This window comes from Streptomyces longispororuber, assembly GCF_014656095.1.
In the GTDB taxonomy this organism is placed as follows: Bacteria; Actinomycetota; Actinomycetes; order Streptomycetales; family Streptomycetaceae; genus Streptomyces; species Streptomyces longispororuber.
Genome location: NZ_BNBT01000061.1, coordinates 1 through 44,550, shown reverse-complemented (window position 1 = coordinate 44,550; position 44,550 = coordinate 1). Strand labels below are relative to the sequence as shown.

The following is a 44,550-nucleotide window of genomic DNA, read 5'->3' as shown; positions in this document are numbered from 1 at the left end:
CGCGTGGCGCGGGGGCGGCGTCCCGGGGGGCCGGGGCGGTGGGCCCCTCGGGGGCGGTGGGTTCGTTCGCGGGGGCCGGGGACCCGTCGGCGGGGGCGGACGCCTCCGCGCTGACGGACGCGCCGGTGGAGGCGGGCCCGGCCGTGGCGGTGGGAACGGGGGCCGCGCCGTCCGTGGCGGTAGCAGTGGCGGGCCCGGCCGTGGTGGCGGAGGCGGAGCTGAGGGCGACCCCGTCCGCGCGGGCGGACCCGTCGGTGGCCGGGGAGGCGGCGGACCCGACGGCGGAGGCCGGGACGGAGGCCGAGGCCGCGACGGAAGCGGCGGCCGGGACGGAAGGGGAGCCCGTGACGGACGGGACGGCCGGGACGGGCGCGACGGCCGGGACGGACGCGGTGGCCGGGGCGGCAGCGGCGGCCGGGACGGAAGGCGAGGTGGTGTCGGAGGCAGGAGTCGGGACGGGATCGGGACCCGCGACCGGGGCCGGGGCGGTGCCCGGGGCGGCCACCCCCGGCTTCGCGCCGGTTGCCTCCGGTTCCGTGCGGGGCAGGTCCGGCTTCGCGCCGCTCGCACCCGGCTTCGCGCCGGTCGTGCCTGGTTCGGTGCCGGTTGCCCTCGGCTCGGTCCCGTTCGGCTTGGGCTTCGCGCCGGTGGCCTTCGGTTCCGTGCGGGGCAGGTCCGGCTTCGTGCCATTCGCCCCCGGCTTAGTGCCGTTCGCCCCCGGCTTCGTGCCGTTCGCCTTCGGCCCCGTCAGCGGCAACCCCGGCCCCGTGCGCGGCGGCACCGGCTCCGTGCCGGGCAGCCCCGGCTCCGTCCGCGGCAGCCCCGGCACCGTGCCGGACAGCACCGGCTCCGCGCCGGTCGCACCCGGCTCCGTAGCACGCGCACCTCCCAGCGCCGAAGCAGCCGCGCCCAAGTCCAAGGTCGGCTCGTCGTCCGGTAGGCGGATCGTGTTGACGTACCGGCCGTCGAGGAGTGTCACGGTGCGGTCGGCGAGGGCGGCGACGTCCGGGTCGTGGGTGGCGAGCACGACGGTGATGCCGTGCGAGCGGGCGGCCGTCGTCAGGGTGCGCAGCACGTGGGCCCGGTCGGCGCGGTGCAGCGTGGCCGTGGGCTCGTCGGCGAAGAGGACGGAGGGGGCGGCCGCGAGGGCGCGCGCCACGGCCACGCGCTGGCACTCCGCGCGGGTCAGCGCGTACGGGCGCTTGCGCGCGCAGTCGCCGATGTCGAGGCGCTCCAGCCACTCCAGGGCGGTGCGCTTGGCGGCGCGGTGCGAGGTGCCGCGCAGGAGCAGGGTGAGCGCGGTGTTCTCCCAGGCGGTCAGCTCCGGTACGAGGTGGGGCTCGGGGTCGATCCAGCCGAACCGGTCGCGGCGCAGCCGCTCGCGCGCCAGCGGGCCCATGGTGTGCACGGGCGCGGAGTTGAACCAGACCTCGCCGCGCTGGGGCAGCAACTGGCCGGACAGGCAGCGCAGAAGCGTGGTCTTGCCGCTGCCGCGCGGCCCGCCGACCGCGAGGATCTCGCTCTCGCGGACACCGAGCGAGACGCCCGTGAGCGCGGGAGAGCCGTTGAGCGTGATGTGCAGGGCGCGTGCCCACAGCACGTCGTTGTCCGGCGGAGCCACCATGGGCGTACACCTCGGTTCAGATCAGTTCGCGTCCCCCGTACGGGGGAACGAAGGCTGGGCCGATCGGTCACTGGGCACGCTAAGGATTCCGCGGGGGACCTCGGACAAGGACGCGGCCCGGGTGCCTCCATCTCACTCGGATGGGGCACCCGGGCCTCGTGTGCCGGGGGAACGGCGGGGGAACGGCGAGGGGATCAGATCTTGGTCCAGGCCTCCGTGAGGACCTGGCGGACGATGGACTCGATCTCGTCGAACGTCGACTGGTCCGATATCAGCGGCGGCGAGAGCTGGATGACGGGGTCGCCCCGGTCGTCGGCGCGGCAGTACAGGCCGTACTCGAACAGCTTCTTGGAGACGAAGCCGTACAGGACGCGCTCGGACTCCTCGTCGGTGAAGGACTCCTTGGTGGCCTTGTCCTTGACGAGCTCGATGCCGTAGAAGAAGCCGTTGCCGCGGACGTCGCCGACGATCGGCAGGTCGTGCAGCTTCTGCAGGGTGGTCAGGAACGCCGACTCGTTGTCGAGCACGTGCTGGTTGAGGCCCTCGCGCTCGAAGAGGTCGAGGTTGGCGAGGCCGACGGCGGCGGAGACCGGGTGGCCGCCGAAGGTGTAGCCGTGCAGGAAGGTGTTGTCACCCTTGTAGAACGGCTCGGCGATGCGGTCCGAGACGATGGCGGCGCCGATGGGGGAGTAGCCCGAGGTCATGCCCTTGGCGCAGGTGATGATGTCGGGGACGTAGCCGAACTTGTCGCAGGCGAACATCGTGCCGAGGCGGCCGAAGGCGCAGATGACCTCGTCGGAGACGAGCAGCACGTCGTACCGGTCGCAGATCTCGCGCACGCGCTGGAAGTAGCCGGGCGGGGGCGGGAAGCAGCCGCCCGCGTTCTGCACCGGCTCCAGGAAGACCGCGGCGACGGTCTCGGGGCCCTCGAAGAGGATCTCCTGCTCGATCTGGTCGGCGGCCCAGCGGCCGAAGGCCTCCGGGTCGTCGCCGTGGATCGGGGCGCGGTAGATGTTGGTGTTCGGGACCTTGTGGGCGCCGGGGACCAGGGGCTCGAACGGGGCCTTGAGGGCCGGGAGCCCGGTGATGGACAGGGCGCCCTGCGGGGTGCCGTGGTAGGCGACCGCGCGGGAGATGACCTTGTACTTCGTGTGGTTGCCGGTGAGCTTGTGGTACTGCTTCGCCAGCTTCCAGGCGGTCTCGACGGCCTCGCCGCCGCCGGTGGTGAAGAAGACCTTGTTCAGGTCGCCGGGGGCGTGGTGGGCGAGGCGCTCGGCCAGCTCGACGGCGGCCGGGTGGGCGTACGACCATATGGGGAAGAAGGCGAGGTCGGCGGCCTGCTTGGCGGCGACCTCGGCCAGCTCGCGGCGGCCATGGCCGGCCTGGACCACGAACAGGCCCGCGAGACCGTCGAGGTACTTCCGGCCCTGGTCGTCGTAGATGTAGGTGCCCTCGCCGCGCACGATCGTGGGCACGGGCGTGTTCTCGTACGACGACATGCGCGTGAAGTGCATCCACAGGTGGTCGTACGCGGTCTTGCTGAGGTCCTTGCTCACGGCTATCGGGTTCCCCACATGTAGGTCTGCTTCTTCAGCTTGAGGTAGACGAAGCTCTCGGTGGAGCGCACGCCGGGGAGCGCGCGGATCCGCTTGTTGATCACGTCGAGCAGGTGGTCGTCGTCCTCGCAGACGATCTCCACGAGCAGGTCGTGGGAGCCCGCGGTCATCACCACGTACTCCGCCTCCGGCATGGCGGTGAGCGCGTCGGCCACCGGGTCGACGTCGCCCTCCACATCGATCCCGACCATCGCCTGGCGGCGGAAGCCCACGGTGAGCGGGTCGGTGACGGCGACGATCTGCATCACGCCCTGGTCGAGCAGCTTCTGGACGCGCTGGCGCACGGCCGCCTCGGACAGGCCGACGGCCTTGCCGATGGCGGCGTACGGACGGCGGCCGTCCTCCTGGAGCTGCTCGATGATCGCCAGGGAGACGGCGTCGACCGCCGGCGATCCGCCCGGACCGCGACCGCCGCCGGCGGTGCCGCGCGTGGTCGCGCCCTCGCGGGGGCTGGTGGTCGCCCCCTCCCGGGGGCTGCTGGGGTCTGCGCTTCGACTGGCCACGACGTCACTGTGCACGAGGTCTCGACAGTTCCGCAAGGGCCGATCGATGAAATTCGTTGTACTGAGACTTTGTGTGTGCGGATTTCGTAGTCCTGGGGAGCTGGGTATGTTGAAAGCGTCGGTGTACGGATTAGGGTGGTGTCTCATCTACTGGACACCCGCACACGGAAGCCCGTCCCCGGCTCCCGTGCCCGGGCATCTGACTGGAGGGCCGGAAGTGAGCACCGAGCTGCGCCGTCTGCGCAACTACATCAACGGAGAATTCCGGGACGCGGCCGACGGACGGACCACCGAGGTGATCAACCCGGCGACCGGCGAGGCCTACGCCCTTGCGCCGCTGTCCGGCCAGGCCGACGTCGACGCGGCCATGAAGGCCGCCGCCGGCGCGTTCCCCGCCTGGCGCGACCTCGTGCCCGCGGAGCGGCAGAAGGCCCTGCTGAAGATCGCCGACGCCTTCGAGGAGCGGGCCGAGGAGCTCATCGCCGCCGAGGTCGAGAACACGGGCAAGCCCATCGGCCTCACCCGCACCGAAGAGATCCCGCCCATGGTCGACCAGATCCGCTTCTTCGCGGGCGCGGCCCGGCTGCTGGAGGGCCGGGCGGCCGGCGAGTACATGGAGGGCCTGACCTCCATCGTGCGGCGCGAGCCGGTCGGCGTCTGCGCGCAGGTCGCGCCGTGGAACTACCCGATGATGATGGCCGTGTGGAAGTTCGCCCCGGCCCTCGCCGCGGGCAACACGGTCGTCCTGAAGCCCTCGGACACCACCCCGGCGTCGACCGTCCTGATCGCCGAGATCATCGGCTCCATCGTGCCGCCCGGCGTCTTCAACGTGATCACCGGCGACCGCGAGACGGGCCGCATGATGGTCGAGCACCCGACCCCGGCGATGGCCTCCATCACCGGCTCGGTGCGCGCGGGCATGCAGGTCGCCGAGTCCGCGTCCAAGGATCTCAAGCGCGTCCACCTGGAGCTCGGCGGCAAGGCGCCCGTCGTGGTCTTCGAGGACGCCGACATCGCCGGTGCCGTCTCCGGCATCTCCGAGGCGGGCTTCTTCAACGCCGGGCAGGACTGTACGGCCGCCACGCGCGTGCTCGTCCACGAGTCGGTCCACGACGAGTTCGTGACCGCGCTCGCCAAGACCGCCGCCGACACCAGGACCGGGCAGCCGGACGACGAGGACGTCTCCTACGGCCCGCTGAACAACGCCAACCAGCTCGCGCAGGTCTCCGGCTTCATCGACCGGCTCCCGGCGCACGCCAAGGTCGAGGCGGGCGGCCACCGGGTCGGCGAGAAGGGCTACTTCTACGCCCCGACCGTCGTCTCCGGGCTCAAGCAGGACGACGAGATCATCCAGAAGGAGGTCTTCGGCCCGGTCATCACCGTGCAGTCCTTCACGGACGAGGCCCAGGCCGTGGAGTACGCCAACGGCGTCGAGTACGCGCTGGCCTCCTCGGTGTGGACCAAGGACCACGCGCGCGCGATGCGCATGTCCAAGGCGCTCGACTTCGGCTGCGTCTGGATCAACACGCACATCCCGCTGGTCGCCGAGATGCCGCACGGCGGCTTCAAGAAGTCCGGCTACGGCAAGGACCTGTCGGCGTACGGCTTCGACGACTACACGCGCATCAAGCACGTGATGACGTCGCTCGGCTGACGGCGTCGAGGGGTCGCGGGCGTCGCTCGGCTGGCGGTGTCGAGCGGCCGGTGGCGTCGATCGGCCGGTGGCGTTGCTCGGCTGGCGGTGGCGTTCGGCCGGTGGCGTCGTTCGGCTGGCGCGTGCCGGCCGTGCGCGGGGCTGACGTTCTGCGGCGTCTTCGGGGCGGGCGGTGGACACCTTGTCCATTGCCCGCCCCTCGTGCGTGAAGTGAGGCTGGGCCCATGACAGTTGCCGCACGTCGTACGGTCCTCAAGGGCATCGGCGCGGCGGGAGCCCTCGGGGCCCTCGCCGGCTGCGGGGTGCCCGCCGCGTACATCGAGCCGTCCGAGCGGGCCGGGAAGGACCTCTCCGGCCGGGACCGGAGGCTGACGTTCGCCAACTGGCCGCTCTACATCGACACCGACGACCGGGACCGGGCCCGCCGCCCCACGCTGGACGCCTTCGAGGAGCGGACGGGCATCGACGTCCGCTACACCGAGGAGATCAACGACAACGACGAGTTCTTCGGCAAGATCAGCCCGTCGCTGATGAACCGCCAGGACACCGGCCGGGACCTCGTCGTCATCAGCGACTGGATGTGCGCGCGCTTCGTGCGCCTCGGCTGGGTGCAGGAGATGGACCGCACCCGCCAGCCCAACGTCGCGCGGTACCTCGACCCGCTGCTGCGGACGCCGCACTTCGACGAGGGGCGCCGGTTCACCGTGCCCTGGCAGTCCGGCATCACCGGCATCGCGTACAACAGGCGCAGGCTCGGCCGCGAGATCCGGCACGTGTCCGACCTGTGGGCCGGTGACCTGAAGGGGCGGGTCACCCTCCTGTCCGGGCTCGACGAGGCGTTCGCGCTGCTCATGCAGGGCGACGGCGTCGACATCACGCGGTGGGCCGAGGACGACTTCCACCGTATGTGCGACCAGGTCGAGCGGCGCGTCCGCAGCCGCCACATCCGCCGCTTCACCGGCAACGACTACATCAAGGACCTGGCCGGCGGCGACGTCCTCGCCTGCCAGGCCTACAGCGGCGACGTCATCCAGCTCCAGGCCGACGACCCGGACATCGAGTTCGTCGTCCCCGAGGAGGGCGCCGAGCTGTGGGCCGAGTCCCTGATGATCCCCAACCTCGCCCGCCACAAGCGCAGCGCCGAGCGCCTCGTCGACCACTACTACGACCCCGAGGTCGCGGCCCGGCTCGCCGCGTGGGTCGCCTACGTCTGCCCCGTGCCCGCCGCCCGCGACGTCCTCGCCTCGTCCAAGGACAAGGAGCTGGCCGCGCTCGCCGAGGACCCGCTGGTCTTCCCCGACGGCGCGCTGCGCGAGCGGCTCGCCATCGCCCGGGACATCACGCCCGAGGAACGGCCGGATCTGGCGAAGCGGTGGAACTCCCTCGTGGGGCTGTAGCAGGCTCGACCGCATGATCGACGACACGGGGAACGCGACGGTGACGACGGGCGAGGCGGGCGGCGCGGTGCCCGCGGCCGCGACGTACGGGCTGTTCGCGGCGTGGGCGCTGCACGACGCCGAGGAGCTGCTGACGCTGCCGCGGTGGGTACGGACGCGGGTGCCGGAGCTGCGCGAGACCGCGCCCTGGGTGCCCGGGCGGCTGTGGCGGGCGCTGGAGTCGGTGGACGAGCGGGAGTTCGCGGTGGCCGTCGGCGTGGTGGGCGCCATGATGGCGGCGGCCGCGGCCGCCGGGGCGCGCAGCGGGGGCCGCTCCCCGGCCTACCAGACGGTCCTCAACGGCTTCGGCCTGCACGGCCTGGTGCACCTCGCCCAGGCCGCCGCGGTCCGTGGCTACACGCCGGGGGCGGTCACCTCGCCGCTGCTCGTGGTGCCGTTCACCCTGTGGGCGCGGGGGCGGCTGCGCCGCGCGGGGGTGCTGCGGCCCACGCGGACCGGGGAGGTGCTCGCGAGGCTCGCGTGGGCGGGGGCCGCGGCCGGCGCGGCGGCCGCGCGGGCCCGGCGGGTGGTGCGGCGGTAGGGGGCGTGGCCGTAGGGGGCACGCCCTACGGTTCGGGCGCGCTTGCGGCTGGGTCGCGCCGCTGCGGCTGTGCGGCTGTGCGGTTGGCTGCGCCGCTGCGGCTGTGCGGCTGGGCGGTTGGCTGCGCCTCTGCGGCTGGGCGCGGCTGTGCGGTTGGCTGAGGCTGTGCCTGGTGCGGCTGGCTGCACCGCTGCCGCTGCCGCTGCCGTTTCGGCTGCGGTGGCTGAGGCTGTGCGGCTGGGCGCGCCTCTGCGGTTGCCTGGGCGGCTGGCTGCGGCCGTGCGGTTGGCTGCGCCGCTGCGGTTGCGGCTGCGGTTGGCCGAGGCTGTGCGGCTGGGCGCGCCGCTGTGGCTGGCTGCCCCTCTGCGGATCGGCGCGGCGTCCTCGCCGTACGCACCGCCTGCCTGGTCGGGTGCGCCCCTGCCCGAGGGGGCCTGCGTGTGCTCGCTGCGGCGTACCGGAGCCCGTGCTCAGGCAGGCGTTCCGCCTCCGTCGTGCGGCGTGACCACCGCGTCCCACGCCGCCATCGCGCGGTCCACCGTCTTGTCCAGGTCCGCCTGGGTCGCGCCGTCGCGGGCCTGGACCGACATGCCCTGGATGACCGTGGTGTAGAAGGCCGCCACGGCCTGTGTGTCGGTGCCGGCGGGGAGTTCGCCCTCCGCGACGGCGCGCTCCAGGCGCCGGGCCATCATGTCGGCGCCCGCCCTGCGCCAGGTCGCCAGGTGGTCCCGTACGGGCGCGTTCGCCGGTGAGCAGTTGGTGGCGGCCAGCACGATCATGCAGCCGCTCGGCCGGCCCTCGCCCGCGTAGACGCGGGCGTTCTCGCGCAGCACGGCCTCCACGGCGGCGCACGCGGTGGGCTCCTCGGCGAGCGCGCGCGTCATGGCCGCGCCCTCCGTGGCGTTGTAGAGGGCGACGGCCTCCTGGAAGAGCTGTTCCTTGGAGCCGAACGCCGCGTACAGGCTGGGTGAGGCGATGCCCATGGCCGAGGTGAGGTCCGTCATCGACGTCGCCTCGTACCCCTGCTCCCAGAACACCTCCATGGCCCGGCGCAGCGCCGCGTCCCGGTCGAAGCTCCGGGGCCGTCCACGTGTCGCCATCGTCCGCGCCTCCCTGGGCCGAATTCTGTGCCGACTGACAAATATAGGCCTTGACGTGGCGGGAGGCGCGTGTGAGAGTTTCTGTGCTGGTCGACACAGAAATCGGTGCGGGGGGCGCGACGCCGCGAACCGCCGTACGTACGCAGAGACTTGGGGCAGGCGATGACGGATCTTCAGGGCAAGGCGGCACTGGTCACGGGCGGCAGCCGGGGCATCGGGGCGGCGATCGTGAAGCGCCTCGCGCGGGACGGCGCGGACGTGGCGTTCACCTATGTGAGCCCGGCCGGGAAGGAGAAGGCGGAGGCCGTCGTCGCCGAGGTGGAGGCGCTCGGCCGGCGGGCGGTGGCCGTCCAGGCAGACGCGGCGGACGCCGACGCGGTCACCGCGGCGGTGGAGCGGGCCGCGCGGGAGCTCGGCCGCCTCGACATCCTGGTGAACAACGCGGGCGTGTTCCCGCACGGCCCGTTCGAGGAGGTCTCCCTCGACGAGCTGGACCGGGTCCTCGCCATCCACGCCCGGGCCGCGTTCGTGGGCGCGCAGGCCGCGCTCGCGCACCTGCCCGAGGGCGGGCGCATCGTGAGCATCGGCAGCAACCTCGTGCACCGGGTGCCGTTCGGCGGCATCGTCCTGTACTCCATGAGCAAGTCCGCCCTCAGCGGCTTCACCCGGGCGCTCGCCCGCGAGCTGGGGCCGCGCGGCATCACCGTCAACGCGGTCCACCCGGGCTCCACGGACACCGACATGAACCCGGCCGACGGCGAGCACGCCGACTTCCAGCGCGGTCTGTCCGCCCTCGGCCGGTACGCCCACGCCGACGACGTGGCGGCGACGGTCGCCCACCTCGTGGGCCCCGGCGGCCGCGCCGTCACGGGCGCGGAGTTCACGGTGGACGGCGGGACGAACGCCTGACGCCTCCGCGCCCGTCGGGAGGGGGCGCCTCCGGTGGCGTGCACCTGGAGCGCGGCGACCGCCACGGCGCGTCGGACGACCCGGCCGTGCACGCCTCCCGCACCTACGGCCGGGGCACGAGACGTCGACGAGCCGGGCGGCGCACGGCCCGTGGCGCGGGCCCCTGGCCCAAGGTCAGGGCTTGCGGCCCACCGCGCCGAACTGGGGGACCGGCGCTTCCTCGGGGCAGCGCCAGCGCGAACAGGACTCGACGCCCGGGTCGAGCAGCTCCAGGCCGTCGAAGTAGGACAGGAACTCCGCGCGGCTGCGGCCGGTGATCGGGGGCGTGGCGTTGGCGTTCCAGAAGTCCATCGCGGCCTGGTTGCCCGCGCCGCCGACGTCGGCGTCCAACGTGGGGTGGGTCAGGACGAGGTAACTGCCGGACGGCACCCCGTCCATGAGCGTCCGGACGATGCGGTGCGTCTCGTCCGTGTCCGGGATGAAGTTCAGGATGCCGAGCAGCATCACGGCGACCGGCCGGGTCAGGTCCAGCGTCTCGGCGGCGGCGTCCAGGATCTCGCGCGCGTTGCGGGCGTCCTGGTCGATGTACGTGGTCACGCCCCCGGGCGAGCTGGTGAGCAGCGCGTGGGCGTGGGCCAGCACGATCGGGTCGTTGTCGACGTACACGATGCGGGCGTCCGGCGCGTGGCGCTGCGCCACCTCGTGGGTGTTCTCGCCGGTGGGCAGGCCGGTGCCGATGTCCAGGAGCTGGCGCACGCCCGCGTCGCCCACCAGGTGGGAGACCGCCCGGCCGAGGAACGCCCGGTCCGCGCGCGCCACTTCGCCGATGCCCGGGAACATCGCGGTGACCTGGTCGCCGACGGCCCGGTCCACCTGGTAGTTGTCCTTGCCGCCGAGCCAGTAGTTCCACACCCGGGCGTTGTGCGCGATGTCCGTGCGGATCCTGGCGGTGCTGTCTGTGGTCACGCCTGCGGTTCCCTCCCCGTTTCCCGACGTCGCCGCAGTACGGCGGCGAGCGCGTCCACGCGGTTCGTGGTGATCGAGTCCACTCCGTGGGACACGAGCTTACGCATGGTGCGGCGGGTGTCGGCAGTCCACGCGGAGATCAGGTACCCCTGGGCGTGCACGCGGTCGACGAGGGGTGGAGTGACAAGCCCGAAGCGGTAGTTGAGCCAGCGTGGCCTGATCGCGGCGAGCAGGGCGGGGCGCGGCGGCGCGAGCGTCGTCCACGTCAGCGCGATCTCCGCCGCCGGGTCGGCGTCCCGCACCGCGAGCATCTCCGCGGGCCCCGCGCAGTACGCCACGCGGTCACCGGCCCCGCACGCGGCGACGGTGCCGACGACGGTGCGGGCGGTCCTGGGCGTCGCGTCCGGCAGGTCCACGAGCACGCGGTGGCCCTCGGTCTCCTTGAGCGCCTCCTCCAGGGTGGGGACGCCGCCCCGCGTGACGCCGGAGACCTCGGCCGCGGAGAGCAGGGCCAGCGGCCGCTCGTACTCCCACAGGCGCTTCAGCGACGCGTCGTGCAGCAGCACGGGTACGCCGTCGGCGGTCAGGCGGACGTCGATCTCCACCACGTCCGCGCCCCGGTCGAGCGCGGAGCGCAGCGACGGCAGGGTGTTCTCGCGGACGCGGTGGGGATCGCCTCGGTGGGCCACGACGGTCACGGTGCGCATGGGCCCATTGTGGGGGCCCGGGCGATCACGCGCGGGCCCCGTGGCTCAGCGGGACAGCCAGGCCTCGGTGTAGGTGTCGATCTCCGCGGCGATGCGGCGCTTGCCGGCCTCGTCGAGGAAGGACGCCTCGACGGCGTTCTTCGCGAGGTCCGCGATGCCGCGCTCGTCGAGGCCGAGGAGGCGGGCGGCGACGGCGTACTCGGTGTTCAGGTCCGTGCCGAACATCGGCGGGTCGTCGGAGTTGATCGTCACGACGACCCCGGCGTCCACGAACTGCTTGAGGGGGTGCTCGTCGAGCGTGGCGACCGCGCGCGTCGCGATGTTCGACGTCGGGCAGACCTCCAGCGGGATGCGGTGCTCGGCCAGGTGCGCGAGGAGCCACGGGTCCTGGGCGGAGCTGGTGCCGTGGCCGATGCGCTCGGCGCGCAGGTGGGTCAGGGCGTCCCACACGGTCTGTGGGCCGGTGGTCTCGCCCGCGTGCGGCACCGAGTGCAGGCCCGCGGCGATCGCGCGGTCGAAGTACGGCTTGAACTGCGGGCGCGCCACGCCGATCTCGGGCCCGCCGAGGCCGAAGGAGACCAGGCCCTCCGGGCGCAGGCCGTCGGTCGTGGCGAGCCGCACGGTCTCCTCCGCCGCCTCCAGGCCCGCCTCGCCGGGGATGTCGAAGCACCAGCGCAGCACCACGCCGAGCTCCGCCTCCGCCGTCTTGCGGGCGTCCTCGACGGCAGCCATGAAGGCGCGCTCGTCGATGCCGCGGCGGGTGGAGGAGTACGGGGTGATGGTCAGCTCGGCGTAGCGCACGTTCTGGCGGGCGAGCTCGCGGGCCACCTCGTAGGTGAGGAGGTGGACGTCGTCCGGCGTGCGGATGAGGTCGACGACGGACAGGTACACCTCGACGAAGTGGGCGAAGTCCGTGAACGTGAAGTAGTCGACGAGGGCCTCGGGGTCCGTCGGCACCTTGGAGTCGGGGTGGCGGGCGGCGAGGGCGGACACGATGCGCGGGGAGGCCGAGCCGACGTGGTGCACGTGCAGCTCCGCCTTGGGCAGCCCTGCGATGAAGCTGCCGACTGGGGTCTGGGCGGTGTCGGTCATGGTTCCTCCCCGGAACAAGGTGATCGGCTGATCGGGCGACCCCCGAGGGGTCGGGGTCATCGTAGGCGCCCCCCACAAGCAAACGGACAAGCGCTCCGCGCCGGGGCCGCTCTGGGCACCGGGGTGGTCACGGGTGGGCGGGCGGGAGAAGAAACCAACAACGGCGCAAAGCGCTCCGCGCCGGGGCCATGCGGGCGGAGCCGGGGAGCAACGGGTGGGCGGGTGGGAGAAGAACGCACGACGGCGGGACAGCGCTCCGCGCTGGGGCCGCGCCTGGCGGCAGGGTGTCACGGGTGGGAGGGCGGGAAAGAAAACCCGCCCCAGCTCAGCGCAAGCGAAGCCGCGCGGCCCGCCGGCCCGCCTCCACCGCGGCCCTCAGCTCCGCCACCGAGCGGATGTCGTCCGTCGCGCGCACCGCGCCCGCCCCCGTGCTGTCGTTCATGCACGCCACCCTGACACGCACCACGGACACTCCGTCCTGCCTTTTCCCGGGGGACTCGACACCTGGTCGACAGATTCCGTCGCGTAACCAAAAGGCAACTACGGAATCACTTGTTGGACCAGGGGCCCTCTGTCAGGATCGGCACTCAAATCGATCTGGAACGACGTCGGCCCCTTTTTCGGGAGGGGTGGCGGAGGAGAGCGGGATGCACACATTCCAGGCGCGTGACCAGTTCTTCCCGGCACGGGACCGCTTCGCGGACGGCGCGCAGTACATCGCGGGGCGGCTCACCCGGGGCACCTCGGGCCGCGGCCACGCGGTCGTCGACCCGGCCACCGGCGAGGAGGTCCTCCGCTACGAGCTGGCGGGCACCGCGGACGTGGACGCCGCCGTGGCCGCCGCGGCCGAGGCCTTCCCCGGCTGGGCGGGCGCGAGCCCCGGCGAGCGCTCCGACGCGCTGCACCGCTTCGCCGCCGAACTGTCCGCCCGCGCCGAGGACCTGGCCCGCGCGGAGTCCGTCCAGTGCGGCAAGCCGATCAAGCTGAGCCGCGAGTTCGACGTGCCGGGGACCGTCGACAACACCGCGTTCTTCGCCGGGGCCGCCCGCCACCTCTCGGGCCAGTCCGCGGGGGAGTACGACGGCGGCGACCACACCTCGTACGTCCGCCGGGAGCCGATCGGCGTCGTCGGGTCCGTCGCGCCCTGGAACTACCCGCTCCAGATGGCCGCCTGGAAGGTCCTGCCGGCGATCGCCGCCGGGAACACCATCGTGCTCAAGCCCTCCGAGCTGACGCCGCTCACCTCGCTGATGTTCGCCGAAGCCGCCACCGCGGCGGGCATCCCGGACGGGGTCGTGAACGTCGTCACGGGCGCGGGCCGCGACGCCGGCGAGCACCTCGTCGGCCACCCGGACGTGGCCATGACGTCCTTCACGGGCTCCACCGGCGTCGGCAAGCGCGTCGCCGAGCTGGCCACCGCCACCGTCAAGCGCCTGCACCTGGAGCTGGGCGGCAAGGCCCCCTTCGTCGTGTTCGACGACGCCGACCTGGAGGCGGCCGTGCACGGCGCCGTCGCCGGGGCGCTCATCAACAGCGGCCAGGACTGCACCGCCGCGACCCGCGCGTACGTGCAGCGGCCCCTGTACGACGCCTTCGTCTCCGGGGTCGCCGACCTCATGGCGACCGTCCGGCTCGGCGACCCCCTCGACCCGGCCACCGACCTCGGGCCGCTCATCTCGCACGCCCACCGCGACCGCGTGGCCGCCTTCGTCGAGCGGGCCCGGGCCTACGCCTGCGTGGTCACCGGCGGGGCCCCGCTCGACCACCCGGGCGCCTACTACCGCCCCACCCTCATCACCGGCGCCGCCCAGGACAGCGAGGCCGTACAGGCGGAGATCTTCGGGCCCGTCCTCGTCGTGCTGCCCTTCGACGGCGACGACGAGGGGCTGCGGCTCGCCAACGACACCCCCTACGGGCTCGCCGCCTCCGCCTGGACCCGGGACGTGTTCCGCGCCCAGCGCGCCACCCGCGAGATCAAGGCCGGGTGCGTCTGGGTGAACGACCACATCCCGATCCTCAGCGAGATGCCCCACGGCGGCTACAAGGCCTCCGGCTACGGCAAGGACATGTCCGCCTACTCCTTCGAGGAGTACACGCAGATCAAGCACGTCATGTTCGACAACACCGCGGCCGCCCGCAAGGACTGGCACCGCACGGTCTTCGGGGACCGGTAGCGGCCGACGGGCCACCGGCGGCCGGTCCGCGGGGGACAGCCGACACCCGGGTGAGGGCGCCGCGTGACCGGCGGCGCCCCCCTCACCCTCCCGCAAGGAACCCTCCCGCAAGGTACCCCTCCCGCAAGGAACCCCTCCCGCAAGGGACCCTCCCGAAAGGGCAGACCAGCGCATGGAGCAGTACGAGCCCGACCGTCTCTCCCCGGCCCTGCGGGCCGCCTGGCACCGGAGCCTGCGCGGCGGCCGGGACGCGCTCACCGGCCGCTCCCTGCTGCGCGCCACCGGCGGCGCCGCGGTCGCCGCGGGCGGCCTCGGCGCCCTGAGCGCCTGCGGCATCCCCGCCGCGGGCCGGGGCACGGGCGGCCTCGCCGCCGAGGACCGCTCGGCGAAGGAGAAGCGCGTGACCTTCTCCAACTGGACCGAGTACATGGACGTGGACGACGACGAGCGGCGGCCCACCCTGGACGCGTTCACGAAGCGCACCGGCATCACGGTCAAGTACACCGAGGACATCAACGACAACAGCGAGTTCTTCGGGAAGATCAAGCCGCAGCTCGCCGCGGGCCAGGACACCGGCCGCGACCTCATCTGCGTCACCGACTGGCTCGCCGCCCGCCTCATCCGCTTCGGCTGGGTGCAGAAGCTCGACCCGGCGCACCTGCCGCACGCCTACGCCAACCTCTCCGCCCAGTTCCGCTCGCCCGACTGGGACCCCGGACGCGCGTACTCCTACCCGTGGACCGGCATCTCCGCCGTCATCGCGTACAACAAGAAGGCCACGGACGGCAAGGAGATCACCTCCGTCTCGCAGCTCCTCGACGAGCCGAAGCTCAAGGGGCGCGTGGGGTTCCTGTCCGAGATGCGCGACACCGTCGGCATGACCCTGCTCGACCTGGGCAAGGACCCGGCGCGGTTCTCCGACGACGACTTCGACGCGGCGATCGCCCGCCTGCAGAAGGCCGTCGACCGGTGGCAGATACGCCGCTTCACCGGCAACGACTACACCGCCGACCTGGACAAGGGCGACCTCGCCGCGTGCGTGGCCTGGGCCGGTGACGTCGTCCAGCTCAAGCTCTCCAACCCCGACGTCGAGTTCGCGATCCCGGACAGCGGCTACATCACCTCAACCGACAACCTGCTGGTCCCCAACAAGGCGCGCCACAAGCGCAACGCCGAGCGGCTCATCGACTACTACTACGAGCCCGGGCCCGCCGCCCGGCTCGCCGCGTACATCAACTACGTGTGCCCGGTGGACGGCGTCCGGGACGCGCTCGCCCGGATCGACCCGAAGGCGGCGCGCAACCCGCTGATCCTGCCGGACAAGGAGATGGCGGCGAAGTCCCACGCCTTCCGGTCGCTCACGCCGAAGGAAGAGACCGCGTACGAGGAGAAGTTCGCCCGGCTCGCGGGCGCCTGACGCCCCGGTCCCGCGCCCGCCCCGACCGCTCACACCTCTGGGAAGAACTCATGACCGACACCAGCGGCGACGTCCGCCTGACCGGGATCAGCAAGCGCTACGGCTCGTTCACCGCCGTCCACCCGCTCGACCTCACCGTGCCCCAGGGCTCCTTCTACGCCCTGCTCGGCGCCTCCGGCTGCGGCAAGACCACCACCCTGCGCATGATCGCCGGACTGGAGGAGCCCAGCACCGGCACCGTGTGCCTGGGCGAGCAGGACGTCACCGCGCTGCCGCCCTACAAGCGGCCGGTGAACACCGTCTTCCAGTCGTACGCGCTCTTCCCGCACCTCGACATCTTCGAGAACGTCGCCTTCGGCCTGCGCCGGCGCGGCATCAAGTCCGTGAAGAAGCAGGTCGGCGAGATGCTCGACCTGGTCCAGCTCGGCGAGCAGGCCCGCAAGAAGCCGCACCAGCTCTCCGGCGGCCAGCAGCAGCGCGTCGCCGTGGCCCGCGCCCTCATCAACCACCCCAAGGTGCTGCTGCTCGACGAGCCGCTCGGCGCCCTCGACCTGAAGCTGCGCCGCCAGATGCAACTGGAGCTCAAGCGCATCCAGACCGAGGTCGGCATCACCTTCGTCCACGTCACGCACGACCAGGAGGAGGCCATGACGATGGCCGACACCGTCGCCGTGATGAACGGCGGCCGCGTCGAGCAGCAGGGCGCCCCCGCCGAGCTGTACGAGAACCCGCGCACGACGTTCGTCGCGAACTTCCTCGGCACCTCCAACTTCATAGCGGCCGAGGTGCACTCCGTCAGCGGCGACGACGTCGTCCTCACGGCGGGCGACGGCAAGCTCGTGCTGCCGAGGAACCGGTGCGCCGCCGCCACGGGCCCCGGCGGAAAGGTCCTCGCCGGCGTCCGCCCCGAGAAGATCAGCCTGGCCCACGCCGACGACGCGGGCACCGTCCCGGACGGCCGCAACCGCCTCACGGGCCGCATCGCCGCCGCCAGTTTCCTCGGCGTCTCCACGCAGTACGTGATCGACAGCCCCGTGTGCGCCGCCTTCGAGGTGTACGCGCAGAACGTCGAGCGCGACCCCCGGCTCACCCCCGGCGCCGAGGTCGTCCTGCACTGGAACCCCGCCCACACCTTCGGCCTCGACGCGGGCCAGGACGTCGAGGCGGGCATCGAGAAGGTCGAGGAGGACGCGTGACGGCCCCCGTCCAGGCGCCCGCGCCCACCGACGGTGCCCCGCCGCCGGCCGGGCCCCGCAGGCGCGGCCGCCTCGTCCCGTACTGGCTGCTGCTGCCCGGCCTGCTGTGGCTGCTCGTCTTCTTCGCGCTGCCGCTGGTCTACCAGGCCTCCACGTCGGTGCAGACCGGCTCCCTGGAGGAGGGGTACGAGGTCACCTGGCACGTCGCCACGTACGGGGAGGCGCTCGGCGACTACTGGCCGCAGTTCCTGCGCTCGGTGCTGTACGCGGGCGCCGCCACGGCCGGGTGCCTGCTGCTCGGCTATCCGCTGGCGTACCTCATCGCGTTCCGCGCGGGCCGCTGGCGCAACCTGATCCTCGTCCTCGTCATCGCGCCCTTCTTCACCAGCTTCCTCATCCGCACCCTTGCCTGGAAGACGATCCTCGCCGACGGCGGGCCCGTGGTCGGCGCGCTGAACGCGCTGCACGTCCTGGACGTCACCAACTGGCTCGGCGCCACCGACGGCGACCGCGTCCTCGCCACGCCGCTCGCCGTGGTCTGCGGGCTCACGTACAACTTCCTGCCGTTCATGGTGCTGCCGCTGTACACGTCCCTGGAGCGGATCGACCCGCGGCTGCACGAGGCCGCGGGCGACCTCTACGCCCGGCCCTCCACGACGTTCCGCAAGGTCACGTTCCCGCTGTCGATGCCCGGTGTCGTCTCCGGCACGCTGCTCACCTTCATCCCGGCCGCGGGCGACTACGTCAACGCCGACCTGCTCGGCTCCACCGACACCCGCATGGTCGGCAACGTGATCCAGACGCAGTTCCTGCGCATCCTGGACTACCCGACGGCCGCGGCCCTGTCGTTCCTCCTCATGGCCGCCATCCTGCTCATGGTGACGTTCTACATCCGCAAGGCGGGGACGGAGGACCTGGTCTAGTGAGAACGCCCTTCCGCTGGCTGCGCCGGAACCTCGTCGTCATCGCCGGCCTGCTCACGCTCGCCTATCTGCTGCTGCCCAACGTCGTCGTCACGGTGTTCTCCTTCAACAAGCCGAAGGGCCGCTTCAACTACTCCTGGCAGGAGTTCTCCACCGAGGCCTGGCAGGACCCGTGCGGCGTCGCCGACATGTGCGGCTCGCTCTCGCTCAGCCTGCGCATCGCGTTCTGGGCGACGCTGGGCGCCACCGTGCTCGGCACGATGATCGCCTTCGCCCTGGTGCGCTACCGCTTCCGGGCCCGCGGCGCCGTGAACGCGCTGATCTTCCTGCCGATGGCGATGCCCGAGGTGGTCATGGCCGCCTCGCTGCTCACGCTGTTCCTCAACATGGGCGCCCAGCTCGGCTTCTGGACCGTCCTGATCGCGCACATCATGTTCTGCCTGAGCTTCGTGGTCACCGCCGTGAAGGCCCGCGTGATGTCGATGGACCCGCGTCTGGAACAGGCCGCGCAGGACCTCTACGCCGGACCCGTGCAGACGTTCCTGCGGGTCACGCTGCCGATCGCGGCACCGGGCATCGCGGCGGGAGCGCTGCTCGCCTTCGCGCTGTCGTTCGACGACTTCATCATCACGAACTTCAACGCCGGGTCCACTGTGACGTTCCCCATGTTCGTCTGGGGATCCGCGCAGCGGGGCACGCCCGTTCAGATCAATGTGATCGGTACGGCGATGTTCCTCGTCGCCGTGGTCCTGGTGCTCGCCGGAATGCTCGTCGGCAGGCGCCGCAACAGGAAGTCCACCTGACCCTCGACCCTCCGGCCGGCCGTCCGGACCGGCCGGCCCTTCCCTCCGCACCCGACAAGCAGTACCTAGGGAGTTGACATCATGGCCGGTAGCGCCATGAACCGCTGGACCGCCGCACTCGCCGAGGCCAAGCCGGTCCCGTACTGGCTCGACGACCCGGCCCGGCCCGCACCCGAACCGGCCCTCGTCGGCGACGAGCGCTGCGACCTGCTCGTCGTCGGCGGCGGCTACAGCGGCCTGTGGACCGCCCTGCTCGCCAAGGAGCGCGACCCCGCACGCGACGTCGTGCTCGTCGAGGGCCGCGAGATCGGCTGGGCCGCCTCCGGCCGCAACGGCGGCTTCTGCGCCGCGTCCCTCACCCACGGCACCCCCAACGGCCTGGCCCGCTGGCCCCAGGAGATCGCCGCCCTGGAGGAGCTCGGCCGCCGCAACCTCGACGGGATCGAGGCCGCCGTCGAGCGCTACGCCATCGACTGCGAGTTCGAGCGCACCGGCGAGATCGACGTCGCCACCCAGCCGCACCAGCTCGCCGAACTCCACGAGACGTACGAGGAGCTGACGGCCCGCGGCCTCACCGGCGGCACGGAGATGCTGGACGCCGACGAGGTGCGCGCGCAGGTCGACTCGCCGACCTTCCTCGGCGGCTTCCACGACCGCGACGGCGTCGCGCTGGTGCACCCCGCGAAGCTGGCCTGGGGCCTCAAGCGCGTCTGCCGCGAACTCGGCGTACGGATCCACGAGAACACGCCCGCGCTCCAGCTCGCCCCCGCAGGCGCGGGCATGGCCGTGCGCACCCCGTACGGCAGGGTCTTCGCCCGGCACGTCGCCCTCGGCACGAACGTGTTCCCGTCGCTGGTCAGGCGGGTGCGCGCGTACACGGTCCCGGTGTACGACTACGCCCTCATGACCGAGCCGCTGAGCGCGGAGCAGATGGCCGCGATCGGCTGGCGCAACCGCCAGGGCCTCGGCGACGCGGCCAACCAGTTCCACTACTTCCGCCTCTCCGCCGACAACCGCATCCTGTGGGGCGGGTACGACGCCATCTACCCCTTCGGCGGCAAGGTGCGCGCCGAGTACGACCACCGCCCCGAGACGTACGCGCGCCTCGCCGACCACTTCTTCACCTGCTTCCCGCAGCTCGAAGGGGTGCGCTTCACGCACGCGTGGGGCGGCGCGATCGACACCTGCTCGCGCTTCTCGGCGTTCTTCGGCACGGCCCACGGCGGCCGCGTCGCGTACGCCGCCGGGTACACCGGGCTCGGCGTCGGCGCCACGCGCTTCGGCGCCGACGTGATGCTGGACCTGCTCGCCGGGGAGCGCACGGAGCGCACCGCCCTGGAGATGGTCCGCTCCAAGCCCCTGCCGTTCCCGCCGGAGCCCTTCGCCTGGGCGGGCATCACCCTGACCAAGAGGGCCCTCGCCCGCGCCGACGCCCAGGGCGGCCGGCGCAGCGGGTGGCTACGGGCGATGGACAGGCTGGGGCTCGGCTTCGACAGCTAGCCGCCCCGGGCGGGCGGGGCGCGTCCGGGCGGGCGGGTGGCGGACACCCGCCCGCCGCCGTGCACCCGGCGTACGCCCTCCCGCGCCGCGGCACACTTCACCACCGCTCAGGACACGCACTCGCGTAATGCCCGGCTCCCGGGCCGCTCTCCCTCGTGACAGGCGTACGTACGCACACGACGACAGGGAGGTCCTTCCATGCACGGCTCGGGCGCGAAATCGGCGGTGGAGTGGCTGGTCTCGGCGGCACCGGACCCGGGAGCCTGCCGCTGGGAGTGGGAGCGCGGCCCCTCGGGGGTCGCGCTGCTCCCGGCGGGCGAACTCTGGGACGTCCTGATCCTGCCGGGGGAGCTCGGCCGCCCCACACTGGACGTGCTGACGCGGGTGGTCGACCGCCCCGGCCCGGTGCTCGCCGACTTCGGCGACGGACGCGTGGGCTTCTTCGTGCCGCCGGGCACGGTCGCGCGCTGGGTCGGCACCGGCGTGCGGGGCGCGGGCCGCGGCACCTGGATCGTCGTGCCCCACCCCGCCCGCGCCACCGGAACCGTGCGCTGGCTGATCCCCCCGGACGGCTCGGGCACGCTGACCGACCCTGCGCTGCTGGAACTCGCCATGCACGAGGCGGCGGCGCGGCTCGCACCGGGGGCCGTGCCGGAGGCGAACGGGGCGGAGGAGCTCGGGGCCGTGCCGGAGGCGAACGGGCCGGAGGAGCTCGGGGCCGTGCCGGAGCCGGGGAGCCCGGAGGACCCGGGCAGCGGGCCTCGCCCTGAATGACAGGGACTTGACAAGCGCATTGGTCTGGACCAACTTGAGCGGTGTCCTGCTCTCCACCACCCCCACCCCCGGAGGCAGTTGTGGCACGCTCGCGCACCCCCAGGCCCAGACTCCGTACCGCGGTCGCCGTGCTCGCGCTCGCGGCGTCCGGCACGCTCGCCGCCCAGAGCCCGGCGGGCGCGTCGGGCACCTCCGACACCCCGGCCGCGCCGGCCGCGCCCCGCGCGCCCCGGGCGGGGGCCGTCCTCGGCGCCCACGTCCTCGTCGGCTACCTCCACACCAGCTTCGCCAACGGCTCCGGCTACACGCGGCTCGCCGACACCCCGGACAGTTGGGACGTCATCGACCTGGCCTTCGGCGAGCCGACCTCGCCGACCTCCGGCGACATCCGCTTCAGCCTCTGTCCGAAGACGGAGTGCCCGAACGTCGAGACGAAGGACGAGTTCAAGGCCGCCGTGAAGGCCAAGCAGGCCCAGGGCAAGAAGGTTCTGATCTCCATCGGCGGCCAGAACGGCCAGGTGCAGCTCACCACCGCGCAGGCCCGCGACAAGTTCGTCTCCTCGGTGTCGGCGATCATCGACGAGTACGGACTCGACGGCCTGGACATCGACTTCGAGGGCCACTCCCTCTCGCTGAACGCCAACGACACCGACTTCCGCAAGCCCACGACCCCGGTGGTCGTGAACCTGATCTCCGCCGTGAAGACCCTCAAGGCCAGGTACGGCCCCGGCTTCACCCTCACCATGGCGCCCGAGACGTTCTTCGTGCAGCTCGGCTACCAGCACTACGGCCCCGGCCAGTGGGGCGCCGACCCGCGCGCGGGCGCGTACCTGCCGGTGATCCACGCCCTGCGCGACGACCTGACGCTGCTGCACGTCCAGGACTACAACTCCGGCCCGATCATGGGCCTCGACAACCAGTACCACCAGATGGGCGGCGCGGACTTCCACATCGCCATGACCGACATGCTGCTCACCGGCTTCCCGGTCAAGGGCAACCCGGCGCACACGTTCCCGCCCCTGCCGCCGGAGAAGATCGCCATCGGCATGCCCGCCTCGCCGCACGCGGGCAACGGGCACGTGCCGCCGAGCGAGGTCAACAAGGCCCTCGACTGCCTGACGAAGAACACCAACTGCGGCACGTACAAGCCCCACGGCAGGTGGCCCGCCCTGCGCGGCCTGATGACCTGGTCGATCAACTGGGACCGCTTCAACAACGGGGAGTTCTCGAAGAACTTCGACCGGTACTTCGGCTGAGCGGCCGGGCCGCGACCAGCAGCAGCGCGCCGCCGAGCAGCCAGCTCGCCACCACGTCCGCGGGCCAGTGGTACCCGCGGACGACGAGCCCGAGGCCGACGCCGAGGTTCACCAGGACGCACGCGAGCGCCAGGGCGCGGGGCGCGCGGACGCGGTCGGCGAGCAGCAGCGCGGCGGCGCCGTAGGCGACGGTGGCGGTGGCCGTGTGGCCGGACGGGTAGTACCCGCTGCCGTCCATGCCGGGTGGCGCGCCCCGGTCGACGGCCACCTTCAGGGGGACGACCAGGAGGGGCACGGCGGCCATGGCCCCGGCGGCGGCCAGCGGCGGGGCCCACCAGCGCTCCGCGCCGGCGCGCCGGCCCCGCCGGGCCGTGTACGCGACGACGGCGGCGAGCACGGGCAGCGCCACCGTCATGTTCCCCAGGTCGGCGAGGAGTTCGGCGAAGGGCCGTGGCAGAGGGCCGCCGCGGAGGCCGTCGCCGAGCCGCTCGTCGAGGCGCCGCAGGGGGGTGTCTCGGACCACCTGCCAGGTGAGCACGGCGAACAGGGCACCGAGGACGAGCGGGCCCGGCCACCACCGAGGGGGACGGCCGCTGTCCGTGGTGCCCGACGGGGCGGGCGGGCCGCCCGGGTCGGGGGAGGTGCGCATGGCGGACAGCTTCTCAGGAGCGCCTGCCGCGGTGGAGGGTCGGCCGTCCCGGAACAGGGGGGGTGGTTCCGGGACGGCCGACGTGATCGGCGTGGCGTCCGGCCCGGGGGGGTTGGGACGGACGGCGTTCCGATCAGTGAGGAGTTCCGGAGCACTTGGCTCCAGATGTGTGCGCGACGGCACGACCGGAGTGGAGCTGGGGAGGCCCTCACCCGGTGTCACCCGCGGTCTCCCGCAGGCGACGTGTTTCTCTCATCTGCAGAAACCGTACGTCAGGAGCTCGGGGCCCAACAGCCGGAACCGGGTGCCGTCATGGGGCTCGCACACGTTCTTCACAGGCCCTGACCGTCACTCTCGGTCACCGGTTTCGTACCCGGTGAGGTCCCCACATGTCAGCGGGCGTGCCCCTCCCGCTCCCGCGCGGCGGCCCGGCGCGCTGAACACTTGGACACCCCGGTCGCCCGGCCGCTCGTCCTCGCGGGCCGGGCCGGGCCGTGCGCGCCGGGCCGCCCGGACGCGGAACCGGGGCCGCCCCGCGAAGGGACGGCCCCGGCTCTGGTGGCACGGTCGGGCGCGCGGCGCCCGCGCGGCTCAGACCGTGGCGAACGCGGCCTCGATGATGTCCAGGCCCTCGTTCAGGAGGTCCTCGCCGATCACCAGCGGCGGCAGGAAGCGCAGGACGTTGCCGTACGTGCCGCAGGTCAGCACCAGCAGGCCCTCGGCGTGGCAGGCCTTGGCGAGGGCGGCGGTCGCCTGCGGGTTCGGCTCCTTGGTGGCGCGGTCCTTGACCAGCTCGATCGCGATCATCGCGCCCCGGCCGCGGACGTCGCCGATGATGTCGAACTTCTCGGCCATGGCGGTCAGGCGCGCCTTCATGACCGCCTCGATGTCCTTCGCCCTGGCGTTGAGGTCGAGCTCCTTCATCGTCTCGATGGCGCCGAGCGCGCCCGCGCAGGCCACCGGGTTGCCGCCGTAGGTGCCGCCGAGGCCGCCTGCGTGCGCGGCGTCCATGATCTCGGCGCGGCCGGTCACGGCGGCGAGCGGCAGGCCGCCCGCGATGCCCTTGGCCGTGGTGATCAGGTCGGGGACGATGCCCTCGTCCTCGCACGCGAACCACTGGCCGGTGCGGCAGAAGCCGGACTGGATCTCGTCCGCGACGAAGACGATGCCGTTGTCCTTGGCGAACTGGCTGATCGCGGGCAGGAAGCCCTTCGCGGGCTCGATGAAGCCGCCCTCGCCGAGCACCGGCTCGATGATGATCGCGGCGACGTTCTCGGCGCCGACCTGCTTGGTGATCTGGTCGACGGCCTGGGCGGCGGCCTCGGGTCCTGCGTTCTCCGCGCCGGTCGGCCAGCGGTAGCCGTAGGCGACCGGGACGCGGTAGACCTCGGGGGCGAACGGGCCGAAGCCGTGCTTGTACGGCATGTTCTTCGCCGTCAGCGCCATGGTGAGGTTGGTGCGGCCGTGGTAGCCGTGGTCGAAGACGACGACGGCCTGCCGCTTGGTGTACGCGCGGGCGATCTTGACGGCGTTCTCGACGGCCTCGGCGCCGCTGTTGAACAGCGCCGACTTCTTCGCGTGGTCACCCGGCGTGAGCTCGGCCAGCGCCTCGGCGACGGCCACGTAGCCCTCGTACGGCGTGACCATGAAACAGGTGTGGGTGAAGTCGGCGAGCTGCGCCGAGGCGCGGCGGACGACGGCCTCGGCGGAGGCGCCGACGGACGTCACGGCGATGCCGGAGCCGAAGTCGATCAGGCGGTTGCCGTCGACGTCCTCGATGATGCCGCCGCCCGCGCGGGCCGTGAACACGGGCAGCACGGAGCCCACGCCGCCCGCGACCGCGGCGAGGCGGCGCTCCTGCAGCTCCTGGGACTTCGGCCCGGGGATGGCGGTGACGACGCGGCGCTCCTGGGGAAGGTCGGTCATGAGGGCTCCTGGGGGGGGGGTTCGTGCGGACGCCTCCGGCGCGGGTCGTGGGGTACGACGCTCGACCTGCGGACGCTTCTGACTCTTCCCCGCAGGTTAGGGGTGGCGGGCGGAGGCGGGCATGCTCCACGGGGGAGGGGTTGGGCGCGGCGGTTGTCCGCGGTGGACATAGCCACGGTCCGGCCGCCGGGGCGGCGTCCCGGGCCGTGATCGGCGGACGCGGGGCCCAACCCCGCCGCCCTGGCACTAGATTGAGCCGCGAACCAGCACGCAGAGCCATGACAGGGCAGGTCAGGGGGCAAGGGCCATGACTTCCGACGGCACGTACGACGCTCGCGGCACGTACGACGCTCGCGGTACGCACGCCACGCCGGTGCCACGGCAGGCGCCGCCCGGCGGCGGCACGGCCCACCCCCCGCCGCCCGCGCTCCCGCCCCGGCCCGCACGGGCGCCGGGCGCGGCCCCCGGACAGGCCGGCGAGGAGTTCCTGGCCTGGCTGCGCACCCCGCGGCCCAAGGCCGCCCCCGGCGTGTGGCGGTACGGGCACACCCCGCGGCCCGAGCAGGAGCCGGAGACCGTCCCGACCCGCCAGCTCCTGACCGGCGCGGGCATCGCGTTCCTGGTGGGCTGGCTGATCTGGTCGCTGCTGTACAACGGCTACCTGGGGAGCTGGTGGATCGTTCCGCTGGAGCTCTTCACGCCGGACTCCTGGCGCACCAGCGACAGCCAGCTCGTCAATCTGCTCGTCTGGGACGGCTACACCCTGCTCGTGGTCCTCGCCATCATGATCGGTGTCGGCAAGGTGGGGCGCTGGGGCGAGATCTGGCGCCGGTTCGTCGCGCCGCGGTTGCGCCGCCCGCGGCCGGAGGAGCCCGTGCCCGTGCCCGAGGAGGACCCCGCCCAGTGGCCGAAGCTGCGGGCCGGGGGCGCCGGGCCCGCGGCCGACCGGCTGGCCGCCGACGCCCGCGCGGGGCTGATGAAGGACATCGACGCCGCCCGCATCGCCCGCGCCTGGCGCTCCGTGCGCTCCGGCAACAGCCCGCTGGCCGCCTTCACCGACGCCGTGGCCCGCGACGGCGCCGCCGCCTGCCCGCACCCCTCCGGGCAGCGCGACCTGCCCGCGCGGGCCGCCCGGCACGACCTCGCCACCGCGCAGGTACGCCTCGGCGCCACCGTGGACGACCCGCGCAACCCCTACGCCTACCGGGGCACCGGCCTCGCCCTCGGCCCCGACCTGATCGGCACCTCGCTGCTGGCCGTCGGCCCCGCGGGCTCCGGCAAGACCGGCTCCGTGGTCTGGCCGATCGCCGAGGCGCTCTGCCTGCAGGCGCTCGCCGGGCGGGCGGCGGTCGTGGTGGTCGGCGCGGCGGGCGCGGGCCTGGGGCCCGCCGACGCCTACGACGTGGTGATCCGCGTCGGCCGGCCGGACTCCGTGTACGACCTCGACCTGTACGGCGGCACCACCGACCCGGACGAGGCCGCGGCCGTGCTCGCCGAGGCCCTCGTCGGCGACCTCGTCGACCCGCACCTGGGCGCCGACACCCGCCGCTCGACGACCGTCCTCGCCCAGCTCCTCGGCCCGTACCGCGCGGTCCACGGCCGCTTCCCCTCCGTGCCGGAGCTGCGCGCGCTGCTCGACGGCGTGCCCGAGCCGCTCGGCGCGCTCCGCAAGGCGCTCCAGGACTCCGGGCACGAGGTCATGCTCCGCGAACTGGACGCGCGCGAGCGCCAGTTGGGCCACCCGGGCGACCTGGGCGCCATCCTGGCCGACCGGATCGCGCTGCTCGACCGGCCCGCGTTCGCCGCCTTCTTCGACACTTCGGGGCGCAGCACCCCCTTCTCGCTGCGTGCCCTCGACCACCCGGTGCGGGTCCGCGTCGACCTGCCCGAGCGCGGCCACGCCGACGCCTCGCGCATCCTCGCCCGGCTCGTCCTCGCCCAGTTCACCGCCAGCGCCGCCGCGCGCGAGGACCGCTCGCTGTTCGCCTGCCTCGTCCTGGACGACGCCACCGGTACCGTCACGCCCGAGTCGGTGCGCCGGATCCAGCGGCTGCGCTCGGCGAACGCGGGCGTCGTCCTGACCCTGCGGACCCTCGACGACGTCCCGCGCCCGCTGCGCTCGCCGCTGCTCGGCGCGGTCGGCTGCCGCATGGCCCTGTCGGGGCTCACCCCCTGGGACGGGCAGGACTTCGCCGAGGTGTGGGGCAAGGAGTGGATCGAGGCCCGCGACGTCACCGACCGCCAGATCATCGCCGAGACCCCCGCCGGAAAGGCCCTGCACATCCTGCGCCGCGTGATCACCGGCCACGCGCCCACGGCCCGCGCCGTCACCGTCCGCCAGGTCGAGCGCGAGCGCTGGTCGGCCTCGGAGCTGGCGCACGCGGTGCCCCCGGGGCACGCGGTGCTCTCCCTGACGGACGTACGGGGGGAGCACGCGCCGCCGCTCCTGGTGGACCTGCGGGGCTGAGGCCCTCCGGGGGGACCCTGCCCGGGGCGGAGCCTGCGCGGGGTGCAGCGGGCCCCGGTCCGGGGTGGAGGCCTGTGCGGGGAGCAGTGGATCGGAGGCCTACACGGAGGACAGCGGACTCCGGCCCGAGGTGGAGGCCCGCACGGAGGACAGCCGACCCCGGCCCGGGGTGGAGGCTCTCACGGACGCGGGCCCCGGCCCGGGGCGGGAAAACCCCGGGCGGATATACCCCGCACGGTGCCGTGGCGACCGTACGGTGGGGCAGAATCGACGGTAGCCGTCATACACCGCGGCCAATGGATCATCCGCGCCGGCCCACCGACGGTGCCCGCCCCCACCACCGCCGCACGCCCTGAAGGTCCCATGCCGCCCACGCTCGCCTCGCTCGTCCACCACTCCGCGCTCAAGCTGACCGTGCGCGCCGGCGAGGACCGCCTGGACACCCCCGTGCGCTGGGCGCACGTCAGCGAACTCGCCGACCCCGTGCCGTACATGGAGGGCGGTGAGCTGCTCCTGATCACCGCGCTCAAGCTGGACGCGGAGGACCCCGAGGCGATGCGGCGGTACGTGCGGCGGCTCGTCGGCGCGGGCGTCGTCGGGCTCGGCTTCGCCGTCGGCGTCAACTACCCCGACATCCCCAAGGCGCTCCTCGACGCGGCCACCGAGGAGAACCTGCCGCTCATCGAGGTGCCCCGCCGCACCCCTTTCCTCGCCATCAGCAAGGCCGTGTCGGCCGCCATCGCCGCCGACCAGTACCGCGCGGTCACCGCGGGCTTCGCCGCCCAGCGCGAACTGACCCGGCAGGCGCTCGGCGACGGCCCCGAGGGGCTGCTCGGCGCGCTCGCCGGACAGGTCGACGGGTGGGCGGCGCTGTACGACGCCTCGGGCGCGGTCGTCGCCACCGCGCCGGAGTGGGCCGCGCGCCGCGCCGCCCGGCTCACGCCCGACGTGGAGCGGCTGCGCGAGCGGCCCGCCCCCGCGAGCCTCGTCGTCGCCGGGGCCGAGGACCGGATCGAGCTGCACTCCCTCGGCACCGGGCGGCGTCCGCGCGCCGCGCTCGCCGTCGGCACGGCGTCGACCCTCGGCACCGCCGAGCGGTACGCCGTGCACTCCGCGATCGCGCTCCTCACCCTCACCACCGAGCGCTCCAGGTCCCTGGCCGCCGCGGAGGGCCGCGTCGGCGCCGCGGTGCTGCGCATGCTGCTCGCCGGGGAGCCGGACCACGCCCGGGCCGTGGCCGGGGACCTGTACGGCGGGCTGCTCGACGCGCCGTTCCGGCTCATGGTCGCGGAGTGCCCGCCCCCGGCCGCCGGCGAGGACGGCCCGTGGTCCGCGCCGCTCGTCGACGCCGTCGAGTCGGCGGCCGCGCGCCGCGGCGAGGCGTTGCTCGTGGTGCCGTACGGCGAACGGCTCGTCCTGCTCGTCGCCGACGGCGGCGCGGCGCAGGAGGCCGCCACCGCGTACGCCTCCCCGGAAGCGCCGCGCGAGGAGCCCGGCCTCCTCATGGGGCTGTCCGCGCCCGCCGGGCCCAGCGCCGCCGCGGCCGCCTACAAGCAGGCCGAGCAGGCGCTGTCCGTGGCGCGGCGGCGCGGGAAGGCCCTCGTCGAGCACGAGGAGCTGGCCGCGGGTTCGGTCCTTCCGCTGCTCGCGGACGACGCGGTACGGGCCTTCGCGGACGGGCTGCTGCGGGCGCTGCGCGAGCACGACGCCACGGGGCGCGGCGACCTGGTCGCCTCGCTGCGGGCGTGGCTGTCGCGGCACGGCCAGTGGGACGCGGCCGCCGCCGACCTGGGCGTGCACCGGCACACCCTGCGCTACCGGATGCGGCGCGTCGAGGAGATCCTCGGCCGCTCCCTGGACGACCCGGACGTCCGGATGGAACTGTGGCTGTCCCTGAAGGCCACGTCGATCCCCACGGCCGAAGCCCCCTGACGGGGCCCGCCCCACCACCGCGGCCCGGCCCCACGCGCCGTTCCCGGCCCGGCCCCGCCCCGAGGGGCCCTTTCCCCCGGCTCGGGGGGCACCTTCCCCGGGCCCCGAGAGCCCGGCCACCCCCAAAAGGGCGCCTCTACCGCGCCCCGAACCCGGCCTCCCGCACCGGCGAAGCCCTTCCCCACCCACATCCGGGGCAGCCTCACACCGCAGACTCTTCTCCCACCCGCCCGCCCCTCCGCTGCGGAACGGCGGGGCACGCGCGTCCGGGCGAGCGGCCGGCGGGGCCGGTCGGCCGATGCCGTACCGGTGGGCCGCCGGGCCGGGGCGGGTGCCGGGCCCTCGAGCCCGGCCCACCCCGTTGGCCAAGCCCCTCCCACTTACATCCCTCGTGCCCGGGGCGGCCCCACACCGCAGGCTCTTCTCCCGCCCACCCGCCCCTTCGGCTGAGGAATGGCGGGGTACGCGCGCCCGGGTGAGCGGCAGGTGGGGCCGGTTGGCCGGTGACGTAGCGGTGGGCCGCCGGGCCGGGCTCGGGTGCCGGGCCCTCGAGCCCGGCCCACCCCGTTGGCCAAGCCCCTCCCCACTTACCGCCCTCGTGCCCGGGACGGCCCCACACCGCAGGCTCTTCTCCCACCCGCCCGCCCCCTCCGCTGCGGGACGGCGGGGGTACGCGCATCTGGGCGAGCGGCAGGTGGGGCCGGTTGGCCGGTGACGTAGCGGTGGGCCGCCGGGCCGGGCTCGGGTGCCGGGCCCTCGAGCCCGGCCCACCCCGTTGGCCAAGCCCTTCCCACTTACAGCCCCGTGTCCGGGGCGGCCCCGCACCGCAGGCTCTTCTCCCGCCCGCCCGCCCCCTCCGCTGCGGGACGGCGGGGGTACGCGCATCTGGGCGAGCGGCAGGTGGGGCCGGTCGGCCGATGCCGTAGCGGTGGGCCGTCAGGTCGGGGCGGGTGCCGGGCTCCTGAGCCCGGGCCGCCCCACCGGCGAAGCTCCCCACCTACCGCCCCAAGTCCGGGGCGGCCCCACACCGCAGGCTCTTCCCCCGTCCGCCTCCTCCGTTGCTGAACGGCGGAAGTACGCGCATCTGGGTGAGCGGCAGGCCGGTCGGTCGATGCCGTACCCGGTGGGCCGTCAGGTCGGGGCGGGTGCCAGGCCCCGAGCCGAGCCGTCCCCACCGGTGCAGCTCCCCACCTACCGCCCCATCCCCAGGGCAGCCCCACACAGACTCTTCTCTCGCCCGCGCCCCTCTGCTGAGGAACAGCGGGGCGCGCGTCCGGGCGAGCGGCAGATGGGGCCGGTCGGCCGATGACGTACCTGTGAGCCGCCAGGTCGGGGCCGCGGCCAGTCACCCGGCTGCACGGGGGGCGCGTGGGTAAGTCCGTCGCGGTAGCGGCGGCGGATCGGTCGGTCGGCGACGTACCCGCGAGCCGCCAGGTCGGGGCCGCAGCCAGTCACCGGGCTGTCCGGGTGGGTGGGTGGGAAGGTCTGTCGCGGTAGCGGCGGCGGATCGGTCGGTCGGCGACGTACCTGTGAGCCGTCAGGCCGGGGGAGCGGGTGTCGGTTGCTGGGGCTGTCCAGGTAGGTGGGAAGGTCTGTCGCGGTAGCGGCGGTGGGCCGGGTCGGTTGGCGGCGTACCCGCGAGCCGTCAGGTCGGGGTGGGTGCTGGTTGCTGGGGCTGTACGGGTGGGCGGGTGGGAAGGGCCGTCGCGGTAGCGGCGGTGGGCGGTCAGTTGGCGGCGTACCCGCGAGCCGCCAGGTCGGGGCCGGTGCCGGTCGCCGGGGCTGTACGGGTGGGCGGGTGGGAGGAGGACGAGGACCCCGCCCCTGACAATCCGGCGCGCCCCCCACCCCCACTACGCCGCCCCGGACAACCCCCCACCAAAACCTCCACCCCTACGGTGGACCCCGTACCAGCAGGAACACCCCCCTCCACGGAAGGACCGGAACGCATATGACTTCCCTCCACGCCTTCTGGCTCGCCGGTCGCCAGGCCACCGGTGAGACCACCCTCGACGTCACCTCGCCGTGGGACGGGCGCCTCGTCGCCCAGGCGGCCGTGCCGACCGACGCCCAGGTGGAGGAGGCCGTCGCCGCCGCCCACGCGGTCACCGAGGAGTTCGCGGCCACCCCGGCCCACGTCCGCGCCGCCGCCCTCGACCACGTGTCGAAGCGCCTCGTGGAGCGCACCGAGGAGATCGCGCAGCTCATCTCCGCCGAGAACGGCAAGCCGATCAAGTGGGCCCGCGGCGAGGTCGGCCGCGCCGTCTCGGTGTTCCGCTTCGCCGCCGAGGAGGCCCGCCGCTTCAACGGCGGCGAGGCCCAGCGCCTGGACACCGACCAGGGCGGCCAGGGCCGCCTGGCCCTCACGCGCCGCTTCCCCAAGGGCGTCGTCCTCGGCATCGCGCCGTTCAACTTCCCGCTGAACCTGTGCGCCCACAAGGTCGCCCCCGCGATCGCCGTCGGCGCGCCGATCATCCTCAAGCCCGCCCCGGCCACCCCGCTCAGCGGCCTCGTCCTCGGCGAGCTGCTCGCCGAGACCGACCTGCCGGCCGGGTCCTGGTCCGTGCTGCCGGTCGCCAACGACAAGATGCCCGCCCTCGTCCAGGACGAGCGGCTGCCGGTCATCTCCTTCACCGGCTCCGACAAGGTCGGCTACCAGATCATGGACTCGGTGCCGCGCAAGCACTGCACCCTGGAGCTGGGCGGCAACGGCGCGGCCGTCGTCCTCGGCGACTTCTCCTCCGAGGCGGACCTGGACTGGGCCGCGACCCGCATCGCGACCTTCTCCAACTACCAGGGCGGCCAGTCCTGCATCTCCGTCCAGCGCGTCATCGCCGACGCCTCCGTGTACGACCGGCTCGTACCGAAGGTCGTCGCGGCCGTCGAGAGCCAGGTCACCGGTGACCCCTCCGACCCGCGTACCGACGTCGGCCCGCTGGTGAACGAGGACGCCGCCAAGCGCGTGGAGTCCTGGGTCGACGAGGCCGTCCAGGCGGGCGCCCGGCTGCTCACCGGCGGCAAGCGCGACGGCGCCACGTACGCGCCGACCGTCCTCGCCGACGTGCCGGCCGACACCACGATCGCCTGCGAGGAGGTCTTCGGCCCGGTCCTCACGGTCACGAAGGTGGACGGCGAGCAGGCCGCCTTCGACGCCGTGAACGACTCCAAGTACGGCCTCCAGGCGGGCGTGTTCACGCACGACCTGCAGACCGCCTTCCGCGCCCACCGCGCCCTGGAGGTCGGCGGCGTCGTCATCGGCGACGCGCCCTCCTACCGCGCGGACCAGATGCCGTACGGCGGCGTGAAGCAGTCCGGCGTCGGCCGCGAGGGCGTCCGCTACGCCATGGAGGACTACACGTACGAGCGCGTCATGGTCCTGACCGGCCTGGAGCTGTAACGACACGCCCGCACCTGCGCCCCGCAGGACAGGAGGAGACGGCCGGAGCCCGCTGTGCGGGGGCTCCGGCCGTCCCGCGTTCCCGTCCCGCGTTCCCGTCCCGCGTTCCCGTCCCGCGTTCCCGTCCCGCGTTCCCGTCCCGCGTTCCCGTCCCGCGTGCGCTCCGCCCGCCCCGGGGCGGCACGCGTTGCGCCGTCCGCTGCGCGAGGACTGGTGACAATGCCCGGAATCGGGTACCAACGATCCAGTAGCACCGGTGAGTAACCATTCAGGGTGATCATCCCGCCCGGCGCCCGAGAAGCGCACAGCAAGCGCACGAGAGGCGTGATCACCCCTCCCGGACCGATGATCCCGACTCGCGGCGAGGTGACCCTCATGTCCGCACCACACACCCCCACCCCCGGCCGCCCGGCCGTCACCGAGCGCGAAGCGCGCGAGGTCGCCGAGGCCGCACGGGAACAGGACTGGCGCAAACCCAGTTTCGCCAAGGAGCTCTTCCTCGGCCGCTTCCGGCTCGACCTGATCCACCCGCACCCGATGCCCGCCGCCGAGGACGCCCAGCGCGGCGAGGAGTTCCTCGCCAAGCTGCGCGACTTCTGCGAGACGAAGATCGACGCGGAGCGCATCGAGCGGGAGGCGCTCATCCCGGACGAGGTGGTCAACGGGCTCAAGGAGCTCGGCGCGCTCGGCATGAAGATCGACACGAAGTACGGCGGTCTCGGCCTGACGCAGGTGTACTACAACAAGGCCCTCGCGCTCGTCGGCTCCGCCTGCCCCTCGCTCGGCGCCCTGCTCTCCGCGCACCAGTCGATCGGCGTCCCGCAGCCGCTGAAGCTGTTCGGCACCCAGGAGCAGAAGGACGCGTTCCTGCCGCGCTGCGCCCGTACCGACATCTCCGCCTTCCTGCTGACCGAGCCCGACGTCGGCTCCGACCCGGCCCGGCTCGCCACGTCCGCGGTGCCCGACGGCGACGACTACGTCCTGGACGGCGTGAAGCTGTGGACCACCAACGGCGTCGTCGCCGACCTGCTCGTGGTGATGGCGCGGGTGCCGCGGTCCGACGGCCACCCCGGCGGCATCACCGCGTTCGTGGTCGAGGCCGCGTCCGAGGGCGTCACCGTGGAGAACCGGAACGCCTTCATGGGCCTGCGCGGCCTGGAGAACGGCGTCACCCGCTTCCACCGCGTGCGCGTGCCCGCCGCCCACCGCATCGGCCCCGAGGGCGCGGGCCTGAAGATCGCGCTGACCACGCTGAACACCGGGCGCCTCTCGCTGCCCGCGATGTGCGCGGGCGCGGGCAAGTGGTGCCTGAAGATCGCCCGCGAGTGGACCGGCGCCCGCGAGCAGTGGGGCAAGCCGGTGGCGTACCACGAGGCCGTCGGGTCGAAGATCTCCTTCATCGCGGCCACCACCTTCGCCCTGGAGGCCGTCCTCGACCTGTCCTCGCAGATGGCCGACGAGGACCGCAACGACATCCGCATCGAGGCCGCCCTCGCCAAGCTCTACGGCTCCGAGATGGCCTGGCTGATGGCCGACGAGATGGTGCAGATCCGCGGCGGCCGCGGCTTCGAGACCGCCGCCTCCCTCAAGGCGCGCGGCGAGCGGGCCGTCCCGGCCGAGCAGATCCTGCGCGACCTGCGCATCAACCGCATCTTCGAGGGCTCCACGGAGATCATGCACCTGCTGATCGCGCGCGAGGCCGTCGACGCCCACCTGAAGGTCGCGGGCGACCTTATCGACCCCGAGAAGACCCTGTCCGACAAGGCCAGGGCCGGGGCCGCCGCGGGCGCCTTCTACGCCCGCTGGCTGCCCAAGCTCGTGGCCGGCCCCGGTCAGCTCCCGCGCGCGTACGCCGACTTCCACCCGCCCGGCCACGCCGACCTCTCCGGCCACCTGCGGTACGTCGAGCGCGCGGCCCGGCGCCTGGCCCGCTCCACGTTCTACGGCATGTCCCGCTGGCAGGGCCGCATGGAGACCAAGCAGGGCTTCCTCGGCCGGATCGTCGACATCGGCGCGGAGCTGTTCGCGATGAGCGCCGTCTGCGTCCGCGCCGAACTGCTCCGCACCACCGAGGACCACGGCCGCGAGGCGTACCAACTGGCCGACGTCTTCTGCCGGCAGGCCCGCATCCGGGCCGACGAGCTGTTCGGACGGCTGTGGACCAACACCGACGACCTGGACCGCAAGGTCGTCAAGGGCGTCCTGTCCGGCACGTACACCTGGCTGGAGCAGGGCGTCGTCGACCCCAGCGACGACGGCCCGTGGATCGCGGACGCCTCGCCGGGCGCGAGCGAGCGCGAGAACGTCCACCGCCCGATCCGCTGACGCGCCCTCCCGGTCCGCTGACGCGGCCCTCGGTCCGCTGACCCGCTCCCGGTCCGCTGACGCACCCCCCGGCCCACCCGCTCCGGCACCGCGCGGGTGGGCGCGAGGGCCGTCCGGCGTCCGGGGGCGGGGCCGACGGCCGGTAAACGGCGGGGCCCGGGGCGGCGGGCCCCTCGCTGCGGCCACAATGGGGGCATGAGCGAAAGCCCCGCACCCCTCGCCGACCCGCACCTCGTCTTCGACCCCGTCAGCGCCGACGGGCCGCGCGAGATCGTCGTCCTCGGCTCCACGGGCTCGATCGGCACGCAGGCGATCGACCTCGTCCTGCGCAACCCCGAGCGCTTCCGGGTCACCGCCCTGTCCGCCGCGGGCGGCCGGGTGCGGCTGCTGGCCGAGCAGGCCCGGCGCCTGCGGGTGCGGACCGTCGCGGTGGCCCGCGAGGACGTCGTCCCGGCGCTGCGCGAGGCGCTGCGGGAGGAGTTCGGGGCGGGGGAGCCGGTGCCGGAGATCCTCGCGGGCCCGGACGCGGCCACCCGGCTCGCGGCCTCGCCCTGCCACACGGTCCTCAACGGCATCACCGGCTCCATCGGCCTCGCCCCCACGCTCGCCGCCCTGGAGGCTGGCCGGACGCTCGCGCTGGCCAACAAGGAGTCCCTGATCGTCGGCGGCCCGCTGGTCAAGGCGCTCGCCAAGCCCGGCCAGATCATCCCCGTGGACTCCGAGCACGCCGCGCTGTTCCAGGCGCTCGCCGCGGGCACCCGCGCCGACGTCCGCAAGCTCGTCGTGACCGCCTCCGGCGGCCCCTTCCGCGGCCGCACCAGGGCCGAGCTCGCCGACGTCACGCCGAAGGACGCGCTCGCGCACCCGACCTGGGCCATGGGCCCGGTGATCACGGTCAACTCCGCGACGCTGGTCAACAAGGGCCTGGAGGTCATCGAGGCCCACCTGCTCTACGACATCCCCTTCGACCGCATCGAGGTCGTCGTGCACCCGCAGTCGTACGTGCACTCCATGGTCGAGTTCACCGACGGCTCCACGCTCGCCCAGGCCACGCCGCCGGACATGCGCGGGCCCATCGCCGTCGGCATCGGCTGGCCCGAGCGGGTGCCGGACGCGGCCCCCGCCTTCGACTGGACGAAGGCCTCCACCTGGGAGTTCTTCCCGCTCGACACCGAGGCGTTCCCGTCGGTGGGGCTCGCCCGGCACGTCGGGGAGCTCGCGGGCACGGCCCCGGCGGTGTTCAATGCCGCCAACGAGGAGTGCGTGGACGCCTTCCTGGCGGGCGCGCTGCCCTTCAACGGCATCATGGACACCGTCACCCGGGTCGTGACCGAGCACGGCACCCCGCGGACGGGAACCTCCCTGACCGTGGCGGACGTCCTCGAGGCGGAGACCTGGGCGCGGGCCCGGGCCCGGGAACTGACAGCGACACAGCGGACGACCGCGGAGGCCCGTGCATGACGACCCTGATGATGATCCTCGGCATAGTCGTCTTCGTGATCGGCCTGCTCTTCTCGATCGCCTGGCACGAGCTCGGCCACCTGTCGACGGCGAAGATGTTCGGCATCCGCGTGCCGCAGTACATGGTCGGCTTCGGCCCCACGCTCTTCTCCCGCAAGAAGGGCGACACCGAGTACGGCATCAAGGCCATCCCGCTCGGCGGCTACATCCGCATGATCGGCATGTTCCCGCCCGGCCCGGACGGGAAGATAGAGGCGCGGTCCACCTCGCCCTGGCGCGGCATGATCGAGGACGCGCGCTCCGCCGCGTTCGAGGAGCTCAAGCCCGGCGACGAGACCCGGCTGTTCTACACGCGCAAGCCGTGGAAGCGCGTGATCGTGATGTTCGCCGGGCCGTTCATGAACCTGGTCCTGGCCGTGGTGATCTTCCTCGGCGTGATGATGACCTTCGGCATCAGCACCCAGACCACCTCGGTCGGCAAGGTCTCCGACTGCGTCATCGAGGCCGGCGAGAACCGCGCCACCTGCCAGAAGGGCGACAAGCCCGCCCCGGCCAAGGCCGCGGGCCTGAAGGCGGGCGACAAGATCGTCGCCTTCCAGGGCAAGGACGTGGACGACTGGTCCACGCTCCAGTCCCGTATCCGCGAGACCATCGGCCCCGCCACGATCACCGTGGAGCGCGGCGGCGAGCGGCTCGACCTGCACGCGAACCTGATCAAGAACCAGGTCAGCAAGACGGACGGCGACGGCGGCTACGTCGAGGGTAAGTACGTCTACGCAGGGTTCCTCGGCTTCACCCCCGCCTCCGGCATCGTCCAGCAGTCCTTCGGCGAGTCCGTCGACCGCATGGGCGACATGATGGAGAACGGCGTCGAGTCGATCCTCGCCCTGCCCTCCAAGATCCCCGACCTGTGGGACGCGGCCTTCGGCGACGGGGAGCGCAAGCAGGACTCCCCGATGGGCGTCGTCGGCGCGGCCCGGGTCGGCGGCGAGGTGTTCACCCTGGACATCCCGCCGCAGAACCAGATCGCGATGATGCTGTTCCTCCTCGCGGGCTTCAACCTCTCCCTGTTCCTGTTCAACATGCTGCCGCTGCTGCCCCTGGACGGCGGGCACATCGCGGGAGCACTGTGGGAGTCGCTGCGCCGGAACGCGGCGAAGGTGCTCAGGCGCCCGGACCCCGGCCCCTTCGACGTGGCGAAGCTGATGCCCGTGGCCTATGTGGTGGCCGGGATCTTCATCTGCTTCACGATCCTCGTGCTGATCGCCGATGTGGTGAATCCGGTCAGAATCTCCTAGGAGTACGAGGTTTGCGGTGGCCGGGCACGCTTTGTGACCGGCCACCGTCATATGTGCGGTCCCCCCTGCCAATGGGTGGACCTCGGGACGGGATGTGCTCGCGGCACGGAGGGTGCCGTAATCTCGGACGCGCGTACAAGCGATGTAGTAGCGATGCCGCGAAGCCCGGAGCCCGCCGGACTCGGGACCTGATCCACACCTTGGGGATGCACGCCAGATGACTGCCGTTTCTCTCGGAATCCCGTCCGTTCCGACCAAGCTCGCCGACCGACGGGTCAGCCGCAAGATCCAGGTCGGTTCGGTGGCCGTCGGCGGGGACGCACCGGTGTCGGTGCAGTCGATGACGACGACGCGCACGTCCGACATCGGGGCGACGCTCCAGCAGATCGCCGAGCTGACGGCGTCCGGCTGCCAGATCGTGCGCGTGGCCTGCCCCACCCAGGACGACGCCGACGCCCTGGCGACGATCGCGAAGAAGTCGCAGATCCCGGTGATCGCGGACATCCACTTCCAGCCCAAGTACGTCTTCGCGGCGATCGACGCGGGCTGCGCGGCGGTCCGGGTGAACCCGGGCAACATCAAGCAGTTCGACGACAAGGTCAAGGAGATCGCGAAGGCCGCCAAGGAGACCGGCACCCCGATCCGCATCGGCGTCAACGCGGGCTCCCTGGACAGGCGGCTGCTCGCCAAGTACGGCAAGGCCACCCCCGAGGCGCTGGTGGAGTCGGCCCTGTGGGAGGCGTCCCTCTTCGAGGAGCACGACTTCCGCGACATCAAGATCTCGGTGAAGCACAACGACCCGGTCGTCATGGTCAACGCCTACCGGCAGCTCGCCGCGCAGTGCGACTACCCCCTCCACCTCGGCGTGACCGAGGCCGGGCCGGCCTTCCAGGGCACCATCAAGTCGGCGGTGGCCTTCGGCGCGCTGCTCAGCGAGGGCATCGGCGACACGATCCGCGTCTCGCTGTCCGCGCCGCCCGCCGAGGAGGTCAAGGTCGGCATCCAGATCCTGGAGTCGCTGAACCTGCGCCAGCGCCGCCTGGAGATCGTCTCCTGCCCGTCCTGCGGCCGCGCCCAGGTCGACGTGTACAAGCTCGCCGACGAGGTCACCGCCGGACTCGAGGGCATGGAGGTGCCGTTGCGCGTCGCCGTGATGGGCTGCGTCGTCAACGGCCCCGGCGAGGCCCGCGAGGCGGACCTGGGCGTCGCGTCCGGCAACGGCAAGGGCCAGATCTTCGTCAAGGGCGAGGTCATCAAGACCGTGCCCGAGTCGAAGATCGTGGAGACCCTGATCGACGAGGCGATGAAGATCGCCGAGCAGATGGAGAAGGACGGGATCGCCTCGGGCGAGCCCGAGGTCACGGTCGGCTGAACCCCGCGGACCGGCCCGCCCGCCGGATCGCCGCCCCCCTGCGGACCGGCCCGCCCGCCGGATCGCCGCCCCCCTGCGGGCCCCCGCCGCCGGACTGCCGCCCCCGTGCGGCCAGTCCGCCGCCGGGCCGCCGCCCACCGGATCGCCGCCCCCCTCACCGCCGACCCCTACGGCCCGCCCGCCGCCGGACCTCGCCGCGGGCCGCCCGGTGTCGGAGCGCCCGGGGCGTCCCGGAGCACGGCACGGGGCACCGCCGCGCCGCCGCCGGACCGCAGGCACCGCGCGTGGCCGTCCGGCGGCCCTCGGCGACGGGTCGGCACCGCGGAATCCCGCCAGGTACAGTGCGGAGATCAGCAGACCGTATGGTGAGGCCCCGCCCGTGTTGACTCAGACCACCACCAGGGTCCTCGAACCGAGTGACCTGGACGCCGCACTGGCCGTGCTCGACCGCGAGCCGGTCGCCAACGCCTTCGTCACGGCCCGGGTGCGGGCCGCGGGCCTCGACCCCTGGCGCCTCGGCGGCGAGCTGTGGGGCTGGTACGCCGACGGCATGCTGGAGTCCCTCTGCTACGCGGGCGCCAACCTCGTGCCGATCTGCGCCACCCCGCGCGCCGTACGCGCCTTCGCCGACCGGGCCCGCAGGACCGGTCGCCGCTGCTCCTCCATCGTCGGCCCCGCCGAACCCACCGCCGAACTGTGGCGGCTCCTCGAACCCTCCTGGGGCCCCGCCCGCGAGGTCCGCCCCCGCCAGCCGCTGATGGTCACCGACCGGCTGCCCGACGACGTCACGCCCGACCCGTACGTCCGCCGCGTCCGCAAGGACGAGATGGAGACGATCATGCCGGCGTGCGTGGCGATGTTCACCGAGGAGGTCGGCGTCTCCCCGCTCGCCGGGGACGGCGGCCTGCTCTACCAGGCGCGGGTCGCCGAACTCGTCGGCTCCGGCCGCTCCTTCGCCCGCATCGACCGGGACGGCCGGGTCGTCTTCAAGGCGGAGATCGGTGCCGCCACCGACCGCGCCTGCCAGGTGCAGGGCGTCTGGGTCGCCCCCGAGTACCGCGGCCGGGGCATCGCCGCCCCCGCCATGGCGGCCGTCCTGCGCTACGCCCTCGCCGACGTGGCGCCCGTCGTCAGCCTGTACGTCAACGACTACAACACGCCGGCCAGGGCCACCTACCGCAGGGTCGGCTTCGAAGAGGTCGGCGCGTTCATGAGCGTCCTGTTCTGACCGCCCGCCCCCCGGGCCCCGCACGGACGCGCCCGGACGGACGCCGACGGCGTGATCCGGACCGCCGCGTCGCTCCCTCCCGTGCTGCGGCGACGGGCCGGGAAGTAGGGTTCCGGCATGACTGACGACGTCGCGATCGGGCCCCTCGACCTGGCCGCCCGCGTGGACGAGGCGCTGCGCGTGCAGGCCCTCGCCTTCGGGCTCGGCGACGACGAGGTGGCCGTACGACGCCAGATCGTCCTGCGGCACCTCACCTACCCCGGCGCCCGCGCGCTCGGCGCCACCACCCCCGACGGGCGGCTCGTCGGCTTCGTCTACGGCATGCCCAACGACCGCGCCCACTGGTGGTCCACCGTCGTCGAGCCCTATCTGCGCGCCGCCGGCCTCGACGACTGGCTCGACGACTCCTTCGTGATCACCGAACTGCACGTCCGGCCCGGCTACCAGAACCGGGGCATCGGCCGCGCCCTCATCACCACCATGACGGACACCGCCGCCGAACCCCGCTCCATCCTCTCCGCCATCGACGTCGAGAGCCCGGCCCGCGCCCTGTACCGCTCGCTCGGCTACGCGGACCTGGCCTGCCGGGTGGTGTTCCCCAGCGCCCCGAAGCCGTACGCGGTGATGGGCGCACCCCTGCCCCTGCGACGGCCCGGCGCCCGCTGACCGATTTCCACGAGTGCCCGTGCCCCGGATAACCTGCGCCCAGCACCCGGGGGACTCAGCCCGTCCGGCGTTCGAGGACGAGGTCGAAGGCCGATCCCCGGCACAAGACGCCCCCGTCAGGAAAACGCAGGAGTTGTTCATCATGGCCCAGGTCCAGCGCATGTCACGGTTGATGGTCAAGACACTGCGCGACGACCCGGCGGACGCGGAGACGCTCAACCACAAGCTGCTCGTCCGTGCCGGTTACGTGCGCCGCACCGCCGCCGGCATCTGGACGTGGCTGCCGCTGGGCAAGAAGGTCTACGAGAACGTCGCCCGCGTCGTCCGCGAGGAGATGGACGCCATCGGCGGCCAGGAGGTCCTCCTGCCCGCCCTCCTGCCCAAGGAGCCGTACGAGGCGAGCGGCCGCTACGAGGAGTACGGCGACCTGCTGTTCCGGCTCAAGGACCGCAAGGGCTCCGACTACCTGCTCGGCCCCACGCACGAGGAGATCTTCACCCAGGTCGTCAAGGACCAGTGCGCGTCCTACAAGGACCTGCCGGTGATCCTCTACCAGATCCAGACCAAGTACCGCGACGAGGCCCGGCCCCGCGCGGGCGTGCTCCGCGGCCGCGAGTTCCAGATGAAGGACTCGTACTCCTTCGACACCACCGACGAGGGCCTGGCCGAGTCCTACGCCCTGCACCGCGCCGCCTACCAGCGCATCTTCGAGCGCCTCGGCCTGGACTACCGCATCGTCTCCGCCATCTCCGGCGCGATGGGCGGCTCGGCCTCGGAGGAGTTCCTGGCCCCGGCCGCCGCGGGCGAGGACACCTTCGTCGACTGCCCGGCCTGCGACTACGCGGCCAACACCGAGGCCGTGACCTTCGCCCTGAAGCCGGTCGAGGGCGCCGAGCACCCCGCGGCGCAGGAGCTGGACACCCCCGACACCCCGACCATCGAGACCCTCGCCGAGCACCTGGGCGTCCCGGCATCGGCGACCCTGAAGAACCTCCTCGTCAAGGTCGACGGCGAGATCGTCGCCGTCGGCGTGCCCGGCGACCGCGAGGTCGACCTCGGCAAGCTCGCCGAGCACCTCGCCCCGGCCGAGGTCGAGCTGGTCACGGCCGAGGACTTCGCCGACCGCCCCGACCTCGTCCGCGGCTACGTCGGCCCGCAGGGCCTGAAGGTCCGCTACCTCGCCGACCCGCGCGTCGCGCCCGGCACGGCCTGGATCACCGGCGCCAACAAGCCCGACACGCACGCGAAGGACGTCGTCTGCGGCCGCGACTTCGAGGTCGACCAGTACCTCGACGTCGTCGTGGTCGAGGAGGGCGACCCCTGCCCGGCTTGCGGCGCGGGCCTGAAGATCGGCCGCGCGATCGAGATCGGCCACATCTTCCAGCTCGGCCGCAAGTACGCCGACACCTTCCAGCTCGACGTCCTCGGCCAGAACGGCAAGCCCGTCCGCGTCACCATGGGCTCGTACGGCATCGGCGTCTCGCGCGCCGTCGCCGCGCTCGTCGAGCAGTCCGCCGACGACAAGGGCCTGTGCTGGCCCAAGGAGGTCGCGCCCGCGGACGTCCACGTGGTGGCCGCCGGCAAGGCCGTCCAGACCGAGCTGGCGCTGGACGTCGCCGAGAAGCTGAACGCCGCGGGCGTGCGGGTCCTCGTGGACGACCGGGCCGGGGTGTCCCCCGGCGTGAAGTTCACCGACGCGGAGCTCATCGGCATCCCCCAGATCCTCGTCGCGGGCCGCCGCTCCGCGGAAGGGGTCCTGGAGCTCAAGGACCGCCGGACCGGCGAGCGCGAGGAGCTCACCGTGGCCGAGGCGATCGCTCGCCTCTCGGCGTAAGGCAGGGACTGGCGCCGCCCGCTTTTTCGGCGCTCCGCGCCTCGTCCTCAAACGCCGGACGGGCTGGAACTATCCGCTTGGGGCAGATTCCAGCCCGTCCGGCGTTTGAGGACGAGCGCGCCAGCGCGATTTCGGGGGTCCAGGGGGCAAAGCCCCCTGGTTACGGGAAAGGGGCGGGTCTGGGGCGCCCCCCGCGAGGGCTACAGCCAGCCCGCGAACTCCAGGAGGAGCTCCGCGTCCTGGACGCGGCCCACCCGCAGGGCACGTACGCCGGACTCCACGGCCCGGAACAGGGTCCAGCCCCGCAACCGCTCCTGGTCCACGTCCAGCGACTCCGCCAGCCGCTTGATCCGCCGCCGCGTCACCGCCGCCCCGGACGGCGTCGCGATCAGGTCCTCCACCCGGTCCCGGACGAGCCGCGCCAGGTCGAAGGCGCACTCGCCCACCACCGGATCGGGGCCCACGGCCAGCCACGGCACCCGCTCGCCCGCGAGCACCTTGCTCTGCCGGAAGGTGCCGTGCAGCAGCCGCTCCTCCGGCGCCCCCGCCAGCAGCGCCTCCCGCGCGGCCAGCGCGGCCGCCACCAGGGGCGCGGCGTCGGGGTCCGGGCACGCCCGCATGGCCTCGGCCTGCCGCCCCGTACGCTCGGCCACCGTCTCGAAGCGGTGGCCGCCGGGCGGCGCCACCCACAGCCGCCGCAGCGTCCCGGCCGCCTCCAGCATGGACTTGGCCTCGGGCAGGGAGCGCACCGAGACGTCCCGCTGGAGCCGCTCCAGGAGCAGTGCGCCGTCCCCCGCGGCGGGATCGAGCAGCCGGGCCGCCCCGAGCCCGCCCCAGTGGGCCAGCGCGGCCCGTTCGCCCGCGGGCCGGGAGCGCGGCGGCACCAGCTTCAGCACGGCCGGCGTGGAGTCGGCGAGCCGGACGAGCACCACGAGGCTGCTGCGGCCCCCGGGCACCTGCACGCGCTCGACGGTCAGGTCCCGCCGGGCGACGGCCTCCTCGGCCAGCTCCGGCAGCTTCCGGAGCCAGTCGTCGGTGTCCGCGTCGCGCGGCGTCTCGCCGAGCGCACGGATCAGGCGCGGCGGCGGTTCGAGTGCCATGCGCGAGGTGTTCCCTTCCGGCTGCCCTGTGTGCGTGTGTGCGGTGGCGGGTTCACGCCCGCGGCGTCCCGGTCGGGTGCCCGGACGCCTCGGCCCGCTCGGCGAGCCCAGGGAAGGCTACGCTCCCGCCCCGCCAGCGCGCCGCCCGGACCGCCGCCTCCCGCAGCGCCTCGGCCGCCGCGGCCCGCCTGTCCCCCTCGACGGCCCGCACCAGATCGGCGTACACCCCGGCCACCCGCTCCTCCAGCTCGGCCGCCAGCGCGGCCGCCGTCGCCGCGTCCGGCTCCGTGAACGGCAGCGCGTACGCCGCGGCCGACGGCTCCGGCCGCCCGCCGAGCTCCCGCACCGCGAGGCGCAGCTCGTCGCGGCGCGCCCGGTGCGCGTCGTAGGCCGCGCGGGCCTGGTCCCGGCGCCCGTCGCCGACGCGGCCGCCGACGACCCCGTAGCCGTACACGGCCGCGTGCTCGGCGCGCAGCGCCGCCTGCACCGCCGCCAACTCGTCCTTCCGCGCGCTCACTTGTCGTCCCTCTCGCCGTCACCCCGGTCGTTCTCCGTCAGCAGGTAGGCGTGCGCGGCGCCCGCCGCCGCGACCGCCGCGAGCAGCCGGGCCAGCTCGCCCGGCGCGTCCAGGAGCTGCTTCTCGCGCCGCCGCGCCAGCTCCCGCTCGGCCCGCGCGAGCGCGCGCAGCGCGCCATCGTGGCCGT

32 protein-coding genes and 2 pseudogenes are annotated in these 44,550 nt (G+C 73.5%); 22 read left to right on the top strand and 12 right to left on the bottom strand.

What is annotated here, in order from left to right:
- Window positions 1-934 precede the first annotated feature (934 nt).
- The 3 genes and pseudogenes from IE330_RS19930 to IE330_RS19920 all read right to left on the bottom strand — a co-directional run.
- A pseudogene (locus IE330_RS19930) lies at window positions 935-1,624 on the bottom strand (ABC transporter ATP-binding protein); the annotation flags it as partial.
- 194 nt (window positions 1,625-1,818) lie between these two features.
- A complete protein-coding gene (locus IE330_RS19925) occupies window positions 1,819-3,198 on the bottom strand; it encodes an aspartate aminotransferase family protein (RefSeq protein ID WP_190137420.1) in 1,380 nt (459 codons plus the stop codon).
- A complete protein-coding gene (locus IE330_RS19920) occupies window positions 3,183-3,758 on the bottom strand; it encodes an Lrp/AsnC family transcriptional regulator (RefSeq protein ID WP_373314692.1) in 576 nt (191 codons plus the stop codon). Before IE330_RS19920 ends, IE330_RS19925 begins: the two co-directional genes overlap by 16 nt.
- A 202-nt stretch (window positions 3,759-3,960) precedes the next feature.
- On the opposite strand from IE330_RS19920, the gene IE330_RS19915 reads away from it, so the two are divergent.
- The 3 genes from IE330_RS19915 (at window position 3,961) to IE330_RS19905 (ending at window position 7,374) form a co-directional block, all read left to right on the top strand.
- A complete protein-coding gene (locus IE330_RS19915; protein WP_190137418.1) occupies window positions 3,961-5,397 on the top strand; it encodes a gamma-aminobutyraldehyde dehydrogenase in 1,437 nt (478 codons plus the stop codon).
- 224 nt (window positions 5,398-5,621) lie between these two features.
- Window positions 5,622-6,794, top strand: a complete 1,173-nt coding sequence (locus IE330_RS19910; protein ID WP_190137417.1) for a polyamine ABC transporter substrate-binding protein — start codon at window positions 5,622-5,624, stop codon at window positions 6,792-6,794.
- Window positions 6,795-6,807: 13 nt separating this feature from the next.
- A complete protein-coding gene (locus IE330_RS19905) occupies window positions 6,808-7,374 on the top strand; it encodes an HXXEE domain-containing protein (RefSeq protein ID WP_190137416.1) in 567 nt (188 codons plus the stop codon).
- A 470-nt stretch (window positions 7,375-7,844) separates the two neighbouring features.
- Here IE330_RS19905 and IE330_RS19900 read toward each other — a convergent pair whose 3' ends face one another.
- Window positions 7,845-8,474, bottom strand: coding sequence for a TetR/AcrR family transcriptional regulator (locus IE330_RS19900; protein WP_190137415.1), 630 nt, complete (start codon window positions 8,472-8,474; stop codon window positions 7,845-7,847).
- 162 nt (window positions 8,475-8,636) lie between these two features.
- On the opposite strand from IE330_RS19900, the gene IE330_RS19895 reads away from it, so the two are divergent.
- Window positions 8,637-9,383 carry an SDR family NAD(P)-dependent oxidoreductase gene (locus IE330_RS19895; RefSeq protein WP_190137414.1) on the top strand — a complete coding sequence of 249 codons (747 nt, stop codon included), beginning with the start codon at window positions 8,637-8,639 and terminating at the stop codon, window positions 9,381-9,383.
- A 174-nt stretch (window positions 9,384-9,557) separates the two neighbouring features.
- Here the strand turns inward: IE330_RS19895 and IE330_RS19890 are convergent, their stop codons facing one another.
- Genes IE330_RS19890 through IE330_RS19880 form a run of 3 tightly spaced genes read right to left on the bottom strand, consistent with a single transcriptional unit; the run spans window position 9,558 to window position 12,148 of the window.
- Complete coding sequence (locus IE330_RS19890) at window positions 9,558-10,349, bottom strand: SAM-dependent methyltransferase (RefSeq protein ID WP_190137413.1); 792 nt, start codon at window positions 10,347-10,349, stop codon at window positions 9,558-9,560.
- Complete coding sequence (locus IE330_RS19885; RefSeq protein WP_190137412.1) at window positions 10,346-11,056, bottom strand: glycerophosphodiester phosphodiesterase; 711 nt, start codon at window positions 11,054-11,056, stop codon at window positions 10,346-10,348. Before IE330_RS19885 ends, IE330_RS19890 begins: the two co-directional genes overlap by 4 nt.
- Window positions 11,057-11,101: 45 nt before the next feature.
- Window positions 11,102-12,148, bottom strand: coding sequence for an adenosine deaminase (locus IE330_RS19880; protein ID WP_190137411.1), 1,047 nt, complete (start codon window positions 12,146-12,148; stop codon window positions 11,102-11,104).
- A 647-nt stretch (window positions 12,149-12,795) separates the two neighbouring features.
- Here IE330_RS19880 and IE330_RS19875 point away from each other — a divergent pair.
- From IE330_RS19875 to IE330_RS19840, 8 genes are all read left to right on the top strand, one after another.
- Complete coding sequence (locus IE330_RS19875) at window positions 12,796-14,322, top strand: gamma-aminobutyraldehyde dehydrogenase (protein WP_190137410.1); 1,527 nt, start codon at window positions 12,796-12,798, stop codon at window positions 14,320-14,322.
- A gap of 172 nt (window positions 14,323-14,494) precedes the next feature.
- The gene (locus tag IE330_RS19870) at window positions 14,495-15,739 is read left to right on the top strand and encodes an ABC transporter substrate-binding protein (RefSeq protein WP_190137409.1); all 1,245 of its coding nucleotides are present in this window, start codon (window positions 14,495-14,497) and stop codon (window positions 15,737-15,739) included.
- 50 nt (window positions 15,740-15,789) lie between these two features.
- The gene (locus IE330_RS19865) at window positions 15,790-16,935 is read left to right on the top strand and encodes an ABC transporter ATP-binding protein (protein ID WP_190137408.1); all 1,146 of its coding nucleotides are present in this window, start codon (window positions 15,790-15,792) and stop codon (window positions 16,933-16,935) included.
- Window positions 16,932-17,858: an ABC transporter permease gene (locus IE330_RS19860; RefSeq protein ID WP_190137407.1), complete on the top strand. Its 927-nt coding sequence runs from the start codon at window positions 16,932-16,934 to the stop codon at window positions 17,856-17,858. The genes IE330_RS19865 and IE330_RS19860 overlap by 4 nt, the downstream gene beginning before the upstream one ends.
- A complete protein-coding gene (locus tag IE330_RS19855) occupies window positions 17,858-18,661 on the top strand; it encodes an ABC transporter permease (RefSeq protein ID WP_190137406.1) in 804 nt (267 codons plus the stop codon). The genes IE330_RS19860 and IE330_RS19855 overlap by 1 nt, the downstream gene beginning before the upstream one ends.
- Before the next feature lie 81 nt (window positions 18,662-18,742).
- Window positions 18,743-20,161 (top strand): NAD(P)/FAD-dependent oxidoreductase, encoded by a 1,419-nt coding sequence (locus IE330_RS19850; protein ID WP_190137405.1) that lies wholly within the window; start codon window positions 18,743-18,745, stop codon window positions 20,159-20,161.
- Between the two features lie 198 nt (window positions 20,162-20,359).
- Window positions 20,360-20,935: a hypothetical protein gene (locus IE330_RS19845; protein WP_190137404.1), complete on the top strand. Its 576-nt coding sequence runs from the start codon at window positions 20,360-20,362 to the stop codon at window positions 20,933-20,935.
- Window positions 20,936-21,063: 128 nt separating this feature from the next.
- Window positions 21,064-22,191: a chitinase gene (locus tag IE330_RS19840; RefSeq protein WP_444546233.1), complete on the top strand. Its 1,128-nt coding sequence runs from the start codon at window positions 21,064-21,066 to the stop codon at window positions 22,189-22,191.
- On the opposite strand, the gene IE330_RS19835 is transcribed toward IE330_RS19840, so the two are convergent.
- The gene (locus IE330_RS19835) at window positions 22,145-22,840 is read right to left on the bottom strand and encodes a phosphatase PAP2 family protein (protein ID WP_190137402.1); all 696 of its coding nucleotides are present in this window, start codon (window positions 22,838-22,840) and stop codon (window positions 22,145-22,147) included. The genes IE330_RS19840 and IE330_RS19835 overlap by 47 nt on opposite strands.
- Window positions 22,841-23,431: 591 nt before the next feature.
- Window positions 23,432-24,766 (bottom strand): 4-aminobutyrate--2-oxoglutarate transaminase, encoded by a 1,335-nt coding sequence (gabT, locus tag IE330_RS19830; protein ID WP_190137401.1) that lies wholly within the window; start codon window positions 24,764-24,766, stop codon window positions 23,432-23,434.
- Between the two features lie 307 nt (window positions 24,767-25,073).
- On the opposite strand from gabT, the gene IE330_RS19825 reads away from it, so the two are divergent.
- The 10 genes from IE330_RS19825 to IE330_RS19780 all read left to right on the top strand — a co-directional run bounded on the left by IE330_RS19825 (window position 25,074) and on the right by IE330_RS19780 (window position 42,746).
- The gene (locus IE330_RS19825) at window positions 25,074-27,233 is read left to right on the top strand and encodes an ATP-binding protein (RefSeq protein ID WP_190137400.1); all 2,160 of its coding nucleotides are present in this window, start codon (window positions 25,074-25,076) and stop codon (window positions 27,231-27,233) included.
- Between the two features lie 363 nt (window positions 27,234-27,596).
- Window positions 27,597-29,165, top strand: coding sequence for a PucR family transcriptional regulator (locus tag IE330_RS19820; RefSeq protein WP_190137399.1), 1,569 nt, complete (start codon window positions 27,597-27,599; stop codon window positions 29,163-29,165).
- 1,951 nt (window positions 29,166-31,116) lie between these two features.
- Window positions 31,117-32,562: an aldehyde dehydrogenase family protein gene (locus IE330_RS19815; protein WP_190137398.1), complete on the top strand. Its 1,446-nt coding sequence runs from the start codon at window positions 31,117-31,119 to the stop codon at window positions 32,560-32,562.
- 375 nt (window positions 32,563-32,937) lie between these two features.
- Window positions 32,938-34,887: an acyl-CoA dehydrogenase family protein gene (locus tag IE330_RS19810; protein ID WP_190137397.1), complete on the top strand. Its 1,950-nt coding sequence runs from the start codon at window positions 32,938-32,940 to the stop codon at window positions 34,885-34,887.
- Between the two features lie 195 nt (window positions 34,888-35,082).
- Complete coding sequence (gene dxr / locus IE330_RS19805; RefSeq protein WP_190137396.1) at window positions 35,083-36,348, top strand: 1-deoxy-D-xylulose-5-phosphate reductoisomerase; 1,266 nt, start codon at window positions 35,083-35,085, stop codon at window positions 36,346-36,348.
- Complete coding sequence (locus tag IE330_RS19800; RefSeq protein WP_190137395.1) at window positions 36,345-37,646, top strand: M50 family metallopeptidase; 1,302 nt, start codon at window positions 36,345-36,347, stop codon at window positions 37,644-37,646. The genes dxr and IE330_RS19800 overlap by 4 nt, the downstream gene beginning before the upstream one ends.
- 217 nt (window positions 37,647-37,863) lie before the next feature.
- Window positions 37,864-39,018, top strand: a complete 1,155-nt coding sequence (gene ispG, locus IE330_RS19795) for a flavodoxin-dependent (E)-4-hydroxy-3-methylbut-2-enyl-diphosphate synthase (protein ID WP_190137394.1) — start codon at window positions 37,864-37,866, stop codon at window positions 39,016-39,018.
- Between the two features lie 379 nt (window positions 39,019-39,397).
- Window positions 39,398-40,246, top strand: coding sequence for a GNAT family N-acetyltransferase (locus IE330_RS19790; protein ID WP_190137393.1), 849 nt, complete (start codon window positions 39,398-39,400; stop codon window positions 40,244-40,246).
- Window positions 40,247-40,363: 117 nt separating this feature from the next.
- The gene (locus IE330_RS19785; RefSeq protein WP_190137392.1) at window positions 40,364-40,912 is read left to right on the top strand and encodes a GNAT family N-acetyltransferase; all 549 of its coding nucleotides are present in this window, start codon (window positions 40,364-40,366) and stop codon (window positions 40,910-40,912) included.
- A 142-nt stretch (window positions 40,913-41,054) separates the two neighbouring features.
- The gene (locus IE330_RS19780) at window positions 41,055-42,746 is read left to right on the top strand and encodes a proline--tRNA ligase (RefSeq protein ID WP_190137391.1); all 1,692 of its coding nucleotides are present in this window, start codon (window positions 41,055-41,057) and stop codon (window positions 42,744-42,746) included.
- A 200-nt stretch (window positions 42,747-42,946) separates the two neighbouring features.
- Here IE330_RS19780 and IE330_RS19775 read toward each other — a convergent pair whose 3' ends face one another.
- From IE330_RS19775 to IE330_RS19765, 3 genes and pseudogenes are all read right to left on the bottom strand, one after another.
- Window positions 42,947-43,846 (bottom strand): aminoglycoside phosphotransferase family protein, encoded by a 900-nt coding sequence (locus IE330_RS19775; RefSeq protein WP_190137390.1) that lies wholly within the window; start codon window positions 43,844-43,846, stop codon window positions 42,947-42,949.
- A gap of 52 nt (window positions 43,847-43,898) precedes the next feature.
- Window positions 43,899-44,363 carry a DUF4439 domain-containing protein gene (locus IE330_RS19770; protein ID WP_190137389.1) on the bottom strand — a complete coding sequence of 155 codons (465 nt, stop codon included), beginning with the start codon at window positions 44,361-44,363 and terminating at the stop codon, window positions 43,899-43,901.
- Window positions 44,360-44,550: pseudogene (locus tag IE330_RS19765) on the bottom strand (hypothetical protein); the annotation flags it as partial. The pseudogene IE330_RS19765 and the gene IE330_RS19770, both read right to left, overlap by 4 nt.

Bases quoted from the DNA above. Each gene is read 5' to 3' on its own strand.
- IE330_RS19910 (WP_190137417.1), top strand. From the start codon at position 5,622: ATGACAGTTGCCGCACGTCGTACGGTCCTCAAGGGCATCGGCGCGGCG.
- IE330_RS19905 (WP_190137416.1), top strand. From the start codon at position 6,808: ATGATCGACGACACGGGGAACGCGACGGTGACGACGGGCGAGGCGGGC.
- IE330_RS19900 (WP_190137415.1), bottom strand. From the start codon at position 8,474: ATGGCGACACGTGGACGGCCCCGGAGCTTCGACCGGGACGCGGCGCTG.
- IE330_RS19895 (WP_190137414.1), top strand. From the start codon at position 8,637: ATGACGGATCTTCAGGGCAAGGCGGCACTGGTCACGGGCGGCAGCCGG.
- IE330_RS19885 (WP_190137412.1), bottom strand. From the start codon at position 11,056: ATGCGCACCGTGACCGTCGTGGCCCACCGAGGCGATCCCCACCGCGTC.
- IE330_RS19880 (WP_190137411.1), bottom strand. From the start codon at position 12,148: ATGACCGACACCGCCCAGACCCCAGTCGGCAGCTTCATCGCAGGGCTG.
- IE330_RS19875 (WP_190137410.1), top strand. From the start codon at position 12,796: ATGCACACATTCCAGGCGCGTGACCAGTTCTTCCCGGCACGGGACCGC.
- IE330_RS19870 (WP_190137409.1), top strand. From the start codon at position 14,495: ATGGAGCAGTACGAGCCCGACCGTCTCTCCCCGGCCCTGCGGGCCGCC.
- IE330_RS19865 (WP_190137408.1), top strand. From the start codon at position 15,790: ATGACCGACACCAGCGGCGACGTCCGCCTGACCGGGATCAGCAAGCGC.
- IE330_RS19850 (WP_190137405.1), top strand. From the start codon at position 18,743: ATGGCCGGTAGCGCCATGAACCGCTGGACCGCCGCACTCGCCGAGGCC.
- IE330_RS19845 (WP_190137404.1), top strand. From the start codon at position 20,360: ATGCACGGCTCGGGCGCGAAATCGGCGGTGGAGTGGCTGGTCTCGGCG.
- IE330_RS19835 (WP_190137402.1), bottom strand. From the start codon at position 22,840: ATGCGCACCTCCCCCGACCCGGGCGGCCCGCCCGCCCCGTCGGGCACC.
- gabT (WP_190137401.1), bottom strand. From the start codon at position 24,766: ATGACCGACCTTCCCCAGGAGCGCCGCGTCGTCACCGCCATCCCCGGG.
- IE330_RS19825 (WP_190137400.1), top strand. From the start codon at position 25,074: ATGACTTCCGACGGCACGTACGACGCTCGCGGCACGTACGACGCTCGC.
- IE330_RS19820 (WP_190137399.1), top strand. From the start codon at position 27,597: ATGCCGCCCACGCTCGCCTCGCTCGTCCACCACTCCGCGCTCAAGCTG.
- IE330_RS19815 (WP_190137398.1), top strand. From the start codon at position 31,117: ATGACTTCCCTCCACGCCTTCTGGCTCGCCGGTCGCCAGGCCACCGGT.
- IE330_RS19810 (WP_190137397.1), top strand. From the start codon at position 32,938: ATGTCCGCACCACACACCCCCACCCCCGGCCGCCCGGCCGTCACCGAG.
- dxr (WP_190137396.1), top strand. From the start codon at position 35,083: ATGAGCGAAAGCCCCGCACCCCTCGCCGACCCGCACCTCGTCTTCGAC.
- IE330_RS19800 (WP_190137395.1), top strand. From the start codon at position 36,345: ATGACGACCCTGATGATGATCCTCGGCATAGTCGTCTTCGTGATCGGC.
- ispG (WP_190137394.1), top strand. From the start codon at position 37,864: ATGACTGCCGTTTCTCTCGGAATCCCGTCCGTTCCGACCAAGCTCGCC.
- IE330_RS19785 (WP_190137392.1), top strand. From the start codon at position 40,364: ATGACTGACGACGTCGCGATCGGGCCCCTCGACCTGGCCGCCCGCGTG.
- IE330_RS19780 (WP_190137391.1), top strand. From the start codon at position 41,055: ATGGCCCAGGTCCAGCGCATGTCACGGTTGATGGTCAAGACACTGCGC.
- IE330_RS19775 (WP_190137390.1), bottom strand. From the start codon at position 43,846: ATGGCACTCGAACCGCCGCCGCGCCTGATCCGTGCGCTCGGCGAGACG.